A 54,539-nucleotide genomic window follows, 5' to 3' on the forward strand; every position below is an offset into this window, starting at 1 on the left:
CGCCTGGGCCAACACCACCCCCAGCAACAGCACCGGCAAGCGGTAGGGCTGGCCATCACGTGCATGCCGGCGCACGGCCTGCAAGGCCAGCCAGGCAATCACCAGCGCCAGGGTGCCGGCGAAGTAGCGATGGACCATCTCGGCCCAGCCCTTGGCGGCTTCCACCGGGTGCTCGGGGAAGTGCATTTCGGCATGGGCCAGCTGGGCGTCGGTCTTCGGCACACTGATAAAGCCATAGCAGCCGGGCCAATCGGGGCAGCCCAGGCCTGCATGGGTCAGGCGGGTATAGGCGCCCAGCAGCACGACCAGCAGTGCCAGCAGGGTGGCGAACACAGCGAGGCGGAATCCGGGTCTGGCCATGACAGGCTCCTAGCCGATGTTGGACAACTTAAGCAGGTGGCGCAGGTCGTCCAGCACGTGCTTGCCGTTGACCTTGGCGTCGTAACGCAGCACCAGGTTGCCGTGCGGGTCGACGATCCACAGTTGCGGGCCAAGCTCACCGACCTTGTTCAGGTAGCGCTGGGCATCCAGCGGGTAGCGTTGCAACTGCGGGTACTCCCGGCCGAGCAGCGCCTGGTAGTCAGCGCTCAATGGCTGCGCGGCAGCCAGCGCATGGCTGGCACGGCCGGCATCACGGCCCAGGCCAACTTGTATCTGCCGGGCCAGGTACACCAGGCGCTGGCAATCTTCGGCGCAGGCCTCGGGCGTGCTGACCAACACTTGCCAGCGCGCGTCCTGGCCATCGATGCCGATATCGCTGCGGCTCTCGCCGTTGCCGATCATCGCGCCGTGGTAGCTGCGGCCGTCTGGCACCCAGAACTTGAGCTTGTACATGCTGGTGGCCAGGATCATCGGGCCGAGCACTACCAGCAGAATCAGAATCAGCTGCAAACGCCCGCGGGTTCTGGGCTTGCTGCGTTCAGGCACGTCCAGTGGACGGGTGGCGGCGGCCATGGTGGTTCTCCTTTTTGTTGTTGTGCCAGCCAAAATAGAGGTAGAGCAGCACCAGCGCGGTGGCCAGGGCAAACCACTGCACCGCATAGCCCAGGTGCTTTTCCGGCCCCAGCGCAACGACCGGCCAACCCAGGCGATAGCTGGCCGGCCCGGGCTCCAAGCGCAGCTCATGGGCGTAGCCTTCGCGGCCCAATTGCTGCCACAGCTGGGCGGCATTGATGGCCGTCAGCAAGTGCGGCCATTGGCCGCCGGCGGGGTCCGGGTGCAGCTGGAAGGTGCTGCCAGGCGCCACATACACCGATGCGTCCAGCGCCAGCGGCTGCGCCGGGGTTGCGAAGTGCACCGGCACGCGGCGGTCCGGCCACGGCAACCAGCCGCGGTTGACCAGCAACCACAGCCCACTGGCCTGGTCATGGAAGGGCTGCAACAGCTCGACGCCGGCCTCGCCGTCGCGCATTCGGTTATCCAGCAGCAGGCTGTGTTCACCATCGAAACGGCCGTACAGGTGCACACGGCGGTAGGCGGCATCGTCGCGTTGCTGCAACTGGGCAGTGGAGAGCGGCGTGTCGAGGCTGCGCTCGGCATAGGTCGCCAGCAGCGCGCGCTTTTCGTCGGCGCGGCCCAATTGCCAGCAGCCAAGCGCGATCAACCCCGGTAGCAGCGCAAGCACCACCAGGGTCGGGACCCAACCTGGGCGAAACGGCCTCACAGGCGCCTCGCTATACTTATCCACATCACCGCATCCCCCCGGAGAAGCGCCATGCTCAAGGCCGCGATTGTCCTGATGCTGTTGGCCACGGTTGCCAGCCTGTTCAGTGGCCTGGTGTTCCTGGTCAAGGACGACGAAAACTCGACCCGCTTGCTGAAGGCACTGACCGTGCGCGTGACCCTGGCGGCCCTGACCATCGGCCTGGTGGCCTACGGCTTCATCAGTGGCCAGCTGGTGTCACACGCCCCCTTCTGAACCTGTATCGCCTTGACTGGCCTGCACATGTGTCAAAGCACATACACAAAGATGAACAGCCCCACCCACACCACATCGACGAAGTGCCAGTACCAGCTGGCCGCTTCGAAGCCGAAGTGTTTGTCGGGGTTGAAGTGCCCGCGCAGGATGCGCACGAACATCACGATCAAGATGATCGTGCCCAGCGTCACGTGGGCGCCGTGGAAGCCGGTGAGCATGAAGAAGGTCGCGCCGTAGATCCCCGAGCCCAGCGTCAGCCCCAGCTTGGTATAGGCCTCGTGGTACTCGTAGGCCTGCAGCGTGATGAAGCTGATGCCCAGCGCGATGGTCAGCGCCATCCACAGTTTCAGCGCACCCCGGTGGTCACGCCGCAAGGCATGGTGGGCAATGGTGATGGTCACACTGGAGCTCACCAGCAAAATGGTGTTGATCAACGGCAAGTGCCAAGGGTCGATGACTTCCTTGGGCGGCGGGAACAGTTTCGGGTCAGGCGTGTGCAGCAGCGGCCAGGCAAACTCGAAGCTGGGCCACAGCATGTGCGCAACGCCTTTGGCCCCTTCACCGCCCAGCCAAGGCCCGGCCAATACGCGGACGTAGAACAGCGCGCCAAAAAAGGCCAGGAAGAACATCACCTCGGAAAAGATGAACCAGCTCATGCCCCAGCGGAACGAACGGTCCAGCTGCGGGCTGTACAGCCCGCCACGGCTTTCTTTCACCACCGCCCCGAACCAGCCGAACAGCATGTAGGCCAGGCACAGCGCGCCGACGAAGAAAATCAACGGCCCATGGGAGTCGGGGTGCCCGGCTTTCATGTCGTTGAACCAGGTGCCAAGGCCGAACACCGTGATGAACATGCCGACCGTCGCGATGATCGGCCACTTGCTCTGCGCCGGAACGTAGTAGTGCTCATGACTTGCCATTGCTGTTCTCCTTCCCTTAACGGGCGCCCTGGACGTCCTGGGCCGCAACATGCGCGACCGGCGGGTGGCGAGCGGTGATGTCGAACAAGGTGTAAGCCAGTGTCAGGTGCTTCACGCTGGCCGGCAGATCGCGGTCGACGATGAAGCGCACCGGCATCTCGATGCGTTCGCCGGGCTGCAGCACCTGCTGGGTAAAGCAGAAGCACTCGGTCTTGTGGAAGTACGCCGCGGCCTCGGCCGGGGTGATGCTGGGTATCGCCTGGGCGCTCATCGGCCGGTCGGTCGGGTTGCGCGCGACGAAGATCATCTGGTTGACCGCACCTGGGTTCACGTCGATCTGGTCGGCCGTGGAGTAGAAATCCCAGACCATGTCGCTGGCGTTGGTCGACATGAACTGCACCCGTACCGAGCGCGACGGGTCGCTGACCTGGCTGCCTTCGTACTGGCCGCCGGTCTTGCCATTGATGCCAAAGGCCTTGCACATCACGTCGTAGATCGGCACCAGGGCGAAACCGAAGGCGAACATCACCACCGTCAGCATCAGCAGGCGCATGACCAGGCGTTTGAGCGACAGGCCGTTCATGGCTATTTCACGTCCGGTGGCGTCTGGAAGGTGTGGTAAGGCGCAGGCGAGGGGATCGACCACTCCAGGCCTTCGGCACCGTCCCAGGGTTTGGCCGGCGCCGGGGCGCCGCCGCGGATGCACTTGATGACGATGAACAGGAAGAAGATCTGCGTGGCACCGAACATGAACGCGCCGATCGAGGAGACCATGTTGAAGTCGGCGAACTGCAGGTTGTAGTCCGGAATACGCCGCGGCATGCCCGCCAAGCCCACGAAGTGCATGGGGAAGAAGGCCATGTTCATGCCGACGAACGACAGCCAGAAGTGCAGCTTGCCGAGGGTTTCGTCATACATGTGGCCGGTCCACTTCGGCAGCCAGTAGTAGGCCGAGGCGAAGATGCCGAAGATCGCCCCAGGCACCAGCACGTAGTGGAAGTGCGCGACCACGAAGTACGTGTCGTGGTACTGGAAGTCGGCAGGCGCGATGGCCAGCATCAACCCGGAGAACCCGCCGATGGTGAACAGGATGACGAAGGCGATGGCGAACAGCATCGGCGTCTCGAAGGTCAGCGACCCTTCCCACATGGTGCTGACCCAGTTGAACACCTTCACCCCGGTCGGCACGGCAATGAGCATGGTGGCGTACATGAAGAAGAGCTCGCCCACCACCGGGATGCCGACCACGAACATGTGGTGCGCCCAGACGATGAACGACAGGAAGGCGATCGCCCCGGTGGCATAGACCATCGAGGTGTAGCCGAACAGCGGCTTGCGCGAGAACGCCGGGATGATCGAGCTGACCGCGCCGAACGCCGGCAGGATCATGATGTACACCTCGGGGTGGCCGAAGAACCAGAACACATGCTGGAACAGCACCGGGTCACCGCCACCCGCGGCGCTGAAGAAGCTGGTGCCGAAGTGGATGTCCATCAGCATCATGGTCACCACACCGGCCAGCACCGGCATCACGGCAATCAGCAGAAACGCGGTGATCAGCCAGGTCCAGACGAACAGCGGCATTTTCATCAAGGTCATGCCGGGGGCGCGCAGGTTGAGGATGGTGGCAATGACGTTGATCGCGCCCATGATCGAGCTGATGCCCATCAGGTGGATGGCAAAGATGAAGAAGGTCACGCTGGCCGGGGCATAGGTGGTCGACAATGGCGCGTAGAAGGTCCAGCCGAAGTTAGGCCCGCCGCCGGGGCTGAACAAGGTCGAGACCAGCAGCAGGAAGGCCGCAGGCAACAGCCAGAAGCTGAAGTTGTTCATCCGCGGCAGGGCCATGTCCGGCGCGCCAATCATCAGCGGGATCATCCAGTTGGCCAGGCCGACGAAGGCTGGCATCACCGCACCGAACACCATGATCAGCCCGTGCATGGTGGTCATCTGGTTGAAGAACGCTGGCTCGACGATCTGCAGCCCCGGCTGGAACAGCTCGGCGCGGATCACCATGGCGAACGAGCCACCGAGCAGGAACATCATGAAGGCGAACCACAGGTACATCGTGCCGATGTCCTTGTGGTTGGTGGTCAGCACCCAGCGCATCAGGCCCTTGGCCGGGCCGTGGGCATGCTCATGGCCGTGGGCGTGGTCGTCGATCACTGCACTCATGTCCTGTCTCCTGCAATCCATTGATTGCCGCGAGTAACCCGGTTCATTGCGCTTCTGCCTGCTTGAGCGCCAGCACATCCTTCGGCGTGACCATGTCGCCCTTGTTGTTGCCCCAGGCGTTGCGCTCGTAAGTGACCACGGCGGCAATGTCGACTTCCGAGAGCTGCTTGCCGAACGCGGCCATGGCCGTGCCGGGCTTGCCGTGGAAGACGATGCTCAGGTGGCCTTCCTTGGGCCCGGTGGCAATCTTCGAGCCCTTGAGGGCCGGGAACATCGGCGGCAGGCCCTGGCCTTCGGTCTGGTGACAGGCCACGCAGGTGGTGTGGTAGACCTTGTCGCCGCGCTCGACCAGCTCTTCGAGGGTCCACTCTTTGCTGGTCAGCTCCTTGAGCTTGGCCGCCTCGGCCTTGCGTTCGCCCAGCCAGGTGTCGTAATCGGCCTTGGACTTGACCTCGACCACCACCGGCATGAAGCCGTGGTCCTTGCCGCACAGCTCAGTGCACTGGCCGCGGTAGATGCCGGGCTTCTCGATGCGCGTCCAGGCCTCGTTGACGAAGCCTGGGATGGCATCACGCTTGACCGCGAACGCCGGCACCCACCAGGAATGGATCACGTCGGCGGCGGTTACCAGAAAACGCACTTTCGCGCCCACCGGCAGCACCAGCGGCTGGTCGACTTCGAGTAGGTAGTGCTCGTCCTTGGGGGCCTTGTTGTGAATCTGATCGGCGGGGGTGGCCAGGTTGCTGAAGAACTCCACGTCCTGGCCCAGGTACTTGTAGTGCCACTTCCACTGGTAGCCGGTGACCTGGATGTCGATGTCCGACTCACTGGCGTCGTAGATGTCGATCAGGGTCTTGGTCGCGGGGATGGCCATGGCCACCAGGATCAGAAACGGCACCACGGTCCACATGATTTCGACCCAGGTGTGCTCGTGAAAATGCGCTGCCTGTTGGCCTGTGGAACGGCGGTGGACGACCATCGACCAGAACATCGCGCCGAACACCACGATCCCGATGATCACGCAGATCCAGAAGATGGTCATGTGCAGGTCGAAGACGGCGTTGGAGACTTCCGTCGCCCCCGGGTGCATGTTGACGGTCCAGGCGGCGTTGGCCTGTCCGAAAACCGTCCACAACAGGAGGCCCATCCAGACATGTGGATGTCGCATCATTGCGGGTTCCCCTTCTAATTCTTGTAGTCCCGAAGGCGTGGCCTGCGGCAAGAGGGAACGGCGGTCAAGACTGCCTGGCTTCGACGACCGAGCCCCTGCAAAAGCAGACGGGCCTCATCAACGAATCACGTTCAACGGGAGTATAGACAGCGACCAATGGCACGCAATGCAGCCTGTGAAATGAACTTCACGAAATTGCCCAATGCCCTGAAAACCGCGCGCTTGATAGGATATGGCGCAATAGTGGCATACCGATATGCCAGAGCAAGCACACGTTTGCGCGGTTTATAACAAATACGTCTTAGGTATTCTGTATACCGAGCTAATTTAGTGTCTTCCGTTTGACACGTAATGTCCCTGGAGTTGTCATGAACATCGCTGCTGTACGCGAGCAGATTAGCCAAGCCCATCAACACGAACTTGAAACCGGCCAACTGAAAGAACGTCTAGAGCTACAACTGCCGCATTTGCACCCCTCGATCCAGCTACCTGAGCAGGACGCCCAGGGTAGTTTGGCGCGTTTCGTCAGCGCCTATATCGACCAGGTTCCAGAGCTGCTGGAGGCTGCCCACGAGGTAGCCCGTGAAGCGGGGATCGAGTCGCAGATCAAACCGGTACTGAAAATTGCCGAAGCTTATTTCCAGCAGCCGCCCACGGTGATGCAAGGGCATGTGGGGCTGGACTGCCTGCTGGACGAGGCCTACCTGGCGCATCGCCTGGTGGAAGAGGTCAACGACCTGTACATCCGCCACTTCAAGCAGCCGTTGATTCCGTTCGACACCACGATGGCCAACCTGATTGCCCATCAGCTGATCGGCGAGACCTTCGCCAACCAGCTCGATGAAGTGGTGCATCATTCGGTCGACGAGATGCTCAATGACGAGAGCTTTGCGGTGGAATCGGTGGAGGCTTATCGCGAGAAACTGAGCAGCCCGGAAACCGGCAACGCCTGGAAGCGTTGGCCGTGCCTGTCGCGTCAGCTGGGTGTTGAGCTGGGCCAGCCTGCCTGATACCCCTGTCCCGGCCTCTTCGCGGGCAAGCCCGCTCCCACAAAGGGTATGCAATTCACCCTGTAGGAGCGGGCTTGCCCGCGAAGAGGCCAGATCAGGCAGATACTAAGCCCCAACCCCCGCCGTCGTCCGCAGCCGCCCCTCGATGCGCCGCTTCAAGCGCCGCTGCTCGATCAACAAGCGCGACCCATTGGGTGCATTGCTCCGGCCCCAGTCCTCCAGCAGTTCCAGGCATGAGTGGTCGATATAGCTGAGGTTGCCCAACGGCACATGCAAGGTGGTCCCCGCCGGCACCGTGTCCAGCACCTGGGTCAACGCCGGCACCTTGAGGAAGGTCGCAGCGCCACTCAGGCGCAGTTCCATGTGCCCAGGCTTGCCCAGGCTCACCAGGTTGATTTTCAACCGCGCCGCCTTGAAGGCCAGCTTGAGCAAGGTCAAGGCAAAGCCCAGCAGTACACCGGTCAGCAGGTCGGTGAAGATGATCGCAAGGGCCGTCGCCGCATAGGTGAACATCGGCATGCGGCCATACCGGCCCAACCCACGAAACGCCTTGAAGTCCACCAGCTTGATGCCGGTAAACACCAGCACACCCGCCAAGCTCGCCACCGGGATTTGCTGCAGCACACTGCTCAACACCACGACAAACGCCAACAGCCACAAGCCATGGAAAATCGCCGAGGCTCGGGTCTGCGCGCCGGCCTGGACATTCGCCGAGCTGCGCACGATCACCCCGGTCATCGGCAGGGCGCCGAGCACACCGCACAGCATGTTGCCGATGCCCTGGGCGGACAGTTCACGGTCGAAGTCCGAGCGCTGGCCGCTGTGCATACGGTCCACCGCGGCAGCCGACAACAGGGTCTCGGCACTGGCAATGAACGCCAGGGCGAATGCCGCCACCAGCAAGGTCGGGTCGGCCAGGTTCATCAGGTCATCCAGGCGGATCCAGTCGATGGCCTCGGAAAGGTCTGCCGGCACCTGCACCCGGTTTACCGGCAGCGCCAGCCACAGGCTGATGGCCGTCATCGCTGCTACGCCCAGCAAGGCACCGGGCACGAACCGCAGCTGTTGCGGCCGCAAGCGCTCCCAGCCCCACATGATGGCGATGGTACCCAGCCCAAGTGCACCGGCTTGCCAGCCGGCTCCTGCGCTTTCCAACGGCAGGGCTGCGGCCAGGGTTGCCGGAAACGCCAGCAGGTTCTGCATGCCCGAAGGCTGCGGCGCCGTGTCGAACATCACATGCACCTGCGACAGCACGATCAGCACACCAATACCCGCCAGCATGCCGTACACCACGGCCGGTGCCGTGACGCGGAACCAGCAGCCCAGGCGCAAGCGCCCCGCCAGCAATTGCAACAGCCCGGCCAGCAGCAGGATCGGCCCGAGCATGGCCACGCCGTGCTGGCGCACCAACTCGAACACCAGCACCGCCAAGCCGGCGGCAGGGCCACTGACTTGCAGCGGCGAGCCCGCCAGGAAGCCCACCACGACGCCACCGATAATGCCGGTGATCAGGCCCTTGGCAGGCGGCATCCCCGAGGCGATGGCGATGCCCATGCACAAGGGCAGGGCGACCAGAAATACCACCACCGACGCCAACAACTCTCGCGGCAAGGCCGCTTTCAACTGTGTCATGTTCACCGTGTTTCTCCATTTATCTGTTGCACGGCCATTCCTCTGGCCGTGAGCACGTTGGCCCCTGAAAGACGCGCAGGCGCGGGCCGCCAGCGAGCATGCCGGCAAGGCAATCAGGGAATTCAAGGCAGCCGAAGGCCGCGCCACACCCCTACAGGGTGCAGCCGGCTATCAAGGTTCTAGCGGTGGAAGGGTCGCTTAGTAGCGGCCTCTCGGGGTAGCGCAGGGGACCGGCTCGCCCGCAGCCAGGGGCAGGAAGCTGTCGCTGGCAGCGTCATAGGCTTCGATCTTGCTGGTCTCGATGTCGTAGACCCAACCGTGGATATACAGCTCACCCGCCGCCAGGCGCGAGGCGACCGAGGGGTGAGTGCGCAGGTGATGCAGCTGGGCGATGACGTTTTCTTTGGTCAGCACCTGCATGGTCTCGTGCTCGCTGCCGCAGGAGCAGTTGTTCTCAACCACGGTGCGTGCCACTTCGGCATGGCGCAGCCAGGCGGAAACCGTCGGCATCTTGGTCAGCGATTGCGGGTTGAGTACCGCACGCATCGCGCCGCAGTCCGAGTGGCCGCAGACGATGATGTGGTGTACACCCAGTGCCAGTACCGCGTATTCGATGGCGCTGGAGACGCCGCCGTTCATCTGACCATACGGGGGCACCACGTTGCCGACGTTACGGGTCACGAACAGGTCGCCTGGCGAGCTTTGGGTAATCAGCTCGGGGACGATGCGCGAGTCGGCACAGGTGATGAACATGGCGCGTGGCGTTTGCGCGGTGGCGAGCTTCTTGAACAGCTCTTGCTGCTCGGGGAAGACGTCATGGTGAAAGCGCAGAAAGCCGTCGACGATGTGCTTCAGGGCGGCATCGGCGCTCTCGGCGGGTACATCCGGAACGACCTTGGATGGGTCCTTAACGGGCATGATTCATCCTCTTGACGGTGTGAAGGTAAGTCCATTTTACCGGTGAAAGATTCAGGCTATGCAGGGATTTAGATGACGCGCACAGGCCACAGATCACAGTCTTCGTTGACTGATTGCCTACGCTAGCGGGGAAAACTTAACTGAAACTTAATTCGGAGGCTCTAGAACAGGCGTTCCAGATAGGTAAGGCGGGATTTGAATAATAGCAAAAAAACATCAATTGCCTAGTACCATTACTGTAATTATTCACTTGGATTAGTGGTACTAGGGTTACCTGTAGGCGCAGCCTTGTGCTGCGAAGAGGCCGGTAGCCGCACCAAACATCGATTGCAGGCTACCGGCCTCTTCGCAGCGCAAGGCTGCTCCTACAACGGCCCGATCGAGCTGCTCGATTACAACGGCGTTTTTCGCCACACCAGCCAAGGCTCGACCACCTCGTCCAATTGCGCTTGCGGCACGGCCCCGAAATAACGGCCATCGAACGACAAGCGGCTGTAATCGGAGAGCATCAGCACCTCGTCGCTGCCCAAGCGAAAGTGCGCCAACGGTGGCTGCGGCATGGGGCGGCCACTGGGGTCTTGCTGCAACGGCTGGCTACGCACCTGCAACTGCCCGTTGACGCTGACCCCCTCGGCAGTGATCTGCACGTCGTCACCCGATACCGCGACCAGCCGCTTGAGCAGGTGCATGTATCCCCCAGGGCAGGTTCCCCCAGCCAGGTAGCCGCGCGCGTGCGCTAGCTGAAACACAGCCTCCTGCGGCGGGCAAAACATCACCAGGTCGCCTTTTTCCGGTGCCTTGTCGACCACCCAGTAAATGCCCGGCGGAAAACTGCTGGTGACGTTGAGCCGCGCGCCGCCCCACAGCACCAGCGGCACTGCGCAAAACGCCAGAATGGCCACGACAGCGGCCACGCTCAACGGCCGTTTCATGCCGGCAACTCGATGGTGCGGTCGCTTTCACGCGGTGCCGGCACCTTGGCGCGGGCCAGGAATACCGGGTCCTGGAAATACAGCGGTTGCTTGCCATAAAACGCCGGGTAGCCTGCGCAATACACCACCATGTCGCCGGCTTCCTGGATATTGCCCTGTCCATCCTTGCGCGGGCCTGGCATGCGCAGGGCCTCGTCGGTGGTCAACAGCGGTCGCTGCACTTCCTGAAGGGTGCGCGACACCTGGCCCAGCAATGCGCTGGAACGTCGCCCGCTGGTGGTCACCTGCTCTTTGACGATGGTGGTCTGCCCGGTGAGCTTGGACAGGTGTTCCGCCGTTTCCACCCGGTTTGGCGGGTAGGCGTTCTGGATGTGGCAGTTGGAGGTGATGCTCTCGTTCTGCCCGTAGAACTCCTGCAACTGCGACAAATCTTGGATGATCAGGTAGCACTTGATGCCATAACCGGCCACGAAGGCCAGCGACTCCTGCATGATGTCGAGCTTGCCCAGGCTCGGGAACTCGTCGAGCATCATCAGCAGCCGGTGCTTGTAGTGCGCCTTGGGCCGGCCGTCCTCGAAGTCCATCTTGTCGGCCAGCAAGCGCACGATCATGTTCACCAGGATGCGCACCAAGGGGCGCAAGCGCGCCTTGTCGTTGGGCTGGGTGATGATGAACAGGCTGACCGGGTCGTCGTGGTTCATCAGGTCGCGGATCTTGAACTCCGAGCGGCTCACGTTACGCGCCACGATCGGGTCGCGGAACAGCGACAGGTACGATTTGGCGGTCGACAGCACCGAGCCGGCCTCTTCGGCAGGCCGGTCGAGCATGTCACGTGCAGCCGACCCCACCAGCGGGTGGTTTTCGCCATCGAGGTGGCCGTAGTGGGTCATTTCCGCCCACAGCTCGCTGATTGGCCGCGACGGGTCGGCGAGCATGGCGTCCAGCGCCGGCAGGCTGGCGACACCGCCCTCGTCCTGTGAGCGGTAGCACAGGTGCAGGATGCAACCCACCAGCATCGCCTGCGAGGTCTTCTGCCAGTGGTCGTTGAGGCCCTTGCCGTCCGGGTCGACGATCAGCGTGGCCAGGTTCTGCACATCGCCCACTTCAAACTCGGTGCCCAAGCGGATTTCTTCCAGCGGGTTCCAGCCCACGCAGCCATTGGCGGTGGCCGGCTCGAAACGCAATACCCGGTTGCCCGCATGCTGCTGGCGCCAGCCAGCGGTGAGCGCCCAGAGTTCGCCCTTGAGGTCGGTGATCACCGCGCTGTGCTTCCACGACAGCAACGTCGGGATCACCAGGCCAACGCCCTTACCGCTGCGCGTCGGGGCGAAGGTGAGGATGTGCTCCGGGCCGTTGTGGCGCAGGTAATGCAGCTTGTTGCGCTTGTCCAGCCAGGCGCCTACGTACACGCCATCATCAGCCAACAGGCCGGCGCTCTCGATATCCTTGCGCTCGCCCCAACGCGCAGAGCCATGAAGGAACTGATTGGCCTTGGAGCTGTTGCTGCTGATCATGCGGATCACGACCATCGCCATCATGCCGACGCCGCTGACCAGAACCCCCAGGGACCCGGCGCGCAGCAGGGTGTCCTGGTACTGATCGGACCAGTTGGCGGCCCACACCAGAATCATCCATGGGGCGTAGACGCCGTTCAGGTTGGCCCCCAACGCCGCATGGTTATTGAACAGGTAGGCGAAGTACTGGGTGGCAGTAGCCAGGCCGGCCAGCAGACAGAAAATGGCCAGGATGGCCTGCCCCGTGTTGCCGCCACTGCGCTGGCCGCCGCGGATCTGCGGGCCCACAGCGTTGTTATGTTTCATGGGTTCGCTCCGTGAACGAAAGGATGGGATAGGGAAGGTGCTGGTTCATGGCGAGGTTGTGCGCGAACGCCCGATGTCCTGGGCCTGGGTACGCCGCTGCGCCTCAGAAAGCGTGCGCTCGGCCTGACGTTGCAAGCTCCATTGCTCGACCAGCTCTGGCTGCTCGGCACGCAGTTGGCGCACCGCCAACTCCTCGATGCGTGGGGTGTACAGGCCCATGCCGTGGTGCAGCTCCTGCACCCGCTCCAGGCGGCCTTGCAGTTGCTGCAGCCGCGCCTGGCAACGCTGGTTGCCCTGCTCCCAGGCGGCGCGAGTGGAAGGCAGGGCCAGCCAGCCCGGGCGTGAGGCCTGGTTCTGCTGCAATTGCGCCTGCTGGCGGTCCAGCATGGCTTCCAGGCGCTGCTCGAGGGCCTCGGCCTGCTCGGCCTTCTGCTCGACGCACTCGCCAAGGGCCTGGTTGTAGCGCGCTTGCACCGGGCTGGCGTCCAGCAGCGCGGTCTGCTCGGCGGCCAGCGCCTGAGCCTGCGCCTCCAATGCCTGCCCGGCATCGTCGAGCGGCGGCTTGGGCGGTTTAGGCTCGTTCATGGGCATCTGCTTCATATCAGGAAGAGGTATCCGGCCTTGGCCATCGGGATGCGAATCAGCCACAGCGCCAGCAGGTGCAGCGGGTAATAGGCGTAGAACAGCCAGCGCCAGCGTGGCAGGTCAGGCCTGACCCAGCGGGCGGCCAGCAGCACCGGCAACGCGGCCAGCGCCCAGGCATTGCCGTTGATCGGCGTTAACGCCGCAAGCGCAAGCACGGCCCCCACGGCAGCCAGCAGGTTCGGGCGCCGCACGTACCAACCCACACACAGCCCCAGCAGCACGGCCGGCCACCAGAATTCGACCCAGGCACCGCCCACGACCACCACCAGTAACGCCAGCCCCCAGAACAGCGGCCGCCCTTGCGCAGCACGGTCGCAGGCCTCGGTCGCCAGGGTAATCACCAGCAACGTGAAGAGGATGTTCAGCGGGTAGCCGCCGTACAGCAGCCCCCCGAGGGCAATGAACGGCGGCGTCGCCAACACCCCGAACAGAAACAGGCGCAGCGCAGTGCGCCGGTAAGCTCCATTTTCCACTGTTCCCGGCCGCGCCAGGTTGTACGCCAGCACGACCACGAACAGCGGCATCGCCAAGCGCCCTGCCTCGAACAAGTAAGGCAGGGTCTCGTTGAACAGGTACTTGTTCACGTGGTCGCCGGTCATCAGCAACAGCGCCAGCCACTTCAGCGCTTCTACCGTACCGTCGGCGAGTTGCAGGCGCGGCATCGAAATCACCGACGCATGGCCTGGGAAAGCCCGGTATCGAGCTCCAGCTTCGGCGCCACATCACGGGCTAGGTCGCCGATGCCTTTCTCGTGGACAATCGCCGTGCTCTTGCCTACCTGGAAGTTGCGGCTCGGGTCGACGTCACGGCGGTCATGAATGACGAACTGGTCGGTCTGGCCGACCTTCTGCAGGATGTGATGGTCGTCCATGTCGACGACCATCCCGCTGACCGCCTTGCGCCCGCTCTCTGAAGCTTCGCCGATACTGGCCGAGGGGTTGAGGTCGCGCGCTTTGTCTTCCATGGCCTTGAACGAGTCGCTGCGCTGCTGGGCCTGCGGGTCTTGCTGCTGGCCCTGCTTGGCGCCCTCAGGGACTGGCACCGCTTGCAGGTTCAGGCTCTCGATATAACCAGCGCTGGGCCGTGAAGCCGTAAGCTCGCCAGACAGCGTAGCCACTTGCTGCTGTGAAGTGGCGGCCCTTTCCGACATGAGCTCGGCATACAGCCCTTTGCCCTCTTCTATCGCCTGCTCGCGCGTGTCAATGCCCAGGAAGCGTTTCGAAGCGGACAAGGCATCTTGCCCCAGCGATTTAAGACGATCACCGATCCCCTCAACGGCTCTGGAAACGCTGTTGCGGCTAAGCCGATCATCGTTCTCGAAGATTACCCCGCGGCCATTGGTCTCGTGATCGAAGGGGCGAGCCTGGCGGTCAAAGACGTTGATCATGCCGCGTTCCATCGGGAAGGGCATATTGTCCACTGTCTGGAACGAGCCATCCGCGTTGCGGCTGAACGCGTTCTCACCCTTCAACAGGCGCGAGTCGATGAGCGCTTGCTCAACTTTCTCCGGGCTTTTGATCAACGTGTTGTACTGCTCGATGCGCTGAACATCCTCCTGCTGCATCGGCTTCATTTCTATACCGGCCGACTGCAGGCGATCGTGCATCACCGCCAATGGCCCGGCTGCCAGCACATCGTCCTTGTAACCACCGCCGACCTGCGAATGCGCGCCGGCAAACTTCAACTCCTCGATGCGCGAGTTGTCGTCGTTACGCAGGGCACTGGTCAGGGGGAACGTGTCGCGGTACTCGTTCATCGCCACCAGGTGGGTGGTCGAATCGATGTTCTTGCTGATCTCCAGGTTCTTGCCCAGATGGGTATCGGTATTCGACAAACCGTCAGTGGCGACCGTGTCGAAGATACCCAGCTTGTTGACGTGCGCCTGGCCTGGGGGAATCAAGTATTCCCCGGTCGCTTTGCCCTGGTCATCGAGTTTGGGGACGCCACGTTCGATGAACTCGTTGGCCAAGGCGCGGGACTGCGATGCACCGCGGCTGAAGCCGACAATGTTGACGTCGATCTGCTGGTCCGGGTACTTGTTGTGAAAGGCCACGATGGAGTCGTAGGCCTGGTCGATACGCTCCTGGGCACCCCGGCCGGTTGCGCCTTCGAGCAGCGAACGCCCGCTGGTACTGGATTGGCTGCCAACACCATCGAAGTAGATCTTCTCCGATTGGCCGGAGCGCTCCTTGGCGTCGTACTGCTGCGGTTCATGCCCCGAGTTGCGCGCCAGGTTGGTACCTTTGGCGGTGTCCAGGTCATACAGGCGGGCAACGTTGGTCTGCGTGCCTTCAGGTGTATTCAGGTCTTTATTGTTACCGGTGCCGTCGAAGTACACCGTAAAACGCATTGCATCGCTCATTTCATATCCCTATGGATCATCCCGCCGCCAGGACAGGACGAACGCTCCAAGACATTCTCGAACCCGTATCAGGCACCCGGTTTGTTTAGGGTCACGATCAGATCGTGGACACCATCACCGGCGCTTCGGGTGTAGCGTTCAAAGAATGCTTCGCCCAAGTTCAAGAGTGGGGACCCTCGCAGCGACTGCCCTGCAGCACGGATCGCCAAAGCACCAAAGCTTTCGCCCATGGCGGCAACACTCTTGGTGCGGTCAGCGGGATTGTCGTAAGGCTTCTGGTACCAGGTCGAAATCTGATACTCGACGTTCTGCGCCTCCAGTGCCTCATTGAGGTGTTTGGCCAGCGCGAAGAGCGATTCCTTGATCAGGGTGGGGTCTATTCCCTCAGCCTTCATAACCGCTTCTACGGGTAGGGCAGCAGCGCCAATCAAGTCCTCATGGGTATAACCCTTCATCGGCGGGAACACGCCTTCGGGGAGTTTCATGCCCGGGGTGTAGGGCTGGTACTGGCCTTGATTGTCTTGCATGGAAAGCTCCTTGGCTTGAAGTTCAGAAGAGGTGGCAGGCAGGAGCATGCACGCTCCCAGCACGAGGGGTACGAGCGCGCCAAGGCGCAGCCGCGGCCAGAGGCGGCTGGGGCGGCGCGATGCCTTGTCGGTAACGGCAGTGCCCATACCGAGAGTGGGTAGGTTCAATCTTTCTCTCCTTGCATCCGCCTCGCGGCGGGTCCCTGTATCGTTTCGAGATGCGGCTAATGTGACCAGCGAATCCATCATTTGCTCCCCATCACCAACCCCCGGGGCACATAGGCTGACGTGCCCACGGGTTGCGGCATGACCGGCTGCTGCACGACAGCCGCCTTCACCGCCTGCGCGGTGTCGACCACTGCCACGGACGCCTCGGCCGGCGCGCCGGAGAATACCGCGCTCTGCGCTACCTGCTGCGTGGCAAAGCGGGCATCCAGCCAATCGGCCCAGTAGACGGCGCGGCGCATGATCTGTTGGCGGTAGCGCGCATTGATGGCGGGGGTGCGCGAGTGGTAATTCGCTACTCGCGTCCACAAGTCGCCGCGGTCATTGCGCACGTGGCCACGGATGCGCCAGGCGGCCAGCTCGTAGGAGTAGCAGCCGCCTTGCTCGACATCCTCAGGGGTGATGCCGTAGCGCGAGAGCTCGCGCAGGTAGGCGGTGTTGAACTGCATGGGGCCGACGTCGTAGGTGCCATTGTGGTTGCGCACCCACTGGCCAGGCTTGCCACCTTCCTGGCCGGACACAGCCAGGACGATGTTCACCGGCAGCTCGTATTTGACCGCCGCCATGATCGAGCAGGCGATGGGTTCGCTCAGGGCCGGGGGCGGAACGTCAGCGACAAATGGCATCGTGGCGCGCCTCAGATGACCTTGCCGAACTTGTTGTTGATCGACTTGGTTTTTTGCGGGTCGGCGGCCTCGCATTTGTCGAGGAAGGACTGGCGAGCGTCCGAGGTCTGGCTCAGCTTGATCTTGCCCTTCTTCTTTTTGACGATGCTGAAGTAGTCATTGACCGGGCCACTGCAGTTATCGACCACACCCGCCCCCTTGAGCTTGCCCCACATGCACAGGACAGTGGCGCACGGGTCTTTGGCCTGGGCGGGTAGGGCGACGGCGAAACTGACGGCCAGCACGACGGCTGGGAGAACTTTTGCGGTAGTCATATGCACTCCTTGTTCAACTTCTTTCCTGTTTGCTGTCGCGGAAATCCGCCACTTCGGAAGCTGGATCGAAATTACGGCTGGTCGAGCTCGTATTCAGGTTCGAGCTTGCGCGGCTGGAGCCTGGGTTCGAAATCTCAGCAGCGAGCCGCCCGGCTGCTGTCTGATCGATACGCGCCTGGGCCATGCGCCCGACGCCAGCAGCCAGGTTCGCGCCCATGTCCAAGGCAATACGGCCCGCATTGCCTAGCTTGCTGGCAGAGGCTGAGCCCCCACCTGAACCCGTGGTCGTTTTGGCACCACTTTGTTCACCGGATTGGCTACCGGAGCCGGAATCAGCGACGCGCGCGCTGGCTTCACCGCCACCCGACGATTGCCCGCCCCCACTTTCCGCTCCACTGCTGCCAGATGGGTCCATTGAGCCAGAGGAACCTCCTCCGGACTCACCGCCGGACCCGCTCTCAGATTCCGACGATTGCGCTGCTCCACCGCCAGAGGATTGGCCGCCAGCAGAGGACATCGCTGCCATCGCCGAGCTTGCTACGCCACCGTCCATACCCCCGGACGCAGCGCTGGCAAGGCCCATTGCGGAGCTCAATGGGCTTGCACTGCTACCGCTGCCACCGTTGCTGCTGCCACTGCTTCCACCGCCACCAAACATCCCGGACATGCGTGAAACAATGTCAGAGCCCGACGCCACGTTCGACTGGGCGCTCTTGAAGGCTGAATACATGGATTGTGCACCGCCTGCAGCGTTGGCCATCCCGGATGCAATCGCCGATGCGCCACCGCTCATTATCGATGCACCTGCCGAAGCAGCCATTGCAGCAGCACCCGCCAGTGTTGCAATACCCATCGTGTTGCCAATACCGCCGCCGCCTACGCTCGATCCGTTGATGATGCCTGCCAAGACGGGCGGGATCTTGGCGACGAGCGCCATCAGGACTACGCAACACACAAGCAATGCCGCCATCGCTTTGAGGTTGGTGCCATTGATGTCAGCCGACAGCGCTGCGTAGTACTGGTCAAGGAACGTCTTGCCAACGGACAGCAGCAGCAACATCGCAAGAATCTGGACAGCCATCCCCAGCACAGTCTTGAAATAGTTGATCGCCATATCCGATGTCCAACGGGCACCGCCGAACCCCAGGAAGAATATGCCTGCGTAGGCCAGTACCCAGGCCGAGACCGTCAACAGCAACATATTGATGGCTATCACGACCAAGACCATCAAAATCGCCAAGCCCATGACTACGCCCGCGATACTGAAGGCAATCTTGCTGGGCCACATCGACATGTTGTCGACGATCTTGCCGAAGATATCGAAGCCCAGCTGGACGATTTCCGATGGGCTCAGCCCGAACTTGTCGTTATAGACCGGTAGCCCGCCTGCCTGTGAGCCCAGCTTGGAGAGCGACTTGACCAACGAGTCGGCGAAATTCGGGCCGTTGGTGAGGAGCCAAAAGTAAAAACCGACAAACATGATGAAGCGCAGCATCTCGGCGAAGAACTCACCAATGTCAGCTTTACGCAATGCCATCAGGCCAAACGTCCAGACCATGCTGATGACAGCCAGAGTCCAGAATAAGCGCGTTGCGGCCTGCAGGATAATGGTTCGCCATCCTTTGGCCGCATCGCTGAAGCGCTGAAGAATGGTATCGAAGAAGCCAATGTCAGGGGCCGAGTCCGCCGCATTGGCGTGTACAGCCAGAAGCAGTAATGCAGCCCCCAACACCAGGGAGGCCACGGACATAGATCCATTCTTGAGTTTCATAGCTTCCATTCAATCCGATCAGAAGGTCTGGGGCACACGATGCTTGTAACCACCACGGGTCATGCAACGCTCCACCAACGAGTCCCGGGTCTTGCCAGCCGCAAGTGTCTTCCAGTACTGCGGCGTGCACGTTTCCGAGCTCGCTTCTATCAGCTGCTCCTCTTTTTCCAGGCATCCCGCCAGCAGTGCTGCACCCAGCAGCACTAGCCAGCGGAACCGGATCGCGAACACGTGACGTATCACCGCGTCATGCACCCTTCTACCAAGGTGTCGCGTTTGGCATCCTCAGGCAGCGTACGGACATGGTCGGGGGCGCAGTTCTTGTCATTGACCTCGTAGTCGGCGTTATTGCCGCAGGCGCTCAGCGCAAATACGGCCATCAGCGTGGCTACAGACTGTACGATCATCTTCATAGTGTTTATTCCTTACCAAGTTTGTGGGCTGGTTTTCTTGAAACTACCGCTGGTCATGTTGCGCTCCGCTGCGGTGTCTCGCGCTTGCTGGTCCTGCTCTGCGGCCGCTTTCGCAGCCATTGCATTTTGCTGGGCGAGCATCAGGCCACGAATCTGCAGCAGCTGATTCGCCTGTTGGCTGGCAATCTGGCTCGCATACTGAATCGCCTTGACCTGGCCATCTGCAGTGCTGGCTGCGCCCTGAAGCTGCTCAAGCCGTCGTGCGTCAGACTTAAGGTTTTCCTGTTGCTGGGCAATGCCCTTGAACATCGCAGCGTTGGCCTCTTTTTGCGCCTCAGAATGCGTGTCTTCAACGCGCTCGATGGCCGCTTTTTCGCTCTCTGAACACCCGCCCAACTGGAAGCAGGAAGAGCTGCGATAGTAATTAACGTCCTGGAACTTACTCAGGTAGGAATCCAGGCTTCCCGCTTGAGCTGTGTAGTAGTTGAGCATGTCCTGAGCTTGCATCAACTTGTTTATCGTCGAGTTCGCCTGATCCCAGATGTAGGCGGCGGGTGCCGTCGTGTTCTTGATCATGTTCTCGTACTGTTCCAGCTGGGTCGTGTACTGATCGATCTGCGTTTTGTATTCCTGAAGCTGCTTGGCGGTCTGGGCAATGTTCTCGGCTACGCCCAGCTGGCTGATCGCAGCGTGTACTCCATCAACCACAGGAATACCGGCGTGAGCCTGCAGGGTGAAGCCAATGCCGGCCAATAGCGCAATGGCGGGTTTCAACAAAGGCATGTGCGTCATACTGCTCTCCTTGGCATGTGCTTAGTAATCGAAGGACTGGTAGGGCTTCGAGAACGTCAGGTCCTTGGTCACCATCACGTTGAAGCGATAGCCCGGACGGATTTCGAGGGTCGGCGCGATGTTCAGGTTTTTGGCGATCATTTGCGCGGTCACCTGCCCCAACTGCTGGCCAAGCGCCTCGCTCATGGCACTGCTGGCCGACTCACGGTCGCTTTCATTGCTGTTGCCGCGGTCTTGGCTGAGGCTGACACCGGCCACGATGCCAGACATCAACAACGCCGAGCCAAAGACTCTTACATAGTGGTTGTTGACCTTATCGTTGAAGCCCGAATAACCGGCGCTGTCGCTGCCAGGCATCGAACCGATATCCATCGCTTTGCCGTCAGGGAAGATGATGCGCTGCCATGCCACCAGCACCCGCGACTGGCCGTAGTCCACGCTGCTGGAGTAGGAGCCGACCAGGCGCGAGCCCTGAGGCAGCAGCACATGCTTACCTGTAGAGGTGTCGTACACAGCCTGCGATATTTGAGCGATGATCTGCCCAGGCAAGTCGGAATTGATGCCCGAAATCATCGTGGCAGGGATTACATAGCCGGCGCGCAGTTCATAAGGGCTACGCGGTGCCTGAACGGCCGCCTCCATACGCCAACGGTCGCTGTCGCCAGCGCTGTCGAACTGGTTATAGTCCTTCCCGCCGTTAGCAGATGCTGTCAACAGAAACGGTGAATCACCCTGCTCTGCGTGCGCCACGCCACCCCCGCCTGAGCCAATGGCACGCAGTTCGGCCATGCGCGCTTTGTACGCAGCGGTCGGGTCATTGCGTGATTCCTCCTGCAGACGCTGTCGGGCAGCGGCGATGCGGGCCAGGGCATCCTGCTGGCTGACCGGGTCGCCTGCGGCACCTGCGCTCGAGCCAGCGCTACGCGGCGCATCGACCCGTACGGTACTGTGTGCGCGAACGGCTTCCTGGAACTGCTGCGCCTTCATCCGACGAATGCGCTCCACCTCTTCAGCGTCGACGTTCGGTGGCAGCTCACGCGGCGGGAGTGGCGGCGCATCGAGGTTGCTGGGGCGCACCACTTGCAAGCCGGACGGTTGCGGCACTGGCGTATCATCCAATGTGGGCAAAACCGGCGGCTCCGCTTTGCTGGGGATGATGCCATCCTGGTCCATGCCGTTGATCTGCTGGGCAAACACGCTGCTGTTGCCGGCCTTCTCGGTTTTTGTATCCTCCGGCTGATCCTGCTGGTCCGCTCGGTCCGCGGCCACGAGTAACATGATCAGCAGGAACACCATGGCGGCGCCGCCGATGAGGTACATCGGCCAGTTGTTGACCCGGCGCACACCGCTCTTGCGGTTCAGCTTGCCGGGCGATGCATCGGGAGACATGACATCGTTGCTGCTACTCATCGTTCGTCACTCCTTGCGCACCCAGGCTCCAGCAGGCAGCACGCGGCCGCTTTGCACCGCATAGACGCGGCTCAAGGACTCACGCCCGACCAACAAGGTGACGCGCAACAGCTCGCTATCCTTGGGCATGTCGAGGACGTAATTGACCGCAAGCGGCACTGCCGTGCCAGTCGGCGCTGGCGCCGGTTGAGCTTCGGGGTTGAATTCCTGCACCGAGAAGCCCGATGCACGCAATGCAGTCACCAAGGATGCGCCGTAGCTGTCGGAGGTTTTCTGGTTGACCCGTAGCCGCGTACTGGCCGGCGGGTGCACTACCGCCAACTGGCGAGCGGTGGCACTGGCCAACTGTTGGTTGATCGCTGGCGTGGCGCGTTCGGCAAAGTTGCCATAGGGGCCATTGGCACACGCCGCAAGCCAAAGGCAGGCAAAAGGTGCGATCCATGCTCGCATCGTTATTTACCCCTCTGAATGGTGACGCGGTCTTGCGACTTGCCGACGCCGGCAATCAGGATGGCCTTGTCGAAAACGGTGTCGACGATGTAACGGTCGCCCTGAACGCGGTAGTTGACCATCACGGTCTCGTCATCCGTGAACCAGCCGCCTTCCTTGCGCACTACTACCAAGGCCGGTGCTTCGGTCTGAGCCATGGTGCGTGGCATCTGGATGATCGTCTTGCTGCCGTCGTTGTAAACACGCACCGGTTTCCAGGAGGTTTCACCACTGACGCTGTAGTCGAAGTTCAAGTTGCCCAGGTATTCGCCGGTCTCCGGGATGGTCGCCTTGCGGCGCTCGGTGGTTTCGCGGTTCTTGATCAGGTTCCACTTCGCCAGCGCTTCTTCCGGGTAGGTGAAGGCGACTTGCGGCATGTACTCGGTACGGTGCGAACGCAGCTTGAAGTGGTAGGTGCGACGGTTGGTGGTGACCACCAACGAGGTTTCCAGGCCGACATCCATCGGCTTGATGATCAGGTGCTGAACTTCGCTCTCACCCACGCCGGTAATCGCAGGCTCGACCGTCCAGCGCGCGGTGTCGCCGAGGTTGATCGAGTTGACCTGTTCACCCGCCTGCAAGGCGATGTCGCAGACCTGCAGCACGGCGCAGACGATGCTCGGTTGCTGAGCGCCGAAAATGAAGCGGGCGGTGCCGTCGCCACCGTCTACCGGTTTGATGCCAGTGGCACTGGCTTTCTGCCAACGCTGGGAAATCGCCAGCGCAGCCTTTTCCTGAGGAGTCAGGGTTGGGTTGGCATCGGAGAAATACAGATCGGCGGCATTGGTGCCCGGCGCAGCCTGCGCAAGCGCGGGCAAGAGCGCCGCAAGCATGGCGCAAAGGTAACGGTTCATGGTCGATCCTTCAAAGTTGCTTGGACCAGGAGAAGTCACGCACGTAGGTCCCGATCGGGTTCATCCGTACTTGCTCCTCGCTGGTCTGGGTAGTGGGTTCGGCGGTGTAGGTGGTGACCAGGGCGCGCCAGGTGGCCTTGCCCTTGAGCATGCCCTGGCGGTCACGGGTGACTTCTTCCCAATCCACCTGCCAGGTCTCCGGGGTCTGCTGCATGACCGAACGGATATCGACACTGACGGTTTCTTCGGCGGCGCGTACGAACGGGCTCGATTCCTTGCTGCCGTTGAGCCACTCGTTCATCTTCTGGGTCGCGGGGTCGTTCGGCCCGAGCAAGGCATACAAACGGAAGATGGACTTACGCAGCAACGCGACATCTGGCGTTACCGTGCGCGCATCGGCAATAAAAGACGCGACCTGCGACTTCATCACCCGTAGGTCCACCGGCGCTGCCGCCTGTGCAGGCGATACCGCCATGGGCTGGCCAAGCTTGTCGACTTCCACCACATAGGGTACGAACTTCGACTGGCTGCCGATGTGGATGATGCCGCCGACTCCGGCGAGCGCGACCATCATCGAGAGGATGCCGACTACCTGCCAGGACTGGCGCGAGGTCACCAGGCTGCCGACATGGTCGTTCCAGGTACGGCGAGCCGTGAGGTACGGGTTGTCGAGGACGGCGCCCTGAGGTGCCTCCGTCTTTTCGGTGGCATTGGCGGGACGTTTGAAAACCAGTCCCTTGATGCTGTCAGCAAGGCTCATGCAGCGACTCCATAATCATTCAGTCTCAGGCCCCTTGAAGCCAGCCACTCAGCCACCCAGGCATTGCCAAACTTGGCTTCCAGGCGCTTGATGGCCGCCACGGACTCTTTGTCGGAAGCACCGACGAAGGCCAACGCCAGGGGCCCAAGGGCAAGGTCGTAAAGGCGTCGGCCGTTTTCCGACACGTAGTAGTACTGGCGCTTGGGCACAGCCGTGGCGAGGATCTCGATCTGCCGGGCGTTCAAGCCCATGCGGCGATAAAGGGCAGCGGTGTCCTCGTCGCGGGCATAGACGTTGGGCAGGAAGATCTTGGTGGCGGTGGACTCGACGATGACGTCGAGAATCCCCGAGTTGGCCGCGTCGGACAGGCTCTGCGTGGCCATCAGCACCAGGCAGTTGGCCTTACGCAGTACTTTCAGCCATTCGCGGATCTTCTCGCGGAAGGCTGGGTGGCCGAGCATCAGCCACGCTTCGTCGAGGATGATCACCGCCGGCTGGCCTTTGAGCGCGCACTCGATGCGGCGGAACAGGTACAGCAGCACCGGCAGGGCGTACTTGTCGCCCAGGTTCATCAGCTCTTCGATCTCGAACACGGTGAAATCGGACAGCGACAGGCCGTCTTCCTCGGCATCGAGCAGGTGGCCCATGGTGCCGTCCACGGTGTACTGGCGCAGGGTTTCGCGGACCGATTCGTCCTGCACGATGATGCAGAACTCGGACAACGTGCGAGAGCCGTCGCGGTACATGGTCATCACCGCATGGCCAATCTCGTTGCGCTGGGCCGCAGTGGTTTCCAGGCCATTGAGCGCCAGCACGGTGTCCAGCCACTCCATCGCCCAGGCGCGATCGCCTTTGGTCTCGAGGAACTGCAACGGGCAGAAGGCAAGGCGCTCGTCGTCAGCCGCTACCGTAAAGTGGCGCCCGGAGCGGCCATTGCTCTCGGCGCGAATACCAGCCGCCAGCGGGTACATCGACATGCCCTTGTCGAACGCGAAAATCGACATGCCCTTGTAACGACGCAACTGGGCTGCGATCAGCGCCAGGTGCGTCGACTTGCCCGCACCGGTTGGCCCGAACATGAAGGTATGGCCCAGGTCACGCACGTGCAGGTTGAGGCGGAATGGCGTCGCGCCACTGGTCACGCAGTGCATCAACGCTGGCGACAGCGGTGGGTAGAGCGGGCAGGGCGCCTCGGCGCTGCCGGTCCAGATGCTGCTGGTGGGCAGCAGGTCGGCCAGGTTCAAGGTGTTGATCAACGGGCGACGCACGTTCTCTACGCCGTGGCCGGGCAGGCTACCCAAGTAGGCGTCGAGGGTGTTGATAGTCTCGATACGTGCGGCAAAGCCCAGTCGCTCGATGGCCTTTTCGACACTGCGCGCAGACTCTTCAAGGCTTGCGCGGTCTTCGCCCATGAGGACCACCACGCTGGTGTAGTAACCCTGTGCGACCAGGCCGCTGTTCACCTCGGCGATCGCATCGGCGGCGTCCTGCACCATCGACAGCGCATCCTGGTCGATGTTGCTGTTGTTGGTGTTGAACACCTGGTCAAAGAAGCCGCGGACTTTCTGCTTCCACTTCTTGCGGTACTTTTCCAGGTGCTGCACCGCTTCATGGGTGTCCATGAAGATGAAACGGCTGGACCAACGGTACTCGCACGGCAGCTCGGCCAGCGCGGCGAGGATGCCTGGCGCCGACTCCAGCGGGAAACCTTCGATGGCGACCACCTGGACGAAGTTGCGACCGATCTTCGGGACCACGCCACCCCACAGTTCCTTGCCACCGATGACGGCATCCAGGTACATCGGGTTGCTCGGCAGCAACACCGGCTGGCTTACGCCGGTGACGCAGAACTGCACCCAGCTGAGCAAATCATCATGGGTTATCCGCGCACCTTCCTCGGTGATTTGCTGGTTACCCTTGAGGCGCGTCATTTTGAGCACGGAGGACAAGCTGCCCTCGACGCTGACGCAGTCGCGCTTGAATTGCTCAACCAGGTTACGGGTACGAACTTTGGCATCCGGCGGCGCAGTGTCGTCGTCGAACATCAGCTCGACGAACTTCTGCTGAGCCAGCATCGGCGGGAAGAAGGTGAGGGAGAGCACGAAGTACCCTTCGTACATGGTCCCCAGCGACTCGAAGTACGCGCGGCGCTCTTCGTCCATGGCCTCGGTGAGGCTGTCGGCGAAATGGGATACGCCTTTGGCCGAGTAGTTCGACGCAGGGCGGCGCACCGCATCAACGTGAATCATCCAGCCATTGCCCAGGCCTGCCAGGGCTTGGTTGATCCTCAGTGAGACCAACTCTCGCTGCGCTTCGGTGCTACTGGCGTTGTCGTCCCCACGGTAGAGCCAGGCGGCCATGAACGCGCCGTTCTTACCCACGATCACGCCATCATCGACCATCGCCGCATGATTCAACAGATCAGCCAGCCCTGCCTCAGTCGAGCGGTGCTTTTTCAGCTTGAGTTCCGCATCCACCTGCAGCAGCCGCTGGATCAATATGAATACCAGCAGAGCACCGAGGGCTGCGATGGCATACGCAATACCTTCGATCATTTGTATTGACTTCCCTGACTTGGAGGATTGTCCCTGAACGGTGTGCTACGCGCCGGGTAATAGGCCTTGTAGCGCCGGTGACGCAGGTAGACGTGGCGCATCTTTGGATCGGACTTTGCCATTACGCGGAATACGAACAGCGAACCGAACCAAAGCACCAGGCCCACTACGGTTGCCCGCAGCTCCTGGGCGCTGAATATCAGCGCGAAGGCGAGCAACCCGGAGAACATCACCAGCTCGCGATCCCCGCCCATGAACAGGTTGTCCCGGTTGCCAGCCCGACGGATGGGAATCGTGCGCAGGGCCATGGTTCAGACCTGACTCAGTGTCGCGCTCTGCTGCGGCAGCAGTTGCGCCAACTCGGCGCTAGTGCCGAAGAAGCCAGTCATGATGTTGTTTGCACCAACGATCAGCGCCATGACCAACACCAGGAAGATCAGGGTGCGGAAGAAACCGTTCAGGTCGCCACCAAAGATCAGCACGCCACCCGCCACAACGATGCCGATGATCGACAACGCGAAGGCAACAGGGCCGGTAACCGACGTGCGCAGGGAGGTAAGCCAGCTTTCATACGGCAACTTGCCACCCGTGCTGGAAGCAGCAAAGGCATTCTCCGGCGCAACCATCACTGCCAGCAGCAGGAAGCTAAAGGCCAGGTAGCCAAACGTTTGGGCATTGAAACGGAACAGCGAAGTGTTGGCGTGCATGTGCAGTGTTTTCCTTAAAGATTGCGCATGATGTAGCGGCCGTTGTCGTACCCGGAAACCTCGAGGATTTCCTGAATGCGGCGGCCTTCTGGGGTTCTGGCGATGGAGATGACGACGTGAACCGCTTCGCCAATTAGCGGTTCGATTTCGGCCGGGGCCGATTTATTGCGGGAAACCAGGGATTTGAGGCGGGTCAGCCCCTCGCTGGCGCTGTTGGCGTGCAACGTCGCCGCGCCGCCAGGGTGGCCGGTGTTCCAGGCATCGATCAGGTCGAGCGCTTCTTCACCGCGCACCTCGCCCACCAGGATGCGATCCGGGCGCATGCGCAGGGAGGTCTTGAGCAAGTGGGTCATGCTCACATCGACGGTGGTGTGGTACTGCACGAAGTTCTTGGCCGCGCACTGGATCTCGCCGGTGTCTTCGATGATGAAGACCCGCTCGCTAGGGAACTCCACGACCATTTCGTTGATGACGGCGTTGACCAGGGTGGTCTTGCCGGTACCGGTACCGCCGATGACCAGGATGTTGCGGTGATCGCGGATGGCGCGCTTGATGGCGTCGCACTGGATCGGGGTCATGATCCCCGATTCGACATATTGGTCCAGGGTGTAGATGGCCACCGCCTTCTTGCGGATGGCAAAGGTGGCCGCACGCACCACGGGCGGCAGCTGGCCGGCGAAGCGCGAACCGTCCAGCGGCCACTCGCCCTCAAGCAACGGCTTGCTGCGGGTCACTTCCTTGCCGTGGAAGCCGGCCACAGTCTTGATGATGGACTCGGCCTGGGCCGGGCGCAGGTCGCCGATGTGCCTCATCGGCTTGCCCAACTGCTCCAGCCAGAGTTTGCCGTCGCCATTGCACATCAGCTCAACGGTCTGCGGATCGTTGAGTGCATCGATGATGAGGGGGCCGGCGTCGCGCTCCAGTTTCTTTTTGGCGCGCTCTTTCAGGCTGGCAGTTTCTGCGATTTCCACACTTGATCGTCCATGAAAATAGATACCACCCCAAGGTCTTGGGGAGGGCACTCCAAATGTTTTCTCGTGCAGTTCTTTGAACTAATGGCGAAGCGGAATGTCACCGCCCGCGAACTACCCTGCAATTGCAGAATTTGTTCGTGTTATGCGAGCCACTTCACAAGGGCGCGCAGGTTACCCGGCAACAATTACTAACGAAAGAGTCGATCTCTTACAGCTTTGTAAGCTTTCTCTTACACGCCTGGGACTAACGTCCCATTGACTAGTGAGACAGGAATGGCTGCAGGCACCGTAAAATCTGGGCTTAACAGAACATCTATATTAATTTGATATTTAAGTGCCACTATGTTTGCCAGTATTAAATGGCTTGAAAAATTTGACAGAGTTCACACTTGCACGCGACGTATTCTTACGTAAACGCCAGCAGGGAAAGTTAATCCAGTATGAATATAGGCTGGGCAGGCACGGCAACTTCACCGCCTCAGCTGAAGTGCCACCGAGTAATGGCAATTAGATGCCACTTTGATATCTAGGGTGCCACTTCGGCGTTATTGGGGGGGCAGTCAGAACAGTGCCAACTGGCCACCAGGCGGGCAGAACTTCGAGCAATCGAGCGCCTGTGCTTCGCGCCCCTCGAATGCCAGTTTGCGCATGGCTTTGGCGAACCGCTGAGCCAGCAGCTCGGCGAAAATGCCCTCGCCACGCATGCGTGCACCAAAGCGGCTGTCATACAGTTCACCGCCGCGGCTCTGGCGAATCAGGCTCAACACATGGGCCGCACGCTGGGGGTAGTGGTCCTGCAACCACTGCTCGAACAGCGGCGCCACTTCCAGCGGCAAGCGCAACATCATGTAGGCAGCGCTTTGCGCACCGGCCTCCTTGGCGGCCTCCAGCAAGCGCTCCAGTTCACTGTCGTTGATCATCGGTATCATCGGCGAACACAAGACCCCCACCGGCACACCCGCCTCGCGCAGCACCCGAATCGCCCGCAACCTCGCCTTGGGCGATGCCGCACGTGGCTCAAGCACCCGCTTGAGGTCGTCGTCCAGCGTCGTCAGGCTGATCATCACCCGCACCAGCCGCTGGCTGGCCATCTCGGACAACAGGTCGAGGTCACGCAGCACCAGCGACCCCTTGGTGACGATGGTCACCGGGTGGCGGAAGCGCAGCAGCACTTCAAGCAAGCGCCGGGTCAGCAGGTGGTCACGCTCGATGGGCTGGTAAGGGTCGGTGTTCGACCCCAGGTTAATCGGCGCGCAGACATAGCCCGGTTTGCTCAATTGCTGTTCGAGCACATCGGCAGCATTGGTCTTGGCGATCAGCTTGGTCTCGAAATCCAGGCCTGGGGACAGGTCCCAATACGCGTGCGAGGGGCGGGCATAGCAGTAGATACAACCATGCTCGCAACCTCGATAGGGGTTGATGGACCGGTCGAAGGGCAGATCGGGCGAGGTGTTGCGGCTGATGACGGTCTTGGCGGTTTCGACCCGCACCTCGGTGCCTTGGGTCAGCGGTACTTCCTGGTACCAGCCGTCATCCTCCGCAACCGAATGGTTCGGGGCAAAGCGGTTGTGTGGGTTATGCGCCGTGCCACGGCCTTTTTGCGGTGCTGGAGGAATCATCATCCACCCCTATACTGTATCTATATACAGTATAGGTGGCATGCGGTTTATTCCAGCGCCTCTGGTCAGGTCAGGCCGTACCAACGTGCATAGGCGGCATGGCTGGGCAGGCGCCCGAGGAAGGCTTCGATGCCATCACGCAGCGGCTGCGAGGCACCGGGTTCAAACAGGGTCTCTTGCAGCGCACGCCCCGTTTCGCGGTCGAGCAAGCCGTGTACTTCGAAACGCGTGAACAGGTCGAAGGCATGCACATCTGCCCATAGGTAGGCGTAAAAGCCGGCATCGTAGCCAGTGACCAAGTGATCGAAGGCATGCGCGGGGTGCTCGAAATCCGCCAAAGGCCAGTAGCCGCAAAGCGCGCGGGCTTGCTGCAAGCGCTGCTCAAGCGTTCTGCCGTCATGGGGCGCGCCATGCAGGTCGAGGTCGAACAGCGCCAGGCTCAGGTCGCGGCCGATTTCCTCGATGCCTTCCTGCTTGAACTGGCTCAGGTATGCCTCAGCCTGGGCCTCGCTTAGCGCACTGCCATCTCCACGCGGCGCCGCGATACCCGCCAGGTAACGCGCATCCCACACCCAGCGCTCCAGCAGCTTGCCGAACAGCTCCACGCCGTCACTGCCCAACTCGGTCACATTGGACATGACCTGGTTGGTGGTGCGCACCAGTAAGTGGTGCAGGGCGTGGCCGAACTCGTGGTACAGCTTGCGCAGCGACAGGTGATCGAGCAACGGCTCGGCGCCCGCCAGTGCGGCGGGGATATCGCTGTTTACCACCACCACTGCGGGCTGGTAGATGCCCTCGGCGTCGATGCGGCGGTTACGCACATAGGTGGTGAACACGGCGTCGGGCTGTTTGCCGGCGTGTTGCACCGCGTCCAGGTACAGCAGGCCTATATAGGCGTGGTCCTGCCAGACCTCGAAGCTTTGCACGCTATCGTCCCAGGCAGCCAGCTGCCTGGGACGCAGGTCGAGCGCAAACAGTTGCCGGGCCAGGCCAGTCAAGGCCGTGACCACTGCACTCAACGGGAAGTAATCACGAAAGGCCTCATTGGCGCTGGCGTCGCCCGCTGTGGCCTGTAGATAGCTGATGTCCCAAGGCTGAACAGGCCCCAGGTTTTGCGCCGTCGCCTGCTGTTGAAGCTTCGTGCGCCATTGCCCCATTGCCGGCTTCACTGCCGCTGCCAGGCCCTGGAGAAAATCGCCTACCTCGCTGAGCGACCCGGCGCTCTTGCTGCGCAGGCTCAGTTCGACGTGGTTGGCAGCACCCAACAGGCGGGCTTTTTCGTCCAGGCATTCGGCCAGTTGCTGCAGATGGGTGCCGTTATCCTGCGCCAGATCGGTGCTGACGCCACGGGTATGAAACGCGCGGTAGAGCCGCTCACGCAAGGGGCGGTGGGCCGCCTGGCGCAGCACGGCCTCGGTGGATGCGCTTTCGCAGGCGACCAGCCAGCCTTGCTCGCCGGCCTCCTCGGCGCGCACCGCCAGCTCTTCACGTAGCCTAGGTGGCAGGCCACGCAGTTCGTCTTCATCATCAACCAGCAGCCCTGGCCGGTCGAGGGTGCCTAAGAACGCTTGGCGCAGGTTGCCGATCTGCGTCTGTAACTCGACCAGGCGCGCCTTGTCGGCTGCGCCGAGCGCAACGCCACTGCTGGCGAACTTGTCCAGGTGCCAACTCAGGGTGGCGCGCTGCTGCGCAGCCAGGTTCACGCCATGGGCACTGCTGGCCAAGCGTGCGTAGAGTGCCTGCAGGCTGGCGTTGGTGAATTTTTGATCGAAGCGTGCGACCGTTCGGGCGTAGAAGTCGATAACCGCCTCGCCCCAGCTCGGCGCCTTACCCATCAGTGGCATCACGGCATAGAGCACTGCCAGCAATTGCGCATCCAGCTCATCGACTGCCAACACCAGGTCATCCCAAGTGGGCAGCGCCTGTTGCCGTTCGATGATGCGAGCGATGCCTTGTTCGTGCGCGTTCAGCACATGATCGAATGCCGCCTGCATGTTCTGCAGGGTGATCGCGGAATAATCGACGGGGGTCTTGCTGCCTTGCAGGAGGGGATTGTCCATGACGCATCGCCTTGCTCAGTGGGGGAGCGGGCGAGCATGCCTACCTGGCAGGGCGGTAGAGGCTTGATTATCTACCACCCGGCCAGGCAGGCCGGCCTTATTCGGCCGGTTTCTTCAGCTTCGGATTGGGGAAGAACTGCACGGTCTGCACCTTCGCCGGCGCCGGCTTGGGCGCCAGGTGGTTGACCCGCGTGCCGAGCTCCGAAGGCACCGACAGCCCTTGTTCATTCAGGGTATCGGTGAAGCCGCAGGCCACGCATTCGCGGTGCGGCACGCCATCTTCGTTCCACATCATCAGCTTGTCGGGCTCGCTGCACGCCGGGCAGACCGCCCCGGCGATAAAGCGCTTCTTGGTCTTGTTCACAACTACCTCACTCATGCCGCCGCGTCCTCGCTCAGCCCGCAGTGGCGCAGCAATGCATCAATGGAAGGCTCACGGCCACGGAAGTCGACGAACAGCACCATCGGCTCACGCGAACCACCCCGCGCCAAGATCGCCTCGCGGAAGGCACGGCCGGTCTCGGCATTCAGCACGCCTTCTTCCTCAAAGCGCGAGAACGCATCAGCCGACAGCACTTCGGCCCACTTGTAGCTGTAGTAGCCTGCGGCATAACCGCCCGCGAAGATGTGCGCGAAGCTGTTGGGGAAGCGGTTGTACGCCGGTGGGCGCATCACTGTCACCTCGTCGCGCACGCCTTCGAGCACGTCCAGCACGCTGCGGCCATCGCCGTGGGTGGCGTGCAGCTCGAAGTCGAACAACGAGAATTCCAGCTGGCGCACCATCATCATGCCCGACTGGAAGTTTTTCGCCGCCAGCATCTTGTCCAGCAGGTCTTGGGGCAGGGCAGCGCCCGTTTCGTAATGGCCGGAGATCAGCGCCAGGCCTTCCGGCTCCCAGCACCAGTTCTCCATGAACTGGCTCGGCAACTCGACCGCGTCCCAGGCCACGCCATTGATGCCAGACACACCGGCATGTTCGATGCGGGTCAGCAGGTGGTGCAGGCCGTGGCCGAACTCGTGGAACAGGGTGGTGACTTCATCGTGGGTCAACAGCGCTGGCTTGCCGGGTGCGGCAGGGGTGAAGTTGCACACCAGGTTGGCCACCGGGCTCTGCAGCGCGCCTTCAACGGTGCGGCGACGGTCACGGGCGCCGTCCATCCACGCGCCACCGCGCTTGTTGGCGCGGGCATACAGGTCGAAGAAGAAGCGGCCGACGTGTTGGCCGTTTTCCTTGATTTCGAACAGACGTACATCCGGGTGCCAGCTGTCGAAGCCTTTGAGCTCGGCGATTTCGATGCCGTACAGGCGCTGAACGATGCTGAACAGGCCCGACAGCACCTTGTCGATCGGGAAGTAGGCACGCAGGGTTTCCTGCGACACGCTGTAGCGTTGCTCGCGCAGCTTCTCGCCAAAGTAACCGGCATCCCAGCTGGACAGCTGCGGGCAGCCCTGCTCGGCAGCGTAAGCCTTGAGCTGCTCCAGGTCCTGGGCAGCGAACGGCTTGGAGCGCTTGGCCAGGTCACGCAGGAAGCTCAGCACCTGGTCGCTGGACTCGGCCATCTTGGTGGCCAGGCTCAGCTCGGCATAGTTCGGGTAGCCCAGCAGCTTGGCCAGTTCCTGACGCAAGTCGAGGATTTCCTGCATCACCGGGCCATTGTCGAACTGGCCGGCATTAGGGCCTTGGTCCGAGGCGCGGGTGCAGTAGGCGGCATACAGCTCTTCGCGCAGGGCGCGGTCGCTGGCGTAGGTCATCACCGCGTAATAGCTGGGGAATTCCAGGGTGATCAGCCAGCCGTCGAGGTCTTTGGCCTGGGCTGCGGCCGCCATCTGTGCCTTGGCCGAATCGGTCAGGCCGTCCAGCACGGCTTCGTCGGTAACGTGCTTGGTCCAGGCCTGGGTGGCATCGAGCAACTGGTTGGAGAACCGGCTGCCCAGTTCGCTGAGCTTGCTCTGCACTTCGGCATAGCGCTGCTGCTTATCGGCCGGCAGGTCGATGCCCGACAGGCGGAAGTCGCGCAGGGCATGTTCGAGGATGGTCTTCTGCGCCACGTCGAAACTCGCCGCTTCCGGGCTGTTGACCAGCGCCTCGTAGGCTTCGAACAGCGCACGGTTCTGGCCCAGTTCGGTAGAGTAGGCGCTCAGCGCTGGCAGGCAAGACTCGTAGGCCTCGCGCAATTCCTTGCTGTTGCACACAGCATTGAGGTGGCTGACCGGGCTCCAGGCAGCGCCCAGGCGGTCATTCAGTTCGTCCATGGCCAGCACCAGGCCAGCCCAGGTAGGGTTCTTGCCCTGCTTTTCGAGGATATCGGCAATGGCTTTGCGGTTGTCGGCCAGGATCTCTTCGATCGCCGGCAGCACGTGTTCGGCGCGGATCGCCGAGAAGGGCGGCAGATCGTAGGGCTGCAGAAGCGGGTTGGTCGCACTCACGGTTTGGATACCTTGGCAGAAGAAACACTGGACCATCTTAATTACAATCGACGCCGACCGCAGCAGGCAGCCTGCCTATCGGCACAGATGAGAGACCCTATCATGGCCATTCGAAGCTTCCAGCAACACACTCCGAAAGTTGCACCACGGGCCTTCGTCGACCGCTCGGCGGTGGTGTTGGGCGACGTGGAGATTGGCGAAGACAGCTCGGTCTGGCCATTGACTGTAGTACGCGGCGACATGCACCGCATCCGCATCGGCGCACGCACCAGCGTGCAGGACGGCAGCGTGCTGCACATCACCCATGCCGGCCCGTTCAACCCGGATGGCTTCCCGCTGATCATCGGCGATGAAGTGACCATCGGTCACAAGGTGATGCTGCATGGCTGTACCCTGGGCAACCGGATCCTGGTGGGCATGGGCAGCACCATCATGGACGGCGCCATCGTCGAGGACGAGGTGATCATCGGTGCCGGCAGCCTGGTACCGCCCGGCAAGCGCCTGGAGAGCGGCTTCCTGTATGTGGGCAGCCCGGTAAAACAGGCCCGGCCGCTGACCGACAAAGAACGCGCGTTCTTCCCGTACAGCGCCAGCAATTACGTCAAGCTCAAGGACCAGCACCTGGCCGAAGGCTACGACCAACCAGAATGACTTGAGTGGAATCGCTTACATGCACCAGCAGAACATCCTCTTCGACCTTGATGGCACCCTGACCGACCCACGGTTGGGCATCACCCGCTCCATCCAGTACGCCTTGGCCAAACTTGGCATTGATGAACCCGACCTGGCCCGCCTCGAACACTTCATCGGCCCGCCCTTGCTGCAGGCGTTCATGCAGTTCTACGGCTTTGACGAAGCCAAGGCGTGGGAGGCGGTCAATTTTTATCGCGAGCGCTTCCGCGTCACTGGCCTGTACGAAAACCAGGTGTTCGAGGGCGTACCGGAGCTGCTCGAGGCCCTCAATGGCCAAGGACGCACACTGTATGTGGCCACGTCCAAGCCTTGGGAATTCGCCCGCGAGATTGCTCGACACTTTGCGTTCGACCATCACTTCAAGGTGATTTATGGCAGTGAGCTGGACGGCACGCGTACCAACAAGGTCGAGTTGATTCGTCACCTGCTCGACGAGGAAGGGCTGGACCCGGCGCAAACGCTGATGATCGGCGATCGCAAGCACGACCTGATCGGTGCCCGCAGCAATGGGCTGCAGGCGGTGGCGGTGGGGTATGGGTTTGGTAGCGAAGAAGAGTTGACGGCCCAAGCGCCGGAGTTTCATTTCGCTACGTTGGCCGAGATGCATCGGGCCTTCATTAACGCCTGATAATGATTGGGGCTGCTTTGCAGCCCCAAAATCTCACCGGCTAACCATCAACCGTTGCAACGCTGCCTTCCGCTCTTCAATTGGCAATCGTCCCAACTGCTCGATCCGCTCATAAAACCGCCCCCAATCCCCACCAACCTCACCAAACACCGCCGCAAACGCCGGCACCCATTGGTCATACAGCCCAAACGGCAGCAGCTTGGCATTGCTCATCGGCCCATACATCCAGGCGTCATAACGCGTGTCGCCCGCCCACTGGCTATCACGCACGGCTCGGTACTCGCGCCGCAACCGCTCGAACTCCGCCTGCTTCGCCACACGCTTGTGCGCGTCATCCAGCGGCCCGGCATACATCTCCTGGAGCCGTTCACGGCTGGCCAGCACCAGCCGAATGAACTGGTCACGCTGCTGCGCCTGTTCATCCTCGATCGCTGCAAGCCCACGCGCTGCGCGCCATTGCCGCGATCCCTCCTGCTCGACGAAGGTGGCAAACGATTCGTTGAACGCCGTGTCGTCCGGCACATAAAAGCGCTGATGGGCCAGCTCATGGAAAATCAACGACGCCAACCGCTCATCCCCCCAGCCAACCATCGACGACAACAACGGGTCGTCGAACCAGCCCAGGGTCGAATACGCCTCGACGCCGCCCACATACACATCCATACCCGCCTGGCGCATCAACGCCGCCGCGCCACGCGCCGCCCCCTGGCGGTAATAGCCGCGATAGGCCACGCAGCCGGCAATCGGGAAGCAATGCGTGACCGGCTGCAACGACAGTTCAGGCGTGGCGAATACATTCCATACCACGTAGGGGCGCCCTAGGTCGGCGTAAACCCGGTAGCTGCGGTTGTCCGGCAGTTTCAGCTGCTGGCTGGCGAATACACGGGCCTGTTCGGCATGCTGCAGCCGCGCACGTAACTGCGGGCTGCTGGCCGGGTCTGCCAGCACCTTTTCCACCGGCTGACGCGCGCGCAGTAGCTGCCATTGGCCTTCTGCTAACTGGCCGTAATAGCCGACGCTGCTGCAACCGTTCAGCAGAACGGCCGCCAACACGGGAACAAAACAGGTGAAAAGGCGGTCGAGTGGCCCAGGGCCTGAGCGCTGCAAAAGAAAAAGTCGAAGCATCTGGGACTGTCTGACTCGCTCATGGCCAATTCGCTCCAAGACTATCTCGCCAGGGGGGAGTTTCGCCATGCGTCCATTGTTTGCCGCCAGCACACTCATGCTGTTATCTGCGTGCTCCACCCTGCCGGACCCGGATCCGAACCAGGCCTGGGTCGACCTCACCCCCGTGGACGAGACGTCGCTGCACGCGGTGCAGGTGGACGAACGCGACTGGGCTGACACACGCTATTTCGAAGTCGCCCCCGGCAGCCACGAACTGACTGTGCGCTACCAGTTCCCGGTCACCCCGAGCAATATCGGCCCGGTCAACGAGCCGCTGTGGCGCGATTGCCAGCTCAACCTCACCTTCAAGGACTTCAGCGCCGGCCAGCGCTACCAGCTGCAGGCGGGCAGCATTGGCTTCCGCCCCTGGATCAAACTTTATGACCACCAGCAAAAACTGGTGGGCCAAGGTCTGCCAGCGGGCTGTCAGCGCACCTGAACCTCGCAAACGGCGCTATGCTTGTATCTTGTGAATCGCAAGTGGGAGTTTTGCCATGCGCCAGCCCATGATGCTGATCGCCCTCAGTGCACTGGGGGCTTGCGCCAGCCCCTTGCCGCCCGTCGACCCCAAGCAGGCCTGGGTCGAGCTTTCCACCATCACCCCCGGCAGGGTCCTCATGGCCGACCGCCTCGACGGTCAGCGGCTGGAGGATGGCCGATACTTCCAGGTAACGCCTGGCAAGCACGAGCTGGTGGTGCGTTTCGATTATGAGATTTACGGCGGGGGCATCATGTCCCAGCCGAGGGACCGTACCTGTTATCTGACGGTGCGCTATGACAGTTTCAAAGCCGGCGAACGCTATCGCCTAGAGGCCCGGGCGCCCGTGATGGAGCCGCAGGTGCTGCTGTACGACGCCAGCCGCAAGGTGGTGGTGAACGAACCCAGCAACGTGTTTTGCATTCCGTGACGTTGGGGGCGCTTTGCGCCCCTTTCGCGACGCAAGGCCGCTCCCACAGTCAGTCATGTACCTGTAGGAGCGGCCTTGCGTCGCGAAGGGCCGCAAGGCGGCCCCAGCATTCAGACGCTACCGGTCGTTCTTCTGGTAGATGATCTTCTTGGTGCCACCTTCGCAGCTACCCACGACCATGTTCGGGTCCTTGACCTCGCTGTTGGGCACGATTTCCAGGGTGTAGGACGGTACGCCCTGGGCCTGGATCTTGGCCTCGATCTCGGCTTTCAATTCTTCGCACGGCTTCACTGCCGCCAGCGTAGAGGTGGCAAGCAGGGAGGCCAACACGGCGATTGCTACGCGGATCATGGAACGGCTCCTGAAAGGGCAGTCGTGCTGCCATTGCTGGTTAGACTACAGCAAACCGCCCTCGTTGCGCCGCCTAGCCCACCAGCGAGGCATCCAGGCTGATGGTGGCATTGAGCACCTTCGACACCGGGCAACCGGCCTTGGCCTTGTTGGCGATTTCAAGGAACTGCGCCTCGCTAGCGCCCGGCACCTTGGCCTTCAGGATCAGGTGCACGGCAGTGATGGCAAAGCCGTCGGCCTGCTTGTCCAGCGTCACCTCGGCAATGGTATCGATGCGGTCTGCGGTCAGCCCCGCTTCACCCAACATCATCGACAGCGCCATCGAGAAGCAACCGGCATGGGCAGCGCCGATCAGCTCTTCCGGGTTGGTGCCGGGCGAGCCTTCGAAACGGGTATTGAAGCCGTACGGGTTCTGCTTGAGCGCGCCGCTTTCAGTGGAAAGCAAGCCTTTGCCGTCCTTCAGGCCGCCTTGCCAGATCGCCGATGCTGTCTTTTTCATGATGCCTCCTGGTCGCTACGTTTACATATCTTGGGGTGACATGCTTAAGGGTTCAGAGGTCGCCTACCTACGGCAAGTTCAGATCAATCTGACCGCAAGCATTGAATCCACCGAATGTGCCCATACAGAGTTCAAAAGGCCTCTGGCCAACCACGTTCAAGGAGGCTCCGATGACGCAGCTGCGTGACCTGAAAATTTCCACCCTCGACCTCGTGCCCGTGCGTGCCGATGGCGGGCCGGCGCAGTCGCTGCGTAACTCGCTGGACCTTGCACAGCACGCGGAACGCTTCGGCTACAACCGCTTCTGGGTCGCCGAGCACCACAACATGGATGGCATTGCCAGTTCCGCGACCTCGGTGTTGCTCGGCTACCTGGCGGGCGGTACCTCGACCATTCGTGTCGGTTCCGGTGGCGTGATGCTGCCCAACCACGCGCCGCTGGTAATCGCCGAACAGTTCGGCACCTTGGCCAGTCTGTACCCAGGCCGCATTGACCTGGGCCTGGGCCGCGCCCCTGGCTCCGACCAGATGACCGCCCGGGCCCTGCGCCGCGAGCGCTCCGGCAGCGCGGACGACTTCCCCGATGACGTCGAAGAGCTGTCGCGCTACCTCGGCCCGCGCACCGATGATCAAAAAGTGATCGCCGTGCCAGGGCATGACACTGAGGTGCCAATGTGGCTGCTCGGCTCAAGCCTGTTCAGTGCGCAGTTGGCCGGCATGCGCGGTATGCCCTATGCGTTCGCCTCGCATTTTGCGCCGCGCTACATGCACGAAGCGATTCGCGTCTATCGCAACCATTTCAAACCCTCCACCACGCTGGACAAGCCTTATGTGATGCTCGGTATTCCCATGGTGGTGGCCGACACCGACGAGCACGCCGAGTACCTGGCCACGTCGGTGTACCAGCGCATTCTTGCCCTGATTCGCGGGCAGAGCCTGATGCAGCGTCCGCCCGTGCCAAGCATGGATGGGCTGTGGCTACCCCACGAGCGCGATGCGGTGATGAGCTTCCTCGGCCTGGCGATGATTGGCAGCCCGCAGAAGGTGCGGGCCAACGTCGAGGTGCTGCTGGAACAGACCGGTGCGGATGAGCTGATCTTTACCTGCGACTTGTATGAGCATGCGGACCGGGTCAGGTCCTATGAACTGATGGCAGAGGCCTTGAAGACTGCGTAGCCGCGCGGTGCGGGTAACCCGCCCCACAGGCCGTGGAGGCGGGTTTGCCGCGAATGGGTCGCCGTTCAGCCGCGCCGGTAGACAATTTCCTTGGTGCCACCTTCACAGCTGCCAATCACCTTGCCCGCTGGTTCGCCTTTCTTGACGATCTCCAGCTTGTAGCCTTTTACATCCTTGGCATCCAGCTTGGCGGCGATCTCGGCCTTGAGCTCTTCACACGGCTTGCCCGCCGCCAGCGCACCACCCGCCAGTGCCATCAGGCCCGCCGCCAGAATCAGTTTCTTCATCGATCGCTTTCCTTGTACAGATGAAAATCAAAGAGGGCGCCGGCAACGGCGCCCCCTCTCTATTACCCCATCTTGCCGGCGCCAGCTAGCCCGGCACTGTTTCAGCTATTAGCAATCCTAAACCCAACCTTGAGCGTGACCTGAAAGTGCGCCGCCTTGTTGTCATGGATATGACCCCGGGTGTCGATCACTTCGAACCATTCCAGGTGCTTGATGCTCTTGCCCGCTTCGGCCAGGGCATTGTTGATCGCGTCCTCGATGCTGGTGGGCGACGACCCAACCAGTTCGATCTTCTTGTACGTGTGATGATCGGACATGTGCACTCTCCTTGGATGACGGTGAAATTGAGCCTAGCAGCGCAGGCCTGGTTTACCTGCGAGCCGTCGCCAGGGATGAAAGTTCGATCGCACTTTCGCCGCGCGGTGCAGTCGCAATCCTTACAGCCCATCCCCGAAGGAGAGTCAACATGCACCGCAACTCGCTGCGTAAAACATCCCTGGAAAGCATGGAAGCCGAGATCGAAAGCCTTCTGAAATCGCTGGAAAACCTCAAACACGATGCCTCGGAGGAATCCCAGAAGTCGGTGAAGGCAATCCGCAGCAACGCCGAGAGCGCACTCAAACATTCGCGCAGCCTGCTGAGCGACGCCTACGAGGAAGTGAAGACCCGCACTCGCCAAACCGGCATCGCCACCCGTGACTACGCCCAGGAGCACCCCATCACCACCGCCGGGGTAGCCGTGGGTGCCTTGGGCCTGCTGGCGGCATGGCTGCTGTACAAGCGCAACTAAGCGATCTGCAGCCGCAACTCCTGGCGCAGCCATTGCGCCAGTTGCTCGGCGCGCCCATCCGCGGCGCGCCGTGGCACCCACAGCGCCAGCGCGGCGTGCGTGGGTGAAAAGCCCCAAGGGGCCGCCAACCGCCCAGCCCGCAGATCATCCGCCACCAACTGCTGCGGTGCGATCGCGACCCCCAGCCCGGCCACTGCGGCCTCCAGCAAGTAGTACAGGTGTTCGAAGGCCTGGCCGAACGGCAATGCGCCCGGCTCGAGCCCGTGCTGCGCCGCCCACGCAGGCCACGCCTGCGGGCGTGAGGTGGTGTGCAGCAGCGACTCGCCCAGCAAAGCCCGGGGCGCCGCGCCGCGCAAACGCTCGAAGCCGGCGAAGTGGGGGCTGAGCACAGGCCCGATGCGTTCTTCGGCCAACACGTGCACCTGCATGTCTGCCGGCCATGGTGGCTCGGCAAACACCAGCAAGGCATCCAGGCCTGGGCGCCGCGGGTCCAGGTCGCCTTCCCCGGCAGACAGGTGCAGGCGCAGCTCCGGCAGGTCGGCCTTGAGCCGCCCGAGCCTGGGGATGAACCACCGCGCCAGCAGGCTGCCGGAACAGCCAAGGACGAACGGCGCCTCGCTGTTATCCCGGCTCAACTCGGCACACACACCCCGCAACCTGTCGAATGCCTCGCCACTGGCATCGCGCAGGCGCATGCCGGCATCTGTGAGTTTGATGCCACGCCCATCCTTGACGAACAGGGCAATGCCCAAGTGCTCTTCAAGCACTTTGATCTGCCGGCTGACCGCGCCGTGCGTCACATGCAGCGCTTCGGCCGCCTGGCTGACGCTGTTAAGCCGGGCAGTCGCCTCGAAGGCCCTAAGGGCATTGAGCGGGGGAAGGTCCTGGGCCATTGTCTTGTGAGTTTTCCTGACAGGTTTGCGCAATCTTATCGGTTTTCAGACGGGCGTTGCGTGGTTAGAGTAAAGCCCATCACTCATTCATTACGCCTTGGAGCGCCCCATGACCCAGACTCAATACCGCCCTGGCCCAGACGCCAACGGCCTGTTCGGCTCGTTCGGCGGCCGCTACGTGGCAGAAACCCTGATGCCACTGGTACTGGACCTGGCCCGCGAATACGAAGCCGCCAAGGCCGACCCGAAGTTCCTCGAAGAGCTGGCGTACTTCCAGCGCGACTACATCGGCCGCCCGAACCCGCTGTACTTCGCCGAGCGCCTGACCGAGCACTGTGGCGGGGCAAAAATCTTCTTCAAGCGTGAAGAGCTCAACCACACCGGCGCGCACAAGGTGAACAACTGCATCGGCCAGGTGCTGCTGGCCAAGCGCATGGGCAAAAAACGCCTGATCGCCGAAACCGGTGCCGGCATGCACGGCGTGGCCACCGCCACCGTCGCCGCCCGCTTCGGCCTGCCTTGTGTCATCTACATGGGCGCCACCGACATCGAGCGCCAGCAAGCCAACGTGTTCCGCATGAAGCTGCTGGGCGCCGAAATCGTCCCGGTCACCGCCGGTACCGGCACCCTGAAAGACGCCATGAACGAGGCCCTGCGCGACTGGGTCACCAACGTCGAAGACACCTTCTACCTGATCGGCACCGTCGCCGGCCCGCACCCGTACCCGGCCATGGTCCGCGACTTCCAGTCGATCATCGGCAAGGAAACCCGTGCCCAGTTGCAAGAGAAGGAAGGGCGCCTGCCCGACAGCCTGGTGGCCTGCGTCGGTGGCGGCTCCAACGCCATGGGCCTGTTCCACGAATTCCTTGAAGAGCCAAGCGTGCAGATCATCGGCGTCGAAGCCGGCGGCCACGGCGTGCACACCGACAAACACGCGGCCAGCCTGAACGGCGGCGTACCCGGCGTGCTGCACGGTAACCGCACCTACCTGCTGCAGGACGCTGACGGCCAGATCACCGACGCCCACTCGATTTCCGCCGGCCTCGACTACCCAGGCATCGGCCCGGAGCACGCTTACCTGCATGAAGTGAAGCGCGTCGAGTACGTCAGCATCACCGACGACGAAGCGCTCGATGCGTTCCACGCCACCTGCCGCCTGGAAGGCATCATCCCGGCCCTGGAAAGCTCCCACGCCCTGGCCGAGGCGATCAAGCGCGCACCGAACCTGCCCAAGGACCACCTGATGGTCGTGTGCCTGTCCGGGCGCGGCGACAAAGACATGCAAACCGTGATGAACCACATGGCCGCCCAGGAGAAACAGGCATGAGCCGTCTTGAACAACGCTTCGCCGAACTCAAGGCCGAAGGCCGTTCGGCACTGGTCACCTTCGTTACCGCGGGCGACCCAGGCTATGACGCTTCGCTGCGGATCCTCAAGGGCCTGCCAGAAGCCGGCGCCGACGTGATCGAGCTGGGCATGCCGTTCACCGACCCGATGGCCGATGGCGTGGCCATTCAGCTAGCGACCCTGCGTGCACTGGAAGCCGGCCAGACCTTGGCCAAGACCCTGCAGATGGTTCGTGAATTCCGCGTGGGCAACCAGGCCACGCCGATCGTGCTGATGGGTTACTACAACCCGATCCATCGCTTTGGCGTGGAAAAGTTCGTGGCAGAAGCCAAGGAAGCCGGCGTCGATGGCCTGATCATCGTCGACCTGCCGCCCGAGCATGATGCCGAGCTGGCCTCCCCGGCCCAGGCTTCGGGCATCGACTTCATCCGCCTGACCACCCCGACCACCGACGACGCACGCCTGCCGCGTGTGCTGGAGCGCAGCTCCGGGTTCGTCTATTACGTGTCCGTCGCCGGTGTGACCGGCGCGGGCTCGGCAACCACCGAGCACGTGACCGAAGCCATTGCCCGCCTGCGTCGGCATACCGACCTGCCGATCAGCGTTGGTTTCGGCATTCGTACCCCGGAGCAGGCTGCGAACATCGCCCGCCTCGCCGATGGTGTGGTGGTGGGGTCGGCGCTGGTCGACAAGATCGCTCATGCCAAGGATGCCGATCAGGCCGTCAATGATGTGCTGAGCCTGTGCTCGGCGTTGGCTGAAGGCGTACGCGGCGCCCGCCGCTAAACCGCGTCGCCTGCTTCGCGGGCAAGCCCGCTCCCACAGTGACCGCGCCGCTCTTGAAGGCTGTGCAGCACCTGTGGGAGCGGGCTTGCCCGCGAAGAGGCCAGCACAGGCTATAAAGGCCTAACCGCCAAAAATCGACAGCTTCAGCGGCCGCACAGCCCCCATCCAGATCGCATGATCCCGGTGATCCGCCAGCTCATCCCCGGTCAGCGGATGCAGAAACACCACCAACCCTTTCCGATACAGCGCCAGCCACGGCAACACCACCCCCACCACTTCAGGCCCGAACGCCAGCTGGCAACTCCAGTCCGGATGCGGCCCCACGGGTTGCTGGTGCATGCGCCCCATGGTCACGGGGAACAGCCGCGCCGCCTCCTCGCACAGTTCTCGCGCCTGCTCGAGGGTCGATGCGTCGTAGTACACGTGGGCGTGATAGCCCTTGATCCTTTGCACGATAACTCCTGATTGCGGTCAAACCATCACCCCCTGCAAAGGAAGTGATGCAGTGAAAAACGCCGAAACCCCAGTATTCAAGCTGGTCCTGTTCGGGGCCGAGTCCAGCCTTGGCAGTGCGCTGATTACCGAACTGCTGTCACGCCAGCACGAAGTGACCGCCGTGGTCGATGACCTCAACCGCCATACGCCACGCCCTGGCCTGCATTTCAAGATAGGCGGGCTGGCGAGTGCCGACCAGGCGGAGCAGGGTGCCGCAGGCGGCTCGGCGGTAGTTGCCTTGGTGTCAGCCTTGGCACCCGGTGACCTGCCTGCACAATGGCAGATGAGCGAGGCGCTGGTGGCCGGGCTTTCGCGTACGACTATACGCCGGCTGTTGCTGGTGGGCGATTTCGATGTGTTGGACAGGCCAGGCGATTACACCGATGAAGCGCGTGAAGGCGTGGACCAGGTTGTCGATGGGTTGCAGCGCAGCGCGTTGCACTGGACCCTGATCAATGCACCCCAGACGTTGGTCGACCTGGAGAGGGTAGCGGCGGGTATGGCCGATATGCTGGATTTGGGTTTACATCGGGGCGAGCATCTCAACTTCGTGGTCTAGATTTTGGGGCCGCTACGCGGCCCATCGCAGGCAAGCCAGCTCCTACAGGGGGACCGCGCACTTCTGTAGGAGCTGGCTTGCCTGCGATGGGCTGCACAGCAGCCCCAAAATCTCACCCCTCACGCTCATCCTCCAGCCAATCGACAAACCGCTGAATCAGCGCCCCACGCCGCTTGCGCGGTGGCAGAACCGCGTAATACCCGCGTTCCGAGCGCAAACTGCCCTCCAAAGGCCGACACAGCAGCCCCTGTTCAACCAACCCATCGACCAGGTGCCCCCAGCCAATCGCTACCCCTTGCCCGGCAATCGCCGCCTGGATCAACAAGGTGTAGTTATCAAAACGCAACTGCCCCGGCGGCGGTGGGCTGTCTACGCCAAACCCACGAAACACACCCGCCCAATCAAACCAACGGCTGGCCTGCTCACCGCGCAGGTGAAGCAACGGCAAACGCTGCAAAGCCACGGCTGACAAGGGTTTGCCATGAGTCAGGCGGGGGCTGCAGACCGGGAACACCTCCTCATCGAACAACCACCGGCTCTCGCCTTGATGAAAACGCCCGTCACCAAACAGCACCGCCACATCGATATCCGGCCGCAGCATCGCTTGGCTGCGCTCACCCGTTACCAGGCTCACATCCACCTGTGGATAAGCCTCATGAAAGCGTTGCAACCGGGGCATCAGCCAAAACGCGGCAAAGGCGAAGTCGGTCGCCACCTGAAGCACCTCGCGCTGGCCTCGCCCGCTGGCCAGGGCAAGCCCATCGTCCATGGCCTGCAGCCCTTGGTGCACCTGTTCGAACAGCAACTGGCCGGCCTCGGTCAGCGCAATGCCCCGGTAGATCCGGTCGAACAGCCGGGTACCCAGCTGGGCTTCCAGGCGCTTCACCTGCTGGCTCACGGCGGGCTGCGTGGTCCCCAGCTCAAGCGCTGCGGCCGTAAAGCCGCGCAACCGCGCTGCGGCCTCGAACACACGCAGGGTATCGAGCGACAGCTCGCCAAGGCGCTCAAACATAAGCTCAGCTAATCCCAGTCATTGCCCGCCATGGGCTTTACCCATGTTATCCAAAGTCGCATCTTGGTAGGCAAGCGGTTCGCATAACCTTCAACGATGGAAGCCAACCATGACGCGCCCGAATATCCTGTTCATCATGGCCGACCAGATGGCCGCGCCCCTGCTGCCGATCTACGCCCCTTCGCCCATCCAGATGCCAAACCTCGCCCGCCTCGCCGACCAGGCGGTGGTGTTCGACTCGGCGTACTGCAACAGCCCGCTGTGCGCACCTTCGCGCTTCACCCTGGTCAGCGGCCAGTTGCCCAGCCGTATTGGCGCTTACGACAACGCCGCTGACTTCCCCGCCGATGTGCCCACCTACGCCCATTACCTGCGCCGTCTCGGCTACCGCACTGCGCTGTCGGGCAAGATGCACTTCTGCGGCCCAGACCAGTTGCACGGCTACGAAGAACGCCTGACCAGCGATATCTACCCCGCCGATTACGGCTGGGCCGTGAACTGGGACGCCCCGGACGAGCGCCCGAGCTGGTACCACAACATGTCGTCGGTGCTGCAGGCCGGCCCATGCGTGCGCACCAACCAGCTGGATTTCGACGAGGAGGTGGTGTTCAAGGCCCGCCAGTACCTCTACGACCATGTGCGCGAAAACGATGGCCGGCCGTTTTGCCTAACCGTGTCGATGACTCACCCCCACGACCCGTACACCATTCCCAAGCGCTACTGGGATCGCTATGAGGGCGTGGATATACCCATGCCGCGCGCCGAGTTTGACCAGTGCGAGCAAGACCCGCACTCGCAGCGCCTGCTCAAGGTCTACGACCTGTGGAACAAGCCCCTGCCTGTGGACAAGATCCGCGATGCCCGCCGCGCCTACTTTGGCGCCTGCAGCTACATCGACGACAACATTGGCCAGTTGCTGCAAACCCTTGAGGAATGCGGCTTGGCGGAGGACACGTTGATCGTGTTCTCTGGCGACCACGGCGACATGCTTGGCGAGCGCGGCCTTTGGTACAAGATGCACTGGTTCGAAATGTCGGCGCGCGTGCCACTGCTGATCCACGCCCCCAAACGCTTTGCCGCCGCGCGCGTGAGTGCGTCGGTCTCCACCTGCGACCTGCTGCCGACCTTGGTCGAACTGGCCGGCGGTGCCGTGGACACGTCCCTGCACCTGGACGGCCGCTCGCTGCTGGGCCACCTGCAAGGGCAGGGTGGCCACGACGAGGTCATTGGCGAATACATGGCCGAAGGCACGGTCGGCCCGCTGATGATGATCCGCCGTGGCCGGTACAAGTTCGTGTACAGCGAAGACGACCCATGGCTACTCTATGACCTGAGCCGCGACCCGCACGAGCGGGAGAACCTCGCCAGCAGCCCCGACCATCAGGCGCTGCTGCAGGCATTTGCCGATGAAGCCCGGCAGCGTTGGGACATCCCCACCCTGCGCCAACAGGTCCTGGCCAGCCAGCGCCGCCGCCGCCTGGTGGCCGAAGCCCTGGCCATCGGCAAGCTGAAAAGCTGGGACCACCAACCGTTGGTGGACGCCAGCCAACAGTACATGCGCAACCACATCGATCTCGACGACCTCGAGCGCAAGGCCCGTTATCCACAGCCCGCCCCTCTGGATTGAGAAGAGAGTTCGCCATGCAAAAAATCTCCGCCGCCGTGCTTGCCCTGGCCCTCGGCCTGGGCGCTGCCACGGCTCACGCCGAAGACGCGCAATGCAGCACCGTGAAGATGGCCGACCCCGGCTGGAGCGATATCGCCACCACCAACGCCATCGCCCGCCTGCTGCTGGAACGCCTCGGCTACCAGGTAAAGATCGACAGCCTGGCCGTGCCGATCATTTATGGCGGCCTCAAGGACGGGCGCGTCGATGCCTTCCTCGGCAACTGGATGCCGGCGCACCAGGGGTTTCATGACAAGTTCATCGCCAATGGTGATGTACAGCAATTGTCACGCAACCTTGAAGGCACCGAGTTCACCCTCGCGGTGCCCGACTATGTGTGGAACGCCGGGGTCAAAGACTTCGCCGACCTGCAAAAGCACGCTGATCAGTTCGACAAGAAACTGTATGGGATCGGCTCTGGCGCGCCTGCCAACCTGTCGCTGAAAGAAATCATCGACCAGAACCAGTTCGACCTCGGCCAGTGGAAGCTGGTGGAGTCGAGTGAGCAGGCGATGCTCGCGCAAGTGGACCGCGCCGTGAAGAAGCAGCAATTCATCACCTTCCTCGGCTGGACACCGCACCCGATGAACGTGAAGCTGAAGATGCACTACCTCACCGGTGGGGAAAAGTGGTTTGGCAGCAAGGGCCAGGTCTACACCCTGACCCGCAAAGGTTATGCACAGGCATGCCCGAATACAGCGAAGCTGCTGGGCAACCTGACATTTACCCTGGACATGGAAAACAGCATCATGGCCGAGGTTGTGGATAAGAAAGTGAGCTTCGATGAAGCAGCCAAGGCTTGGGTGAAGGCGCATCCCGAAGTACTGGAAGGGTGGTTGGCTGGGGTCAGCACCAAGTCCGGTGGCGATGCCAAAGAGGCCGTCACAAGCAAACTGTAATCTCGATAATCACACTCATCCTGTGGGAGCGGGTTCACCCGCGAATGCTCTAGTGAAGCCACCGACGCATTCGCGGGTAAACCCGCTCCCACAGGGGGCCGGTACAACACTCGGGAAACTGAAATACTTATGCACCGCCTCATCCAGCTGCTGCCTTTCCTTGCCTGGCTCCCCCGCCAATCGGGCCGCAGCCTGCGCCAGGACCTGCTGGTCGGCCTGAGCGGCGCCATCCTTGCCCTGCCGCAATCCATCGCCTACGCCCTGATCGCCGGCCTGCCCGCGGAATACGGCCTGTTCGCCGCCATCGTTCCGGTGCTCATTGCCTGCTTGTGGGGGTCTTCCTGGCACCTGATCTGCGGCCCGACCGCAGCCATCTCGATCGTCCTCTACGCCAGCGTCAGCCCCCTGGCGGTACCGGGCAGCGCCGACTACATCACGCTGGTCCTGCTGCTGACATTGCTCGCCGGCATCTTCCAGCTCTTGCTCGGCCTGCTGCGCTTCGGCGCACTGGTCAATTTCGTCTCCCACTCGGTGGTGCTCGGCTTCACCCTGGGCGCCGCCATCGTCATCGCCCTCGGCCAGTTGCCTAACCTGTTGGGCATGGACTTGCCAAGCCAGGCCACGGCGTTGAAAACCGTGCAAGACCTGGCCAGCCACGCCGGGGAGGTCGACCTGCCGTCGCTGATACTGGGGCTGACCACGGTGCTGATCGGCATGGCCTTCAAGCTCTGGCGGCCACGCTGGCCGAGCCTGTTGATAAGCCTGGTCGTGGTCAGTTTGCTGGCCTGGTCACTGCCTGGTTTTTTTGGCCATGTGCCGCGCGTACCTGCGTTCACTGGCCAACTGCCCCCGTTGAGCCCACTGCCGCTACTGGACGTGGAGCTGATGCTGCGGCTGCTGCCGACTGCGGTGGCGGTGGGCATGCTCGGCCTGGTCACCAGCCTGTCGATCGCCCGGTCGCTGTCTGCGCGCTCTGAACAGCTGATCGACGCCGACCAGGAGATCCGCGCCCAGGGCCTGTCGAACATCGTCGGCGCGTTCTTCTCCGGTTACCTGTCATCAGGCTCTTTCACCCGTTCGGGCTTAAGTTATGACGCCGGCGCCCGCTCACCGCTGGCCGGGGTGTTCTCGGCCCTGTGGGTCGCGCTGTTTGCCGTCGCAGGGGCAGCGCTGATCGCCCACCTGCCGATCCCGGCGATGGCGGGCAGCATCCTGCTGATCTGTTGGGGGTTGGTGGATCACCGTGGCATTCGGGCGCTGTTCCGGGTCAGCCGCTCGGAGTTCCTGGTCATGGCCCTGACCGCCGCCGCGACCTTGCTGCTGGAGCTACAGACCGCGATCTATGCCGGGGTGCTGGCTTCGCTGTTCTTTTACCTCAAACGCACGTCCCGGCCACGGGTGCAGCAGAGCCGCGAAGGGCAGGCCGACGTGCTGCGGGTGGGAGGGTCGATCTTCTTTGGCGCGGCGCATTACCTGCAGGTGCGCTTGCAGCGCTGCCAGGGGCCGCATGTAGTGATCGATGCGCGGCAGGTGAATTTTATCGATTATTCGGGTGTGGATATGTTGCACAGGGAGGCACGGCGGTTGCGGCGGGCGGGGGGCAGTTTGACCTTGCAGCGGGCGCGGCCGCAGGTGGTCGAGGAATTGCAGAAGTTGGAAGGGGTGGATTTGTGTCCGATCAGGTTTGAGGATTGAGGCTGAAATCCTGGGGCTGCTTTGCAGCCCATCGCAGGCAAGCCAGCTCCTACAGGGATATCACAAGGCCCGAGGTTGGCGCTGTACTTGTAGGAGCTGGCTTGCCTGCGATGGGCCGCAAAGCGGCCCCAAAATCTCAAATTCAGCCCCGAGCCAATTGCCGACGAAGCTCAGCCAGCACCGGCGCCGTATCCGGCCTCACCCCACGCCAGATAAAGAACGCCTCCGCCGCCTGCTCAGCCAGCATCCCCAGCCCATCCAGCACCTTGGCCGCACCTAGGTTGGTAGCCCATTGGCAAAACGGCGTCGGCTCCTTGCCGTACATCATGTCGTAGCAAACCGTGCGCCCCGCCTCGACCAGGCTGTCGGCAATCGGCGGCATCTCGCCCGCCAGGCTCGCCGAGGTGGCGTTGATGATCACGTCCACCGGCTCCTGCAGCCAGCTGAACCCGCTGGCCACCACCGGCCCCAGCTCAGCGAACTCACGCGCCAGTTGCTCGGCCTTTTCTACCGTGCGGTTGGCGATCACCAGCGACTGCGGATCGTGCGCCAGAATCGGCTCCAGCACCCCACGCACCGCACCGCCCGCACCCAAAATGAGGATCCGCTTACCCGCCAGCTCAACCCCCGCATTCACCGTCAGGTCGCGCACCAGGCCAGCACCGTCAGTGTTGTCCCCCCGCAGCGAGCCATCCGCCAGCTTGCTCAGGGTATTCACCGCACCCGCCCGCTGGGCACGTGGGGTCAGGCTGTCGCACAGGCGGTAGGCTTCTTCCTTGAACGGCACCGTGACATTGCCGCCACTGCCTTGCTTGAAGAAACCGCGGGCACAATCGCTGAACTCGTCCAGCGGCGCCAGCAGGGTGGCGTATTCCAGGTCCTGGCCGGTCTGCTCGGCGAACAGGCGGTGGATCAGCGGCGACTTGCTGTGGCCGATGGGGTTACCGAAAACGACGTACTGGTCCATGGGGGCTCCTCGGTTATCCACAGGTTTACTGGGCGAGCCAGTCGCGGTCTTGCAGGAAGTACTCGGTCAGGCGCGCTTCTTCGCTGCCAGGCGCGGCCTTCCAGTCGTAGCCCCAGCGGACCTGCGGCGGCAGCGACATAAGGATCGACTCGGTACGCCCACCCGATTGCAGGCCAAACAAGGTGCCACGGTCGTAGACCAGGTTGAACTCCACGTAGCGACCGCGACGGTACTCTTGGAACTCGCGCTGCTCGGCGGTATAGGGCGTGTCCTTGCGGCGTTGGACGATCGGCAGGTAGGCCTCGACAAAGGCATCGCCAATGGCACGGATGAAAGCAAAGCAGGTGTCGAAGTCCCACTCGTTCAGGTCGTCGAAGAACAGCCCGCCAATGCCGCGTGGTTCGCCACGGTGCTTGAGGTGGAAGTAGCGGTCGCACCAGGCTTTGTAGCGCGGGTACACGTCAGCGCCGAATGGCGCGCAGGCCTGCTCGGCCACACGGTGCCAGTGGATGCAGTCTTCTTCGTTGCCGTAGTACGGGGTCAGGTCGAAACCGCCACCGAACCACCACACCGCCTCTTCGCCTTCTTTTTCGGCGATGAAGAAGCGCACATTGGCGTGGGACGTCGGCACGTGCGGGTTGTGCGGGTGAATCACCAGCGACACCCCCAGGGCCTCGAAACCACGGCCCGCCAGCTCGGGGCGGTGGGCGCTGGCCGACGGTGGCAGGCCGGCGCCGAACACGTGGGAGAAGTTGACCCCACCTTTCTCGATCACCTTGCCCTCACCGATCACCCGCGTGCGGCCCCCGCCACCGGCTTCACGCGTCCAGGCGTCCTCGACAAAGCGGGCGCCGCCGTCCTCACGTTCAAGGGCGGAGCAGATGCGGTCTTGCAGGTCGAGCAGGTAGGCTTTCACGGCCTCGGTGCGGCTGGTCATCGGGTCACCTGGAGCGGGCAGAGAAGAATTCGCCGCGTAGCATACCACCGGCGGCTGACGCGCCGCAGTTGACGGCGATCAAGCAAAGGCGTCCGATAGAGGGCTGTTACCAATCCCGACAACAGGAGTGCGAGATGGCCAAGCGTATCCAGTTCAGCCAGCATGGCGGCCCGGAAGTTCTGCAGCTTGTAGAGTTCGACCCCGCCCCACCTGGGCCACAGCAGGTCCGCGTGCGTAACCAGGCGATTGGCCTGAACTTCATCGACACCTATTTCCGCAGCGGCTTGTACGCACCGCCATCCTTGCCTTCCGGGCTCGGCACCGAGGCCGCTGGTGTGGTCGAAGCCGTGGGTGAGGGCGTCACCCGCCTGAAAGTCGGCGATCGGGTTGCCCATGCCGGCGGCCCGCTGGGTGCCTACAGCGAAGTGCATACGCTGCCCGAGGCCAACCTGGTCAAACTGCCGGATAACATCAGCTTTGAGCAGGCAGCGGCGGTGATGCTCAAAGGCCTGACCGTGCAGTACCTGCTCAAGCAGACTTATGCGGTGCAACCGGGCGACGTGATCCTGTTCCATGCCGCTGCCGGTGGCGTGGGTTCGCTGGCCTGCCAATGGGCCAAAGCGCTGGGGGCCAAGTTGATCGGTACTGTCAGCTCCGCTGAGAAGGCCGAGCGGGCCAAGGCGCTGGGGGCGTGGGAAACCATCGACTACAGCCATGAAGATGTGGCCAAGCGCGTACTGGAGTTGACCGACGGCAAGAAATGCCCGGTGGTGTACGACGGCGTGGGGGCCGATACCTGGCTGACCTCGCTGGACTGCCTGCAGCCGCGTGGGTTGATGGTGAGCTTTGGCAATGCTTCGGGCGCGGTGAGCGGGGTGAACCTGGGGATTCTGGCGCAGAAGGGCTCGCTGTATGTCACCCGGCCGACCCTGGCGAGCTATGCCAATAATGCCGAGAACACCCAGGCCATGGCCGATGACCTGTTTGCGATGATTGCGAGTGGGAAGCTGGTTGTGGATATCCAGCAGCGGTATCCGCTGAGTGAGGCGGCCAAGGCGCAGGCGGAGCTGTCGGCGCGACGGACTGTGGGGTCGACTGTTTTGTTGCCTTGATTTAGGCACGGGATCGCATCAGGGCGGCCAGGTGCTTGGCTGGGTTGTTGTGGTGTTGCGTAGATCGAGCGCCGCCCGCGCGGCGCTTCGCAGCACAAGGCTGCTCCTACATCGGTTTCGGGCCAGTAACGCCTGTCCCAGCGCGCGCGACCGCCTTGTTTGTTCCACACGATATCGAGGTGGATGCCACAGGGGCCGCGCGCCTGTGTCTCAGGATTGATTGGCCCGAAACAAATGTAGGAGCAGCCTTGTGCTGCGAAGCGCCGCGCGGGCGGCGCTCGATTTCACAGGCGCTAGAACCCTCAAGGCAGGCACCTGTCAGCCCTCACACTTTCTTCTGCGGCTGTGGGGTCGACTCGATGCCATCGAGTATCGCCTCCACCACACCCTCTGCCATTTCAATCGCATGCAGGTTCGACCAGAACATGCCACGGCCTTCTTCACGCATATAGTCCAGGGCTTTGTAGCCAGTTTCATAGGCGCTGCGCAGGTATAGGGCGACGTGGACCAAAGCGTCTTCAGCGGAAATGTTCGGGTTTACGGTGAAGAGTGGATCATGACCGGCATCGCAACGGCCGAAGGGTCGAGTTGAGGTGCTGGGTAGGGGTGGATCGGGGACTATTTTCTTGACCATTGGAAAATGCTCCACAATGCCGCCGCCAATCACTACCACGTGAATTGGGTGGCGGCTGTACGCGAGGTGGTAGACCCGGGCATTTTCCAAACCAGGCAGGCTCGAAAGCCTCCCGCGCACAGCCGCCATAGACTGTCATGGAAAAGATGCATCCGGGCTACCACACCCGATCGCCAAGTTGTTCGGCGACGGTCTGAAGCCTAGAGACAGGACTTCCCACTGAGAAGGTGATGGTATTCGTTACGAGATGTAGGAGTTTTCCCAAACTGAATGCCGGACAGCCATTTGGATAAAGATCAGAGAAATTCCAGGCGACTCGATCAATTGTAGGAGCGGGCTTGCCCCGCGAACCAGGGCGAAGCCCTGGCCATACACACTGGCCGCCTGGGCTGGCCTCTTCGCGGGGCAAGCCCGCTCCCACAAGGAGGGGTATCGGCGCTTGGCAATTTAGCCCGGCCGAACGACTTCGCCCGTCGCCAGGTTGCGAATCACACTTGGGTTCTTCCGCCCGCCCAACGCCCCGCCCAGTACCAGGTCCAGCTGGCCATGGAAGTACTGCTCCACCCGCAATCGGCTCTTCGCCGCCGGGCGACCGCCGGGGTTGCACGAGGTGGAAATCAGCGGCCCGACCAGCGCGCACAGCTCACGCACCTGCGGGTGGTCACTGACCCGCAGCGCCACCGTGTCGTGCTGGCCGGTCACCCACTCCGGCAACAGGTCCTGGTGCGGCACCAGCCAGGTGTTCGGGCCAGGCCAGGTGCTGCCCATGCGGTCAATCCAGTCCTCGGGGAAATCTTCGAACAAAAAGTCGAACTGGCGGATATTGTCGGCGATCAGGATCAACCCTTTATCCACAGGCCGCGACTTGAGCGCCAGCAGGCGATACACCGCGTCCTCGTTCCACGGGTCACAGCCCAGGCCCCAGACCGCTTCCGTCGGGTAGGCGATAACCGCGCCCGCCCGGATCTCACGTGCGGCTTGTTGCACACGAAAACTGCTCACCATTGCTGTCT

General features: G+C 62.3%; 60 protein-coding genes (1 of these 60 cut by a window edge). 15 read left to right on the top strand and 45 right to left on the bottom strand.

Annotated elements, in window-relative coordinates; translation table 11 throughout:
• The 3 genes in view from D886_RS0100265 to D886_RS0100275 are tightly spaced (at most 9 nt apart) and all read right to left on the bottom strand, a layout consistent with a single transcriptional unit that may run on beyond the window.
• Positions 1–360 carry the beginning of a heme A synthase gene (locus D886_RS0100265; RefSeq protein ID WP_027591989.1) on the bottom strand. The gene continues 714 nt to the left of window position 1, outside the view, so 360 of the gene's 1,074 nt are visible here — the first part of the coding sequence; the start codon lies at positions 358–360; its stop codon lies beyond the left edge, outside the window.
• A 9-nt stretch (positions 361–369) separates the two neighbouring features.
• Positions 370–954: a hypothetical protein gene (locus D886_RS0100270; RefSeq protein ID WP_027591990.1), complete on the bottom strand. Its 585-nt coding sequence runs from the start codon at positions 952–954 to the stop codon at positions 370–372.
• Positions 920–1,663, bottom strand: a complete 744-nt coding sequence (locus D886_RS0100275) for an SURF1 family protein (protein WP_027591991.1) — start codon at positions 1,661–1,663, stop codon at positions 920–922. Before D886_RS0100275 ends, D886_RS0100270 begins: the two co-directional genes overlap by 35 nt.
• Before the next feature lie 51 nt (positions 1,664–1,714).
• Between D886_RS0100275 and D886_RS0100280 the strand changes: the two genes are divergently transcribed.
• Positions 1,715–1,918: a twin transmembrane helix small protein gene (locus D886_RS0100280; protein ID WP_027591992.1), complete on the top strand. Its 204-nt coding sequence runs from the start codon at positions 1,715–1,717 to the stop codon at positions 1,916–1,918.
• 32 nt (positions 1,919–1,950) lie between these two features.
• Here the strand turns inward: D886_RS0100280 and D886_RS0100285 are convergent, their stop codons facing one another.
• The 4 genes from D886_RS0100285 to coxB are packed head-to-tail and all read right to left on the bottom strand — an operon-like array spanning position 1,951 to position 6,184.
• The gene (locus D886_RS0100285; protein ID WP_027591993.1) at positions 1,951–2,838 is read right to left on the bottom strand and encodes a cytochrome c oxidase subunit 3; all 888 of its coding nucleotides are present in this window, start codon (positions 2,836–2,838) and stop codon (positions 1,951–1,953) included.
• A gap of 16 nt (positions 2,839–2,854) precedes the next feature.
• Positions 2,855–3,421, bottom strand: a complete 567-nt coding sequence (locus D886_RS0100290; protein WP_027591994.1) for a cytochrome c oxidase assembly protein — start codon at positions 3,419–3,421, stop codon at positions 2,855–2,857.
• Between the two features lie 2 nt (positions 3,422–3,423).
• Positions 3,424–5,013 (bottom strand): cytochrome c oxidase subunit I, encoded by a 1,590-nt coding sequence (gene ctaD / locus D886_RS0100295; protein WP_027591995.1) that lies wholly within the window; start codon positions 5,011–5,013, stop codon positions 3,424–3,426.
• 43 nt (positions 5,014–5,056) lie between these two features.
• On the bottom strand, positions 5,057–6,184 hold the full coding sequence (coxB, locus tag D886_RS0100300; RefSeq protein WP_027591996.1) for a cytochrome c oxidase subunit II: 1,128 nt from the start codon (positions 6,182–6,184) through the stop codon (positions 5,057–5,059).
• Between the two features lie 368 nt (positions 6,185–6,552).
• Between coxB and D886_RS0100305 the strand changes: the two genes are divergently transcribed.
• On the top strand, positions 6,553–7,194 hold the full coding sequence (locus D886_RS0100305; protein WP_027591997.1) for a hypothetical protein: 642 nt from the start codon (positions 6,553–6,555) through the stop codon (positions 7,192–7,194).
• A 105-nt stretch (positions 7,195–7,299) separates the two neighbouring features.
• Here D886_RS0100305 and D886_RS0100310 read toward each other — a convergent pair whose 3' ends face one another.
• From D886_RS0100310 to prlC, 26 genes are all read right to left on the bottom strand, one after another.
• Positions 7,300–8,826 carry a SulP family inorganic anion transporter gene (locus D886_RS0100310; RefSeq protein WP_177323867.1) on the bottom strand — a complete coding sequence of 509 codons (1,527 nt, stop codon included), beginning with the start codon at positions 8,824–8,826 and terminating at the stop codon, positions 7,300–7,302.
• Between the two features lie 198 nt (positions 8,827–9,024).
• Complete coding sequence (locus tag D886_RS0100315) at positions 9,025–9,744, bottom strand: carbonic anhydrase (RefSeq protein ID WP_027591999.1); 720 nt, start codon at positions 9,742–9,744, stop codon at positions 9,025–9,027.
• A gap of 392 nt (positions 9,745–10,136) precedes the next feature.
• Positions 10,137–10,676 carry a conjugative transfer signal peptidase TraF gene (gene traF / locus D886_RS0100320; protein ID WP_027592000.1) on the bottom strand — a complete coding sequence of 180 codons (540 nt, stop codon included), beginning with the start codon at positions 10,674–10,676 and terminating at the stop codon, positions 10,137–10,139.
• A complete protein-coding gene (locus D886_RS0100325; protein ID WP_027592001.1) occupies positions 10,673–12,496 on the bottom strand; it encodes a type IV secretory system conjugative DNA transfer family protein in 1,824 nt (607 codons plus the stop codon). The genes traF and D886_RS0100325 overlap by 4 nt, the downstream gene beginning before the upstream one ends.
• A gap of 45 nt (positions 12,497–12,541) precedes the next feature.
• Positions 12,542–13,081, bottom strand: coding sequence for an IncP plasmid survival protein KfrC family protein (locus D886_RS26660; RefSeq protein WP_143491050.1), 540 nt, complete (start codon positions 13,079–13,081; stop codon positions 12,542–12,544).
• Positions 13,082–13,092: 11 nt separating this feature from the next.
• On the bottom strand, positions 13,093–13,803 hold the full coding sequence (locus D886_RS0100335) for a TraX family protein (RefSeq protein WP_027592002.1): 711 nt from the start codon (positions 13,801–13,803) through the stop codon (positions 13,093–13,095).
• Between the two features lie 5 nt (positions 13,804–13,808).
• Positions 13,809–15,503 (bottom strand): DUF2235 domain-containing protein, encoded by a 1,695-nt coding sequence (locus D886_RS26665; protein WP_081717433.1) that lies wholly within the window; start codon positions 15,501–15,503, stop codon positions 13,809–13,811.
• A 68-nt stretch (positions 15,504–15,571) separates the two neighbouring features.
• Positions 15,572–16,276 carry a hypothetical protein gene (locus D886_RS0100345; protein ID WP_155951405.1) on the bottom strand — a complete coding sequence of 235 codons (705 nt, stop codon included), beginning with the start codon at positions 16,274–16,276 and terminating at the stop codon, positions 15,572–15,574.
• The gene (locus tag D886_RS0100350) at positions 16,276–16,881 is read right to left on the bottom strand and encodes a hypothetical protein (RefSeq protein WP_027592004.1); all 606 of its coding nucleotides are present in this window, start codon (positions 16,879–16,881) and stop codon (positions 16,276–16,278) included. The genes D886_RS0100345 and D886_RS0100350 overlap by 1 nt, the downstream gene beginning before the upstream one ends.
• 11 nt (positions 16,882–16,892) lie before the next feature.
• A complete protein-coding gene (locus tag D886_RS0100355; RefSeq protein WP_027592005.1) occupies positions 16,893–17,195 on the bottom strand; it encodes a TrbM/KikA/MpfK family conjugal transfer protein in 303 nt (100 codons plus the stop codon).
• A 13-nt stretch (positions 17,196–17,208) separates the two neighbouring features.
• Complete coding sequence (trbL, locus tag D886_RS0100360; protein WP_050580707.1) at positions 17,209–18,945, bottom strand: P-type conjugative transfer protein TrbL; 1,737 nt, start codon at positions 18,943–18,945, stop codon at positions 17,209–17,211.
• A 39-nt stretch (positions 18,946–18,984) separates the two neighbouring features.
• Positions 18,985–19,197 (bottom strand): entry exclusion lipoprotein TrbK, encoded by a 213-nt coding sequence (gene trbK / locus D886_RS0100365; protein WP_157765530.1) that lies wholly within the window; start codon positions 19,195–19,197, stop codon positions 18,985–18,987.
• Between the two features lie 8 nt (positions 19,198–19,205).
• Complete coding sequence (trbK, locus tag D886_RS27520; RefSeq protein ID WP_081717434.1) at positions 19,206–19,379, bottom strand: entry exclusion lipoprotein TrbK; 174 nt, start codon at positions 19,377–19,379, stop codon at positions 19,206–19,208.
• Between the two features lie 12 nt (positions 19,380–19,391).
• Positions 19,392–20,171, bottom strand: coding sequence for a P-type conjugative transfer protein TrbJ (gene trbJ / locus D886_RS0100375; protein ID WP_081717435.1), 780 nt, complete (start codon positions 20,169–20,171; stop codon positions 19,392–19,394).
• Between the two features lie 21 nt (positions 20,172–20,192).
• Positions 20,193–21,581, bottom strand: a complete 1,389-nt coding sequence (locus tag D886_RS0100380; RefSeq protein WP_027592009.1) for a TrbI/VirB10 family protein — start codon at positions 21,579–21,581, stop codon at positions 20,193–20,195.
• Positions 21,582–21,587: 6 nt separating this feature from the next.
• A complete protein-coding gene (locus D886_RS0100385; RefSeq protein WP_027592010.1) occupies positions 21,588–22,031 on the bottom strand; it encodes a hypothetical protein in 444 nt (147 codons plus the stop codon).
• A 2-nt stretch (positions 22,032–22,033) separates the two neighbouring features.
• Positions 22,034–22,924 carry a P-type conjugative transfer protein TrbG gene (gene trbG / locus D886_RS0100390; protein WP_027592011.1) on the bottom strand — a complete coding sequence of 297 codons (891 nt, stop codon included), beginning with the start codon at positions 22,922–22,924 and terminating at the stop codon, positions 22,034–22,036.
• Between the two features lie 10 nt (positions 22,925–22,934).
• Positions 22,935–23,684 (bottom strand): conjugal transfer protein TrbF, encoded by a 750-nt coding sequence (locus D886_RS0100395; RefSeq protein ID WP_027592012.1) that lies wholly within the window; start codon positions 23,682–23,684, stop codon positions 22,935–22,937.
• Positions 23,681–26,239 (bottom strand): VirB4 family type IV secretion/conjugal transfer ATPase, encoded by a 2,559-nt coding sequence (locus D886_RS0100400; protein ID WP_027592013.1) that lies wholly within the window; start codon positions 26,237–26,239, stop codon positions 23,681–23,683. The genes D886_RS0100395 and D886_RS0100400 overlap by 4 nt, the downstream gene beginning before the upstream one ends.
• Positions 26,236–26,547, bottom strand: coding sequence for a conjugal transfer protein TrbD (locus D886_RS0100405; RefSeq protein WP_027592014.1), 312 nt, complete (start codon positions 26,545–26,547; stop codon positions 26,236–26,238). Before D886_RS0100405 ends, D886_RS0100400 begins: the two co-directional genes overlap by 4 nt.
• Positions 26,548–26,550: 3 nt before the next feature.
• Complete coding sequence (trbC, locus tag D886_RS0100410; RefSeq protein ID WP_081717436.1) at positions 26,551–26,946, bottom strand: conjugal transfer system pilin TrbC; 396 nt, start codon at positions 26,944–26,946, stop codon at positions 26,551–26,553.
• Positions 26,947–26,960: 14 nt separating this feature from the next.
• Positions 26,961–27,911, bottom strand: coding sequence for a P-type conjugative transfer ATPase TrbB (gene trbB, locus D886_RS0100415; protein ID WP_309475947.1), 951 nt, complete (start codon positions 27,909–27,911; stop codon positions 26,961–26,963).
• 569 nt (positions 27,912–28,480) lie between these two features.
• On the bottom strand, positions 28,481–29,539 hold the full coding sequence (locus D886_RS0100420) for a PA0069 family radical SAM protein (RefSeq protein WP_027592017.1): 1,059 nt from the start codon (positions 29,537–29,539) through the stop codon (positions 28,481–28,483).
• A gap of 65 nt (positions 29,540–29,604) precedes the next feature.
• Positions 29,605–31,599 (bottom strand): M3 family metallopeptidase, encoded by a 1,995-nt coding sequence (locus tag D886_RS0100425; protein WP_027592018.1) that lies wholly within the window; start codon positions 31,597–31,599, stop codon positions 29,605–29,607.
• Positions 31,600–31,696: 97 nt separating this feature from the next.
• Positions 31,697–31,978, bottom strand: coding sequence for a YheV family putative zinc ribbon protein (locus tag D886_RS0100430; RefSeq protein ID WP_027592019.1), 282 nt, complete (start codon positions 31,976–31,978; stop codon positions 31,697–31,699).
• On the bottom strand, positions 31,975–34,026 hold the full coding sequence (gene prlC, locus D886_RS0100435; RefSeq protein WP_238209848.1) for an oligopeptidase A: 2,052 nt from the start codon (positions 34,024–34,026) through the stop codon (positions 31,975–31,977). The genes D886_RS0100430 and prlC overlap by 4 nt, the downstream gene beginning before the upstream one ends.
• A 102-nt stretch (positions 34,027–34,128) precedes the next feature.
• Between prlC and D886_RS0100440 the strand changes: the two genes are divergently transcribed.
• Positions 34,129–34,677 (top strand): gamma carbonic anhydrase family protein, encoded by a 549-nt coding sequence (locus tag D886_RS0100440; RefSeq protein WP_027592021.1) that lies wholly within the window; start codon positions 34,129–34,131, stop codon positions 34,675–34,677.
• 19 nt (positions 34,678–34,696) lie between these two features.
• Entirely contained in the window at positions 34,697–35,347 is a 651-nt protein-coding gene (locus D886_RS0100445; RefSeq protein ID WP_027592022.1) for an HAD family hydrolase, read from the top strand.
• Between the two features lie 33 nt (positions 35,348–35,380).
• On the opposite strand, the gene D886_RS0100450 is transcribed toward D886_RS0100445, so the two are convergent.
• Positions 35,381–36,454, bottom strand: coding sequence for an aminopeptidase (locus tag D886_RS0100450; RefSeq protein ID WP_027592023.1), 1,074 nt, complete (start codon positions 36,452–36,454; stop codon positions 35,381–35,383).
• Between the two features lie 85 nt (positions 36,455–36,539).
• Here D886_RS0100450 and D886_RS0100455 point away from each other — a divergent pair, with 85 nt between their 5' ends.
• Entirely contained in the window at positions 36,540–36,953 is a 414-nt protein-coding gene (locus D886_RS0100455) for a hypothetical protein (protein ID WP_027592024.1), read from the top strand.
• A 55-nt stretch (positions 36,954–37,008) separates the two neighbouring features.
• Complete coding sequence (locus tag D886_RS0100460; protein ID WP_027592025.1) at positions 37,009–37,422, top strand: hypothetical protein; 414 nt, start codon at positions 37,009–37,011, stop codon at positions 37,420–37,422.
• Between the two features lie 117 nt (positions 37,423–37,539).
• Here the strand turns inward: D886_RS0100460 and D886_RS0100465 are convergent, their stop codons facing one another.
• Both D886_RS0100465 and D886_RS0100470 read right to left on the bottom strand, forming a co-directional pair.
• Positions 37,540–37,773, bottom strand: coding sequence for a DUF1161 domain-containing protein (locus D886_RS0100465; RefSeq protein WP_027592026.1), 234 nt, complete (start codon positions 37,771–37,773; stop codon positions 37,540–37,542).
• A 73-nt stretch (positions 37,774–37,846) separates the two neighbouring features.
• Positions 37,847–38,272 (bottom strand): OsmC family protein, encoded by a 426-nt coding sequence (locus tag D886_RS0100470; RefSeq protein ID WP_027592027.1) that lies wholly within the window; start codon positions 38,270–38,272, stop codon positions 37,847–37,849.
• A 170-nt stretch (positions 38,273–38,442) separates the two neighbouring features.
• Between D886_RS0100470 and D886_RS0100475 the strand changes: the two genes are divergently transcribed.
• Entirely contained in the window at positions 38,443–39,447 is a 1,005-nt protein-coding gene (locus D886_RS0100475; RefSeq protein ID WP_027592028.1) for an LLM class flavin-dependent oxidoreductase, read from the top strand.
• 65 nt (positions 39,448–39,512) lie between these two features.
• On the opposite strand, the gene D886_RS0100480 is transcribed toward D886_RS0100475, so the two are convergent.
• Both D886_RS0100480 and D886_RS0100485 read right to left on the bottom strand, forming a co-directional pair.
• On the bottom strand, positions 39,513–39,734 hold the full coding sequence (locus D886_RS0100480) for a DUF1161 domain-containing protein (protein WP_027592029.1): 222 nt from the start codon (positions 39,732–39,734) through the stop codon (positions 39,513–39,515).
• 101 nt (positions 39,735–39,835) lie between these two features.
• Positions 39,836–40,051, bottom strand: a complete 216-nt coding sequence (locus D886_RS0100485) for a dodecin (RefSeq protein ID WP_027592030.1) — start codon at positions 40,049–40,051, stop codon at positions 39,836–39,838.
• 149 nt (positions 40,052–40,200) lie between these two features.
• Here D886_RS0100485 and D886_RS0100490 point away from each other — a divergent pair, with 149 nt between their 5' ends.
• The gene (locus D886_RS0100490; protein ID WP_027592031.1) at positions 40,201–40,524 is read left to right on the top strand and encodes a YqjD family protein; all 324 of its coding nucleotides are present in this window, start codon (positions 40,201–40,203) and stop codon (positions 40,522–40,524) included.
• Here the strand turns inward: D886_RS0100490 and D886_RS0100495 are convergent.
• Entirely contained in the window at positions 40,521–41,417 is an 897-nt protein-coding gene (locus D886_RS0100495; RefSeq protein ID WP_027592032.1) for a LysR family transcriptional regulator, read from the bottom strand. The genes D886_RS0100490 and D886_RS0100495 overlap by 4 nt on opposite strands.
• Before the next feature lie 109 nt (positions 41,418–41,526).
• On the opposite strand from D886_RS0100495, the gene trpB reads away from it, so the two are divergent.
• Together trpB and trpA are read left to right on the top strand one after the other, a co-directional pair.
• Positions 41,527–42,744, top strand: coding sequence for a tryptophan synthase subunit beta (gene trpB / locus D886_RS0100500; RefSeq protein WP_027592033.1), 1,218 nt, complete (start codon positions 41,527–41,529; stop codon positions 42,742–42,744).
• Positions 42,741–43,550 carry a tryptophan synthase subunit alpha gene (gene trpA / locus D886_RS0100505; protein WP_027592034.1) on the top strand — a complete coding sequence of 270 codons (810 nt, stop codon included), beginning with the start codon at positions 42,741–42,743 and terminating at the stop codon, positions 43,548–43,550. The genes trpB and trpA overlap by 4 nt, the downstream gene beginning before the upstream one ends.
• A gap of 120 nt (positions 43,551–43,670) precedes the next feature.
• Here the strand turns inward: trpA and D886_RS0100510 are convergent, their stop codons facing one another.
• Positions 43,671–44,003, bottom strand: coding sequence for a DOPA 4,5-dioxygenase family protein (locus tag D886_RS0100510; RefSeq protein WP_027592035.1), 333 nt, complete (start codon positions 44,001–44,003; stop codon positions 43,671–43,673).
• Positions 44,004–44,055: 52 nt separating this feature from the next.
• Here D886_RS0100510 and D886_RS0100515 point away from each other — a divergent pair, with 52 nt between their 5' ends.
• A complete protein-coding gene (locus D886_RS0100515) occupies positions 44,056–44,604 on the top strand; it encodes an NAD(P)H-binding protein (RefSeq protein WP_027592036.1) in 549 nt (182 codons plus the stop codon).
• 112 nt (positions 44,605–44,716) lie between these two features.
• Here the strand turns inward: D886_RS0100515 and D886_RS0100520 are convergent, their stop codons facing one another.
• Entirely contained in the window at positions 44,717–45,616 is a 900-nt protein-coding gene (locus D886_RS0100520; RefSeq protein ID WP_027592037.1) for a LysR family transcriptional regulator, read from the bottom strand.
• A 109-nt stretch (positions 45,617–45,725) separates the two neighbouring features.
• Here D886_RS0100520 and betC point away from each other — a divergent pair, with 109 nt between their 5' ends.
• The 3 genes from betC to D886_RS0100535 all read left to right on the top strand — a co-directional run bounded on the left by betC (position 45,726) and on the right by D886_RS0100535 (position 49,876).
• Entirely contained in the window at positions 45,726–47,243 is a 1,518-nt protein-coding gene (betC, locus tag D886_RS0100525) for a choline-sulfatase (RefSeq protein ID WP_027592038.1), read from the top strand.
• 14 nt (positions 47,244–47,257) lie between these two features.
• Complete coding sequence (gene choX, locus D886_RS0100530; protein ID WP_027592039.1) at positions 47,258–48,181, top strand: choline ABC transporter substrate-binding protein; 924 nt, start codon at positions 47,258–47,260, stop codon at positions 48,179–48,181.
• 129 nt (positions 48,182–48,310) lie between these two features.
• Positions 48,311–49,876, top strand: a complete 1,566-nt coding sequence (locus tag D886_RS0100535) for a SulP family inorganic anion transporter (protein WP_027592040.1) — start codon at positions 48,311–48,313, stop codon at positions 49,874–49,876.
• A gap of 142 nt (positions 49,877–50,018) precedes the next feature.
• Here the strand turns inward: D886_RS0100535 and aroE are convergent, their stop codons facing one another.
• Positions 50,019–50,843, bottom strand: a complete 825-nt coding sequence (gene aroE, locus D886_RS0100540; RefSeq protein ID WP_027592041.1) for a shikimate dehydrogenase — start codon at positions 50,841–50,843, stop codon at positions 50,019–50,021.
• Positions 50,844–50,868: 25 nt separating this feature from the next.
• Positions 50,869–51,780: an oxygen-dependent coproporphyrinogen oxidase gene (gene hemF, locus D886_RS0100545; protein ID WP_027592042.1), complete on the bottom strand. Its 912-nt coding sequence runs from the start codon at positions 51,778–51,780 to the stop codon at positions 50,869–50,871.
• Between the two features lie 134 nt (positions 51,781–51,914).
• Here hemF and D886_RS0100550 point away from each other — a divergent pair, with 134 nt between their 5' ends.
• A complete protein-coding gene (locus D886_RS0100550; RefSeq protein ID WP_027592043.1) occupies positions 51,915–52,892 on the top strand; it encodes an NADPH:quinone reductase in 978 nt (325 codons plus the stop codon).
• A 325-nt stretch (positions 52,893–53,217) separates the two neighbouring features.
• On the opposite strand, the gene D886_RS0100555 is transcribed toward D886_RS0100550, so the two are convergent.
• Together D886_RS0100555 and D886_RS0100560 are read right to left on the bottom strand one after the other, a co-directional pair.
• Positions 53,218–53,526 carry a hypothetical protein gene (locus tag D886_RS0100555; RefSeq protein ID WP_027592044.1) on the bottom strand — a complete coding sequence of 103 codons (309 nt, stop codon included), beginning with the start codon at positions 53,524–53,526 and terminating at the stop codon, positions 53,218–53,220.
• Between the two features lie 447 nt (positions 53,527–53,973).
• Complete coding sequence (locus D886_RS0100560; RefSeq protein WP_027592045.1) at positions 53,974–54,531, bottom strand: L-threonylcarbamoyladenylate synthase; 558 nt, start codon at positions 54,529–54,531, stop codon at positions 53,974–53,976.
• Between the last annotated feature and the right edge of the window lie 8 nt (positions 54,532–54,539).

The sequence above is a fragment of the Pseudomonas sp. LAIL14HWK12:I7 genome (assembly GCF_000483465.1).
Taxonomy (GTDB): Bacteria; Pseudomonadota; Gammaproteobacteria; order Pseudomonadales; family Pseudomonadaceae; genus Aquipseudomonas; species Aquipseudomonas kermanshahensis.

Coding starts and splice junctions, on each gene's coding strand:
- D886_RS0100270 (WP_027591990.1), bottom strand. CDS start 954: ATGGCCGCCGCCACCCGTCCACTGGACGTGCCTGAACGCAGCAAGCCC.
- D886_RS0100280 (WP_027591992.1), top strand. CDS start 1,715: ATGCTCAAGGCCGCGATTGTCCTGATGCTGTTGGCCACGGTTGCCAGC.
- D886_RS0100285 (WP_027591993.1), bottom strand. CDS start 2,838: ATGGCAAGTCATGAGCACTACTACGTTCCGGCGCAGAGCAAGTGGCCG.
- D886_RS0100290 (WP_027591994.1), bottom strand. CDS start 3,421: ATGAACGGCCTGTCGCTCAAACGCCTGGTCATGCGCCTGCTGATGCTG.
- ctaD (WP_027591995.1), bottom strand. CDS start 5,013: ATGAGTGCAGTGATCGACGACCACGCCCACGGCCATGAGCATGCCCAC.
- coxB (WP_027591996.1), bottom strand. CDS start 6,184: ATGATGCGACATCCACATGTCTGGATGGGCCTCCTGTTGTGGACGGTT.
- D886_RS0100305 (WP_027591997.1), top strand. CDS start 6,553: ATGAACATCGCTGCTGTACGCGAGCAGATTAGCCAAGCCCATCAACAC.
- D886_RS0100310 (WP_177323867.1), bottom strand. CDS start 8,826: ATGACACAGTTGAAAGCGGCCTTGCCGCGAGAGTTGTTGGCGTCGGTG.
- D886_RS0100315 (WP_027591999.1), bottom strand. CDS start 9,744: ATGCCCGTTAAGGACCCATCCAAGGTCGTTCCGGATGTACCCGCCGAG.
- traF (WP_027592000.1), bottom strand. CDS start 10,676: ATGAAACGGCCGTTGAGCGTGGCCGCTGTCGTGGCCATTCTGGCGTTT.
- D886_RS0100325 (WP_027592001.1), bottom strand. CDS start 12,496: ATGAAACATAACAACGCTGTGGGCCCGCAGATCCGCGGCGGCCAGCGC.
- D886_RS26660 (WP_143491050.1), bottom strand. CDS start 13,081: ATGAACGAGCCTAAACCGCCCAAGCCGCCGCTCGACGATGCCGGGCAG.
- D886_RS0100335 (WP_027592002.1), bottom strand. CDS start 13,803: ATGCCGCGCCTGCAACTCGCCGACGGTACGGTAGAAGCGCTGAAGTGG.
- D886_RS26665 (WP_081717433.1), bottom strand. CDS start 15,503: ATGAGCGATGCAATGCGTTTTACGGTGTACTTCGACGGCACCGGTAAC.
- D886_RS0100345 (WP_155951405.1), bottom strand. CDS start 16,276: ATGGATTCGCTGGTCACATTAGCCGCATCTCGAAACGATACAGGGACC.
- D886_RS0100350 (WP_027592004.1), bottom strand. CDS start 16,881: ATGCCATTTGTCGCTGACGTTCCGCCCCCGGCCCTGAGCGAACCCATC.
- D886_RS0100355 (WP_027592005.1), bottom strand. CDS start 17,195: ATGACTACCGCAAAAGTTCTCCCAGCCGTCGTGCTGGCCGTCAGTTTC.
- trbL (WP_050580707.1), bottom strand. CDS start 18,945: ATGTCCGTGGCCTCCCTGGTGTTGGGGGCTGCATTACTGCTTCTGGCT.
- trbK (WP_081717434.1), bottom strand. CDS start 19,379: ATGAAGATGATCGTACAGTCTGTAGCCACGCTGATGGCCGTATTTGCG.
- trbJ (WP_081717435.1), bottom strand. CDS start 20,171: ATGACGCACATGCCTTTGTTGAAACCCGCCATTGCGCTATTGGCCGGC.
- D886_RS0100380 (WP_027592009.1), bottom strand. CDS start 21,581: ATGAGTAGCAGCAACGATGTCATGTCTCCCGATGCATCGCCCGGCAAG.
- D886_RS0100385 (WP_027592010.1), bottom strand. CDS start 22,031: ATGCGAGCATGGATCGCACCTTTTGCCTGCCTTTGGCTTGCGGCGTGT.
- trbG (WP_027592011.1), bottom strand. CDS start 22,924: ATGAACCGTTACCTTTGCGCCATGCTTGCGGCGCTCTTGCCCGCGCTT.
- D886_RS0100395 (WP_027592012.1), bottom strand. CDS start 23,684: ATGAGCCTTGCTGACAGCATCAAGGGACTGGTTTTCAAACGTCCCGCC.
- D886_RS0100400 (WP_027592013.1), bottom strand. CDS start 26,239: ATGATCGAAGGTATTGCGTATGCCATCGCAGCCCTCGGTGCTCTGCTG.
- D886_RS0100405 (WP_027592014.1), bottom strand. CDS start 26,547: ATGGCCCTGCGCACGATTCCCATCCGTCGGGCTGGCAACCGGGACAAC.
- trbC (WP_081717436.1), bottom strand. CDS start 26,946: ATGCACGCCAACACTTCGCTGTTCCGTTTCAATGCCCAAACGTTTGGC.
- D886_RS0100420 (WP_027592017.1), bottom strand. CDS start 29,539: ATGATTCCTCCAGCACCGCAAAAAGGCCGTGGCACGGCGCATAACCCA.
- D886_RS0100425 (WP_027592018.1), bottom strand. CDS start 31,599: ATGGACAATCCCCTCCTGCAAGGCAGCAAGACCCCCGTCGATTATTCC.
- D886_RS0100430 (WP_027592019.1), bottom strand. CDS start 31,978: ATGAGTGAGGTAGTTGTGAACAAGACCAAGAAGCGCTTTATCGCCGGG.
- D886_RS0100440 (WP_027592021.1), top strand. CDS start 34,129: ATGGCCATTCGAAGCTTCCAGCAACACACTCCGAAAGTTGCACCACGG.
- D886_RS0100445 (WP_027592022.1), top strand. CDS start 34,697: ATGCACCAGCAGAACATCCTCTTCGACCTTGATGGCACCCTGACCGAC.
- D886_RS0100455 (WP_027592024.1), top strand. CDS start 36,540: ATGCGTCCATTGTTTGCCGCCAGCACACTCATGCTGTTATCTGCGTGC.
- D886_RS0100460 (WP_027592025.1), top strand. CDS start 37,009: ATGCGCCAGCCCATGATGCTGATCGCCCTCAGTGCACTGGGGGCTTGC.
- D886_RS0100465 (WP_027592026.1), bottom strand. CDS start 37,773: ATGATCCGCGTAGCAATCGCCGTGTTGGCCTCCCTGCTTGCCACCTCT.
- D886_RS0100470 (WP_027592027.1), bottom strand. CDS start 38,272: ATGAAAAAGACAGCATCGGCGATCTGGCAAGGCGGCCTGAAGGACGGC.
- D886_RS0100475 (WP_027592028.1), top strand. CDS start 38,443: ATGACGCAGCTGCGTGACCTGAAAATTTCCACCCTCGACCTCGTGCCC.
- D886_RS0100480 (WP_027592029.1), bottom strand. CDS start 39,734: ATGAAGAAACTGATTCTGGCGGCGGGCCTGATGGCACTGGCGGGTGGT.
- D886_RS0100485 (WP_027592030.1), bottom strand. CDS start 40,051: ATGTCCGATCATCACACGTACAAGAAGATCGAACTGGTTGGGTCGTCG.
- D886_RS0100490 (WP_027592031.1), top strand. CDS start 40,201: ATGCACCGCAACTCGCTGCGTAAAACATCCCTGGAAAGCATGGAAGCC.
- D886_RS0100495 (WP_027592032.1), bottom strand. CDS start 41,417: ATGGCCCAGGACCTTCCCCCGCTCAATGCCCTTAGGGCCTTCGAGGCG.
- trpB (WP_027592033.1), top strand. CDS start 41,527: ATGACCCAGACTCAATACCGCCCTGGCCCAGACGCCAACGGCCTGTTC.
- trpA (WP_027592034.1), top strand. CDS start 42,741: ATGAGCCGTCTTGAACAACGCTTCGCCGAACTCAAGGCCGAAGGCCGT.
- D886_RS0100520 (WP_027592037.1), bottom strand. CDS start 45,616: ATGTTTGAGCGCCTTGGCGAGCTGTCGCTCGATACCCTGCGTGTGTTC.
- betC (WP_027592038.1), top strand. CDS start 45,726: ATGACGCGCCCGAATATCCTGTTCATCATGGCCGACCAGATGGCCGCG.
- choX (WP_027592039.1), top strand. CDS start 47,258: ATGCAAAAAATCTCCGCCGCCGTGCTTGCCCTGGCCCTCGGCCTGGGC.
- D886_RS0100535 (WP_027592040.1), top strand. CDS start 48,311: ATGCACCGCCTCATCCAGCTGCTGCCTTTCCTTGCCTGGCTCCCCCGC.
- aroE (WP_027592041.1), bottom strand. CDS start 50,843: ATGGACCAGTACGTCGTTTTCGGTAACCCCATCGGCCACAGCAAGTCG.
- hemF (WP_027592042.1), bottom strand. CDS start 51,780: ATGACCAGCCGCACCGAGGCCGTGAAAGCCTACCTGCTCGACCTGCAA.
- D886_RS0100550 (WP_027592043.1), top strand. CDS start 51,915: ATGGCCAAGCGTATCCAGTTCAGCCAGCATGGCGGCCCGGAAGTTCTG.
- D886_RS0100555 (WP_027592044.1), bottom strand. CDS start 53,526: ATGGTCAAGAAAATAGTCCCCGATCCACCCCTACCCAGCACCTCAACT.
- D886_RS0100560 (WP_027592045.1), bottom strand. CDS start 54,531: ATGGTGAGCAGTTTTCGTGTGCAACAAGCCGCACGTGAGATCCGGGCG.